Raw genomic sequence first — 53,763 nt, forward strand, 5'->3', positions numbered from 1 at the left:
CCCAGAAATTTCAAAGGGAATTCTTGTTGCCGATCTAATCGCCATTATCGGTTCGTTGGATGTGGTAATGGGCGAAGTAGACCGCTAGTGATTTTAATCGTCTGGATATAAATTATGACAAAGATCCTGACTGTAAAACAAATCAAAGCCTTGGATGAATACACCATTCAACATGAACCCATTGCTTCGATAGAACTCATGGAACGTGCTTGCCGCGCTTTTACGACGTGGTTCACCGAAAGATTTCATGCTCTCAACAAAGTGGGGATCGTGTGCGGCACTGGCAATAATGGTGGCGATGGTCTCGGTATTGCACGTCAGTTGAAAGCGTGGGGATACCCTGTGAAAGTTTGGGTGGTTCGCGGTAATATGAAGGAGTCCGATGACTTTAAAGAAAACTTCAAGCGACTTGCAGGCTATGTTGTCGATCTCGTGAACATTTCGTCCGAAGCTGATAAAGGATTGTTTGTTGAATGTGATGTGTTGATTGACGCCATTTTCGGTTCTGGATTGTCGCGGAAACCTGAGGGAATTTATGCACAAGTGATTCAGTGTTTTAATCAAGCAACGGCAACCAAGATTGCAGTAGACATTCCTTCAGGATTAATGGCTGATCAAAAATCGGAGGAGCCCATTGCGCGCGTTACTTATACATTAACATTTCAACTTCCTAAACTTGCCTTCCTATTACCACAGTCGCAACAATACATTGGCGAGTGGACAGTTCTCGATATCGGATTGAGTAAGAAGTTTATCAAAGAAGTAGACACGACTAATTATTTACTCACGCAAAAAGATATCAAACGCTTAATCAAACCGCGATCAAAGTTTGATCACAAGGGAACATTTGGTCATGCGTTGTTGATTAGCGGAAGCTTCGGAAAAATGGGCGCTGCAATACTGTCTGCGAAAGCTGCGTTGCGCAGTGGCGTAGGATTGCTCACGACACATGTTCCCCAGTGTGGTTACTCAATCATGCAAAGTTCTGTTCCTGAAGCCATGGCACAAGTTGACGATGATGACAATCGTTTCACAGCTTACAGTAATCTTGAGTCTTACAACGCGCTGGGTATTGGTCCTGGGATAGGAACACACGAGACATCGGTTAAAGCGTTTATATCGGTACTGAAATCTTTTGCAAAACCTGTTGTGATCGACGCCGATGGATTGAATATTCTTTCGGCACACTCAAATAAATATGAGGTTGTGCCACCGGGAAGTATTTTAACACCACATGTAAAGGAATTTAAAAGACTAGTCGGTGAGTGGAGCGATGATTTTGAACGGTTAGAAAAACAAAAGGAGTTGGCGCTGCAACTGCGTAGTGTCGTTCTCGTGAAAGGGGCGCATTCAACCGTGGCAACGCCAGAAGGTAAATTGTATTTTAATGGAACTGGAAATCCAGGGATGGCAACAGGAGGCACGGGTGATGTACTCACGGGAATTCTAACGGCCCTATTGGCGCAAGGATATACGGCAGAAGACGCCGCGCGCATCGGCGTATACGTCCATGGCTTTGCGGGTGATCTTGCAGCGTCAGACAAAGGGATGATTTCGCTGATTGCGTCTGACTTGATCGAATACCTTCCGGCCGCTTTTAAATTATTGTCTAGATAGTTATCAGAAAATAAAATAGTATGTCTCTACAAGAGCAAATAAAAAGTACGATCCGCGATATAAATGACTACCCCAAGGCTGGCATCGTATTCAAAGACATCACGCCCGTGTTAGCAACGCCGAAATTGGTAAAGGCAATTGCTTCAGAACTACGCGCACAATTTGAAAATGAAAAGATCGATGCGATCGCAGCTACAGAAGCACGCGGTTTTATTTTCGGATCTATTCTCGCATTAGAACTCGGTTGTGCCTTCATACCGATTAGAAAAAAGGGCAAGCTCCCGTACGCCACGCGGTCTCAAGAATACCAATTAGAATATGGCACCGCTTCGGTCGAAATTCATACGGATGCTGTTAAGCCAGGTGCGAGGGTATTAATTCACGACGACCTACTGGCTACCGGTGGTACTGCGGGTGCAGCTGCCGACTTGATTAAAAGTTTCGACGGCGTTGTTGCAGGATTTTCATTTATCATCAACTTAAGTTTTTTACCCGGTGAAGAAAACCTTATGCAGCGCTACGGTGTTAAACCCCATTATCTCGTGAAGTATTAAATGATTTAACAGCGATGGCAGGCTTTGTGAATATTCCTATGTTTCCCTTGTCGATCTTACCTATGCCTGGTGAGTTGGTACCACTGCACATCTTCGAGCCTCGCTACAAACAATTGCTTCACGATTTAGAAGTAGAAGATATACGCTTCGGCATTTATTTCGCCAGTGATTTGAACGAAGAAAAAATCGGCTCGCTCATGCGCTTGGAAAGCATCATTAAGCGCCATCATACTGGCGAATGCGATATCATCGTTAAGTGTGAGGATATTCTAAGTTTGGGTCAACTGTTCCGTACCTACCAAAATAAATCATATCCTGGCGGCGACGTTCGGTTTCATCAGGTTGATGGTTCACGATTGCCGAGTACACCGTTGCATGAAATGTTTGTGGAATATATGCGGCTGCGAAAAATCACAAAGATGGAGGAGCCGATTTCTATATATAGTGTGGCGCAAGAACTTAGTTTGGATCTTCAAGATCGTTATAAGTTTCTGTTGTTGTCAGACGATCGAAAGGATAGTTTTCTCATCAGCCGCGTGCGCTACCAAACCGATATCTTCAAGCAAGAAGATAAGAGTCGTGACCTCTATCACCTAAATTAGGGGAGTACCCCTGTTCATTCTTGAATTTCGACTGTACAGTTTTGAACGAATTGTTATCAGCGCGTGAGTTTTACGCTTGATGTATCAATAATTTTTTTCGAGTCATTGATGTTCAGTTGTGTGAATTCATTGTACGCTTTCGAACGAAACGAAAAATGTTACTGATTTTTTTATCGGAATAGTAACCTGAATGACAACGCATCGTTTGAGCGACCTTTCTTATGTGAAGCCAATTTTATCACCGCGAAAAAAATCTTAACAATAATTAACGATTGCGCTGCAACATTTAACGATTGCGTGGCGTCTTAGAGTTGTAAATAAAACAACAGCGATATGAAAAAGATCTTATCAATGATAGTAGCGATTGCAATAAGTGGTGCAGTGTTCGCTAACAATTCAGCTCGTGTTTCCGGTACAGATGCAATCGTTACGAACAACGGTGCAAATGTTAAACTCTACTACAAGTCACAGACAACTTCTAAAGTTGTTGTTTCAATCTATAACGAATCACATAAGCTAGTCTTCTCAGAAACTGTTCATCAAGAGAATGGTTTTGCGAGACCTTATAATTTTTCTAACCTTGAAGAAGGGACTTATACCATTGATGTAAACGACGGCGGTGCACATTACGCAAAACAAGTAACATACAAGAAAGAGAAGCGTGAGAAGAGTGAGATGCATGCGCGACTCACGCAAGTAGTTGGAGAAACAGGAAAGTATATCTTATCTATTCCAAAGAGTGCATACAAGACTGTAACGGTGAAAATTTACAACGAGAGCAATCGTCTTACGTACAGCGCGGAAGAGCAATTGGATGGCGATTTTGCAAAAGTGTATAACATTGGTCGTTTTGGAAGTAAAGTTTCGTTTGAGGTGCAAGATGCCAAAGGAAATGTTATCACTGTTCTGAATTAATTAAATACGATTCGTTTTTACGGTATAAAAGCGAATAAAATGAAAGGTAATCTCTGGTAGCGGAGGTTGCCTTTTTTTGTTTGATTTCGTTATGCAAACGTTTCATGCAAACGATTTATAATTTTTCTGAGCACCGAATGCGTTTGCACTGCACGTTTCACTCTGTTTGAATCGTATTTCGGATTAGAAATTTACGCAAACGTTATTTATAGAATTAAAACATGTTTCCTTACAACTTTCGTTGTTGCATGATGCAAGCCCGTACATTTGTATCGTAAACAAAACGAAAAAGAAATATGAAAACGAAATCTCTGTTCATCGCAGCTGTTGCCATGGTTGTAGCCCTGTCAGCATTCGGAGAAGAGCCATCGAACAGCAAAGGTTTAGCTGTTGTGCCTGTTAAAGGAAGCGAAGTATTCAAAGTCATCTACAAAGGTGAGAACACTGGAAAAATCAAATTGAATATATACAACGAACAAGCTCAGCTTGTTTTCTCAGAAAGCATCAGCGGTCTTGATGGATTCATCCGTCCGTTGAACTTCAATGGTCTTGCAGCTGGTCAATATACGTTCGAAATCATCGACGCTACTGGCAAGAAGACTGAGAAAGTTGATTACAAACCATTCACAGCGAAAGCTAGCAACGTACACGTTACGAAGTTAAGCGGCGAAGGGAAGTTCCTTCTTGCGATTGCAGCTTCTGGAAAAGAAACGGTTAACGTAAAAATCTATGACGCAGCAAATACACTTGTTCACAGCGAAAGCAAATCAGTTGACGGTGCATATGCGCAGATCTATACTGTAAAGAACGTAAAAGGTGCTCTTACTTTCGAAGTAACTGACGCCAATGGAACAACTAAAACAGTTCGGTTTTAATCTATAAGTTTCCAAGTCTTAAGAGAGCCCTTCTATCCGGAGGGCTTTTTTTATGATGTTTATCAGCCCCATAGCTGAATTTTGACATTTTGATTTTTAAGGTAAATGGTTACTTTTACCTCGCTACAAAGCTTAAAAATCAAGATTTATGAAAAGAATTCTCGTTCCGACAGACTTCTCTAAACCAGCACAACTTGCAACGGATGTTGCAGCTGATATCGCCCGAAAATCTGGCGCTGAACTCATTTTGCTTCACGTCGTTGAAGGCGCCAGCGAAGGCTCATTCAATATTGAAGGCGAGGCTACCTACAGTGGCAATTGGGAGGATAAAATCTTTACCCTCAAGCTGATCGAAAAAGCAAAGAAGCAAATGGCGAGGTTTTCTGATGATTCCAAATACGGCGATATCAAAATCCGCCAGGAATTGAAACTTGGAAGCCCTTACCACGGTATGAATTCAATCATCACAGAAAAAAAGGTCGACCTGGTAGTAATGGGAACATCTGGAAAGTCGGAATTGGAGCATATGATCATCGGTTCCAATACGGAAAAGGTGGTTCGTCATGCACATTGCCCGGTGCTTACCGTTCATAACAAACCTGCTCGCAAAGATTTTAAAAATATCGTTTACGCAACCTCTATGGATAAAGACGAGGAAGTGTTCTCGAAAATCATTCGTCGTACTCAGCAAGTTTATGATTCAACCATTCACCTGGTAAGAATCAATACGCCTGGTAACTTCCAACGCGATGCTGTTGTAAAGAAATACATGCAGGATTTTGCGAAGAAGCTTCAGTTGAAGAACTACACGATCAATGTATTTAACGATTTGTCGGAAGAGGAGGGAATTGTATACTTCGCCGATAGCATCGACGCCGACCTCATTGGTATGGCAACGCATGGTCGTACCGGTTTTGCGCACGTTTTGGCAGGTAGTATTGCCGAAGACGTTGTAAGCCACTCACGTCGCCCTGTGCTGACCTTCGTAACGAAACATAGAAACTAAGTTCGACACGAAGGATTGTCGTCATAAAAAAGCCAGCTTGGTAGTTACCATAGCTGGCTTTTCTTTTGCGATCGCGTCGCCTATTCCAAGCCAATAATCATAAAGGCACCCCAGTAAATCGGTTCTGGTCGCTCAGCGCGGAGCTCAATTTTTGCCTCTGTAAAGCTTTGTCGGAAATTTCCGGAATTCAACCATTTCTGATAGAATTTCAGCATCAATTTCTGAGTGGCATCGTCATCTACTTTGAACATACTCATCACCAAGAATTTCGCGCCAGCAACCATAAAGGCACGTTGTAGACCCATAACGCCTTCGCCTGCCTCCAAATCGCCTAGCCCTGTCTCGCACGCGCTAAGCACCACCATATCGGTTTTATCCAAGTTTAAGCTCATCGCTTCTTGTGCTGTGAGGATGCCACTTTCCATGTTGTAATTAAAATCTGTTTTCTCCATCAAATCTCCAGCACCTTTTAAAAGGAGTCCATTACGCATAAAAGGATTTTGTGTTAGAATCGCTTCGTTACCTTGAATTTCTTCATCTAACGTTACAGGCACAGATGGTTTGTAAAATCCGTGTGTCGCCAAGTGTACAACTCTCACGTTGTTGATCTCTTTAATCTTCTCTTCAGAAGCTGTATTGTCAACAAAAACCGTCGTGAGCCAAGCTTTCTGCTTCAACATGAAATCAAGCTGGTTAATCTCTTTTTCAGTTCCTGGTAGTTGAGAAATAGAATTGTCGGCGGAAGCCGTTTTGTAGAATGCAGGATTACCAATCAGGTAAGCGGTGTTGTCGCTTGATTTCGCACGACTTTTAATCTTCCGGAGATATAAATCTTTGGTGTTACTGATCAACACAATATTTGAATTGTCGATTACATATTTTCCATCAGGTGTAGGCAGCGATTCAAGATTGATTTGATTATACACACCATCTGCAGACAGGTAGATGGTTGATGCTTGGCCAAGTTCATCGGCGATAGGTTTCCAAAATGCAGTATAAGAATATTGATCTGGAATCATACCGGTGATGGCATAGCGGTAATATTTAAAGAATCGGGTCTCTAATCTCTTGCCGTCATTAAGGATGATAACTTTCGGTTTCGAGAAATCGCTCTTGATATAAAGCGCAGCATATATGACCGAATCCGTAAGGTTGTGGTTAAAGTAACGATAACGGATCATTTCAATCGCTACTTCGTTAGGCTTTAGCGATTTCTTCACGTCTTCGAATGTGATCCGTTTATTGTCGAAGCTTTGACCGAATAGTTCAGATTTTTCGCTCAATTCTTTTTCAAGGCGATCTACCTCTTGTTGTAGGAGCGTCGGATCAATGTTCCGCTCTGATAATTGCGCAGGGCTCATTGACAGGGCCAAGGTCATCAGTTCCTTTTTCTCTGTCCAAGTATTGTACTGATTTTTTAGCTCTTCATCGGTGCTGTTTAAGATACGTTCGCGCATCTTCAGGGTTGAGCTAAGAAGTAATGCCTTCGTGAGCAGCTGGTAGTTGTACACTTTGCCAGCAAGATCTTTGAAGTCCTCAAGATTACCGAACGCCAAGGTATTGTAGAATTCAAAGTCACCCTTGATGGTATTCCAGTACTTGGCTTTTTGTGCTTCCGTTTGCGCAGGGAAATACTGTTTAATGTAATTCTCGTAGTTGTCAAGCGCTTCTTCGATGAGCTTTTTAGAACGCTTGTAGTCAGCTTTCATGTAATAAACTTTTCCAAGCTTGGCGAGAATCTTCACGTATTCAGGATGCTTGTCGTTGAAGAAGCGTTCGTAAATTTCTTTACCGCGATCATAGAATTCTTGCGCCTTGTTATAGTTTTTTAATTGATAGTATACATCGCCTGTCAGGATGTAGATACTGGCAAGGTTGATATTTGTTTTGGAGCCTGTTTTCGCGCGCCAAATTCCTTCTGCGACCGTGAGTGAATTAAACGCGATATCGAACTTCTTTTCGGAGATATATAATACCGCCACGTTTTTTAGAATTTCAGCATACTGTGGGTTTGTGTTACCCAACTTGTCGAGCATGATCTTCTGCGCTTCGTTCATTAATTTTTCAACCTCTTTCTTACTGTCACCTTTGTGGAATTTTGTAAGCGCGAGTTGTGAAATAGACTTGGCCACTTCGATGTGGTTTCTTCCGAATTGTTTCTCTTGACTGGCCAGCGCTTTAATCAAGTTATCTTGTGCGCGATCATAGTCACCCAACGTATAGGCGATGTCGCTCAACAGTCGTTGCGTTGGCGCGGTCTTGGTCGAATTGTCGCCGTACGATTTTACCGCGATTTGGTTTGCACGCATCGCCGTCTTTTCTGCTTCTGAATAATCTGCGTTTGCAAGCAAAATGCGTCCTTCATTGGTGAGCGGCTCAATCAAGCGCAACGAGTTTCGTCCATACAATTTTTCGTACTCTGGAATTTGCGTGGCCAGGAGTTTGGTGGCTTCCGAGTATCGGCCGAGTTGAATGAAAAGTGAAGTCAATTCTTCCGCGCTCGACAATTCATTGCTTACCAATACATCGGCTTTGTTGAAAAGCTTTTTAGATTTTTCCAGATTCTCAACCGCTTCGTCGAACATCCCCTTGATACCATATAGTTTTGCCTGTGTCTCCAGGGCGTCGATATAGGTAGGGTAGTACGCCGCATTTTTGCTGTCCTTCTCTGCAATGATTTTTAATGATGTATTAAGATCTTCCCCGGCAGATTCATACTCGCCAAGTTTAAGTTTCAACTTCGCGATATTATTCATTTCGCGTGCGTACAGTATGTCAGTGATGTCATACTTTTCTCGTACAGCTTTTCCTGCGATAGTGAGTGTCTTGGATGCTTTGGCATATTGATCGATCAACTCGTAATAATTTGCAAGGTGATTCAGTATTTCTAAGTAATCTTTATGTTGAACACCGATCGTGGACGATAACTTATTGATATAACTCCCTTCGAAGATTTTGCCAGCGTCCTCAATTTTATTGGTGTAGTCAAGGTAAAAGTTTGCAAGCTTCAACTTGTGGAGATGGTATTCGGGTGCCTCTTCTCCATACAATTCTTTTTTAACTTCTCCCATTTGATTGAGATACCCTTCCGCATTGGTGTAACGCTTTTCCGTTAATGCGATGTCATACAAAAACTGAAGGATGAGCAGGTTTGTCTTATGATTTTTGGGAAGTGATTTTGAGTTCAGTACACCAAGCGCATCGGCTTCTAAATTTTTGGTTTTATCGCGACTTAATTTTGAATCGAATTCAACAGCACGAAGGTTGATGTTGTGAAGCGATATTTTAGGATATGACTTGTCGATGATCTTCTGATATTCAAGTTTTACATTGATATAACGCGCGCGACTGTCACGTTTTAAAAGATCTTTTAAGTATAGGAGGTAAAGATTGTGAGCGAGTGAATTCGTTGGACTTGTTTTTGATTTTAAATCCGAAAGAATATTGTCGAGTTGAAGGTTCTTTTGTTGTAAGCCTTCTTCGTTACCATTTTCAATTAAGACTTGCGCCCAGTCGTAACGATATTGAACCGTTGCCAAACTTGTCTCTGCGAAATATTTTTTACGGTCTTTAATCCAGCTGTTGAGTTGACTAAATGTTTTGTCGGCGTCTGGATCTGTAGAAGCGAGGGAGATCAATCCTTTTGAAGCGTAAGCATCGCCACGGAGCGTGAGCAATTTCACATAGTCACCAAAACGTGTTGGAAGCTCCTCTTCGGGTACACGCTTCGTTTTAATGTTGCCATCCTCTACTTTTGTTTCTTTATCAACAGCTCTCTTGATATAATAATCTTCAACCGAAGCGAGTAGATCAAGGGCTTCGTCCCAATATCCTTGACCAATCATGGCTTCCGCTTCAACCAGTGCGAGCCTTCCTGTAAGCACATCGGTAAGCTGATCCGTTTTCTTCAAAAGGTCGCGTGCTTTACCGAGGTATTCGCGACTGACTCGGTAGTTTCCATATTCGTTATAAATTTCAGCAACGTCGATATAGGTGCTTGCATAGCTGGTGCTATTTTCTCCGAACACGGCGCTGCTGCTGGTCAGGGCATTGTTCAACGTATGATCGAAAGTTGTGAAAACCCCTAAGGCCATCGTTATGCGCGCTTCCCGAATATACAAGGCAGGCATATAAGGATTTTCTGCGCCCATTTTAGCCGTAATGGTTTTTTTAAGCTTTGCGAGTGCACTGCTGGCTTTGCTGAATTTTCCTGAGTTGAAAGACGCATCGATTTTTGCGAGCGACTTATCGAACTTTTTGTTTTGTGCGAGAATTGGCTGAACCAGAACGATTAGCAAAACGAACAGGGAGAACCTGACATTCTTCATGGCGAAAGGGGTTGAATTCAACCTCGAATGTAATCATTTCGACACGATTATTTATGCCATCACAGGTGAGATCAGCTGAATAGGGAAAATTCTTGTCTCGGAATTTAGTGCGTGCGCGCCATCAACTTTTGCAAGATGCCACGTGCTGCGTCGGTAATGATCGTTCCGGGACCAAATATAAAAGCAACACCTGATTGCGTTAGGAAATCGTAATCCTGTTGGGGAATAACGCCGCCAGCCACAACCATGATGTCGCTACGACCAATTTTTTCCAACGCTTGAATTAAGGCAGGGATGAGCGTTTTATGTCCACCGGCAAGACTGGATGCACCAACAATGTGTACATCGTTTTCCGCTGCTTGCATGGCCACTTCGTCTGGTGTTTGAAAGAGTGATCCAATGTCCACATCGAAGCCAAGGTCAGCAAAACTTGTTGCAATTACTTTTGCGCCACGATCGTGGCCATCTTGCCCCATCTTCGCAATCAGTATACGCGGTCGTCGTCCTTCCCATTTTGCAAACGCGTCAGACAGTGCGAGCACATCTTGAAAATCTTTTTGATTTTTCATTTCACCGGAATATACACCTGAAATAGATTTGATCACCGCCTGATGACGCCCAAAAACTTTTTCAAGCGCCATGGATATCTCACCCAATGTAGCGCGACATCTTGCGGCTGCAATCGACAAGGCTAACAAATTACCCTCGCCACTTGCTGCAGCGGTTGAAAGTTGTTGTAGCGCATCTGCAACTGCGTGGTGATCGCGCGAAGATTTGAGTTCTTGTAATCTCGCGATTTGCTCATTCCGAACTGCGGTATTATCAACTTCTAAAATTTCAAAGTCAGGTTTTTCGTCCGTTTGATATTTGTTCACGCCTACTATCACATCGCGCGCCGCATCTATGCGAGCTTGTTTCGCCGCTGCAGCCTGCTCTATGCGCATCTTTGGAATGCCACTTTCGATGGCTTTCGTCATTCCGCCAAGGGATTCAACTTCCTGCAGTAAAGTCCACGCCTTTTGTACAAGTTCGTGCGTGAGTGTTTCTACATAGTAAGATCCGCCCAGCGGATCAATTAACTTGGTGATCCCGGTTTCTTTCTCCAAATAAAGCTGTGTGTTTCGCGCAATACGCGCCGAGAAGTCTGTCGGTAATGCGATGGCTTCATCCAAAGAATTTGTGTGCAGCGATTGCGTACCACCCAGTACGGCAGCCAATGCTTCAATGCAAGTGCGTGTCACGTTATTGTAAGGATCCTGTTCTGTAAGACTCCATCCTGACGTTTGACAATGCGTTCGCAGTGCCATCGACTTGGAATTTTTTGGATCGAACTGCTTCACAATTTGTGACCACAATAAGCGACCTGCTCGCATTTTAGCCACCTCCATAAAGAAGTTCATACCAATACCCCAGAAGAAAGAAAGGCGTGGCGCGAAGTCGTCGATCGCTATTCCCGCTTGAATACCTGTTCGGATATATTCTAAGCCGTCGGCTAACGTGTAAGCGAGCTCAACATGGGCAGGTGCGCCGGCTTCGTGCATGTGGTAGCCGCTAATGCTGATCGAATTGAACTTCGGCATGTGCTTCGACGTGTAAGCAAAGATGTCTGCCACGATGCGCATTGAAGGTGTAGGCGGATAAATGTAAGTGTTCCGCACCATGAATTCTTTCAGGATGTCATTCTGAATCGTCCCGGTCAGTTGATGAGGCTTTACACCTTGCTCTTCTGCGGCAACAATGTAAAACGCAAGAATCGGAAGCACCGCGCCATTCATCGTCATCGATACAGACATCTTATCCAATGGAATCTGATCGAAAAGAATTTTCATGTCGAGAACGGAGTCAATCGCGACACCCGCTTTGCCAACATCACCCGATACACGAACGTGGTCGGAGTCGTAACCGCGATGAGTAGCGAGGTCGAATGCAACAGAAAGTCCACGTTGCCCAGACGCAAGATTTCTCCTATAAAAAGCATTGGAATCTTTGGCAGTAGAAAAGCCTGCGTATTGTCGGATCGTCCAAGGCTTGGTAGCAAACATCGTTGCATAAGGCCCACGCAGATAGGGAGGAACGCCAGAGCCAAATACAAGGTGCGGAAGTGTGTTGATATCTTCTTCCGTGTACTGCGGTTTTATAGGTATGCCCTCCGCGCTTAGCCAACCCTTGTGATGATATGTATGCGACAGCCCCTTGTCCTCGGTGTCGGTTACGAAATGCTGAACCCCTAATGTCTCCCCGTTGTCCAAAAACTTTTTCCAGGCATAGTCACGAAGATCGTGCGTCATTTTTTCTAACGCATAAGCGCCGGCAACAGCATCAGATACTTTGTCCATGTGTGACTCCTCACGAAGTATAGTGGTCACGTTGCGTGCAATGCGAAACAGTGTTGTATTATCGATATCGTCTGGATAAATCGTCAATGAATCGCATCCACCACAGACGCCAGCAAATGCTGCATAAGTACCCTTGAGCATATTGCCATGCGGGTCGTAGTCTGTTTTTTTTGCGGATGACCGTACATGAACATGTAGGTTGTCGAATGCGTGACTTACCTGATAACTGCTTGCGAGCTGGTACCAGCACAAGCGTAGTGCTTTTAGTTTAGCGATTGTTTCAAAAATCTGTGGCGTTGCTTCAATCGAAAAAGCAATTCGTTCAAGGAAATCTTTTTGATCTTCGGGCGACGATAATTTTTTGATGGCTTCAGCAACGACAACCAAAGAATCTGCGATTTCCACGGCAGATGTACTTTCTGGGACTGTGAGTCCAAATATTTTTAAGTTGGGCTGATCTTTCGGGAAATATTTCGGTGTGAAAAATTGCGTACTAAAAAAAGCACCGTGTACCGCAGCCGTCGGATACGAGCATGCATGTTTGATTAGTTCATCGAATGTGATCTGTGAACTGATTTGAAATGAAATATTGCAATAACCCCAATTAATATTTTGGAGTAGTTCATCGATGTTATAGTTTGTTTCGGCGCGTAAATCAAACAAGATACCATCAGCGCCATCGTTGAGATGCGCCAACGCAAGTTTATTTGCCTGAGAAGAATTTTTACCGTCGATCGGGACAAGATTCGCCCATGTGCGCGGTGTTTGATGCGATTGACGGGCAGGAGAGCGTTGAATTTTTTTTAGTGCAGCAGTATCGGCAGCGTTGTAATAGGGTAAAAAAGATAGCTGATCTGCATTTTTCCACGCCAACGATATGAATGGGTCTTTACCTTCAATCTCCTGACTAGCTGCGTGTTTCCAATCGCTGGGTAACACGGGAGAAAATGTTTCACGGAGCAGGTCGGCGATTGTTTTTTCTTCCATAGGGTTTAAATCAGCTCAATTTTAAAGAAGTTTTCCTCAAACGATAGTGGCTTTTGTTTAAATTTTTCGATGGAAAATATTTCCGTAAAATCAAGGATCAATACCCTTGTTTTCTTAAAGTCTTTTTTCACATCTTTGTCTCCCTTTCGCCCTGGCGAAACCAGAATCAACCTTCATCAGCTCTTTAACAATGGAAGTTACCAGTGGTACCGTATGGAATGATTGTCTCGAGATAGTTCGCGAGAATGTTGGTGAAGAAAATTTCACCACATGGTTCAAGCCCATTGTTCCTTTGCGCGTCGAAGGTGATGTACTCACCATCCAGGTTCCTTCGCAGTTTTTTTACGAGTGGCTTGAGGATAATTATGTTCCGGTTCTAAAAAAGGCGATTCACACCGTACTTGGCCCAACAGGACGTCTTGAATATTCAGTAGTCGTCGATAGTGGAAATCAACAAGCACCAGCAGTGTCTGTTAATTATCCCGTCAATGGCGCGGGCAATCGCAGAAGTGCTATCAACAATAATGGCTACGGGTCTGAAGATTATTCGCCGTTCACATTTAAGGCACTGAATCCGCACACCGTTAATTCTCGACTCAATCCCACATACTCTTTCGATAATTTCGTAGAAGGAGATTGTAATCGCTTGGCGCGGTCGGCAGGGTTGGCTGTTGCTAAAAAACCAGGCGTCACGTCTTTCAACCCGCTCATGTTGTATGGTGGTGTGGGCGTAGGAAAAACGCACTTAGTACAAGCCATCGGTAATGAGATTAAGACCAACATGCCTGGTAAAGTTGTGTTGTATGTCGATCAAAACGATTTTACAACGCAGTTCCTCAATGCACTTCAAAATCACAAGATACAGGAGTTTCAAAATTTCTACTTACAAGTAGACTTGTTGATTCTTGACGACGTTCAATTCCTTGCTGGTCGTGAAAAGACCCAGGAAATGTTCTTCCATATTTTTAATCAACTCCATCAGTCAGGTAAGCAGATCATCATGACAAGTGACTGCCCGCCACGCGACATGAAGGGCTTTCAAGAACGCCTTCTCTCGCGCTTTAAATGGGGATTGACAGCGGATTTACAAGAGCCAGATTTTGAAACGAAGTTGGCGATCATCAACCGGAAAATGCAAGCCGATGGAATTCAAATTCCAACGGAAGTTTCTGAATACCTTGCCTACAGTGTAGATACCAATCTCCGCGATATGGAAGGTGTTTTGAACTCTTTGATCTTCCATGCAACGCTGTTGAAAAAAGAAATCGACCTCGAATTAGCAAAAGAGGTATTGAAGAACATCATCAAAGAAATTCAATCTGATGTTAGTGTTGATTTCATTCAGAAAACAGTAGCTGAATTCTTTAAGGTTGACCTTGAAGCAATGAAGGGAAAAGTGAAGAAACGCGAAATCGTAATACCACGTCAAGTAGCAATGTATTTCTGTAAACGCTATACGCAATTGACGCTCGCATTGATCGGTGAAAACTTTGGCGGCCGTGATCACAGTACGGTAATCCATGCACTTGAATCCGTTGAAGACATGATGAAGACGGACCCTAATTTCAAATCTTCTGTTGATGAATTGGGCAAGAAATTGAAACTGCGCGTGAGCAATTAAAATTGTTGCGTAAGCAAAGCGAATAACAAAAAAGCCTGAGATCAATCCCAGGCTTTTTTTTGTGATGTATCGTTACCGTCGTTACGTATCAACGAATCATAAAGGGGATTTCCATTTGTTGTTTCGCGCTGGTTACGCCATACACGTAGCCGCTCTTCGACTTCTGGAAAAATTGAATGACTTCTTCCGGTTTTGCTACACGCTCACGATTGAGTGCGATCACGGTGAAGTTCTCTGGTATACCAATTTGTTTTGCTAGACTGTTGTCTTTGATCTTGAAGATCTTTACACCGTACCGGGTCGCTTCTAATTGCGCACCAAGATTTGAGTCTGTGAAAATTTTTCGTTTAATCAGCTCTGGTGTGCCTGATGAGTTAACCAACGTAATGTCTGCAATTTTTTCTTTGCCTTCGCGCAAGTAGGTGAAGGTGATCTTGTCGCCCGGATTTTTATAACTCATTTCTTCTTCAAAAGCACTTTGGCTATTGACGACAACATCATTCACTTTGATGATGATATCACCAAGCTTCATACCTGCACTGGCAGCTTGTCCATCACGATCGATTTGCTCAAGCAACACACCATTGAAACTAACATCCGTAGGGAGATCGTATTTCTTTGCATGTTCGAAGTCGTAGTCTACAACAGATCCGCCGTAGAAAGCCTTCTGAACGACGCCGTATTTCACCAGGTCGTTAAATACTTTCTTCGCGATATCGATCGGTATAGCGAAAGCATAGCCAGTGTACGAGCCTGTTCGCGATAGGATTGCCGAGTTGATGCCGACAAGTTCTCCAGATTTATTAACAAGCGCTCCTCCCGAGTTGCCGGGATTGATCGCAGCGTCGGTTTGAATGAACGATTCGATTGGGAATTTGTCTTCCAAAATGCCGATGCGACGTCCCTTTGCACTCACGATACCGGCGGTTACTGTCGAAGCAAGAGAGTACGGGTTTCCGACGGCAATCACCCATTCGCCAACCTGAACATTTTTAGAGTTGCCCAGCGTGATCGCCGGTAAATTGTTTTCTTTTATTTTAATCACCGCTAAATCGGTCGACGGATCAACACCTACTAGCTCTGCTGGATAAACGCGCTTATTGTAATTTACTTCGATGCGTTCAGCGGTTTCAATCACGTGGTTGTTTGTCATGATGTATCCATCCGCTGTGAAGATCACGCCAGAGCCACTGCTTACTTGCGTACGGCTATTGCCACCACCGCCTTCACCGAAAAACCAGTCCCAATAGGAATAAGAAATTCCACGCGATATACTGTTGATGTACACCACACTTGGCGTGGCTTTCAATGCGGCTTCACTAAAATCCACGGGTGTAGCATCGGATGGTACAGCATTGTTCGTTGCGTATTGCCTTGATGGATGAGGATTGTCGTCGCTAACCTGACTAAATTCTTCTTGAGCTGTGGCTTGTGCCAGATCAGGCTTGATGTAGAAATGGTAGAATGTGAATGATCCGCCAAAACCGGCTATAAAAGCGACGAGTATAATTCGGATGGTATGCTTCATAAATGTGATGATAAACGGATATTGATGTAACGCGAAGTACAAAAGTTTTGCCACATCGATTTAACGTGTAATAAATGAATTCTTGACAGTTTTTAAAAACATTTAGCATTTTCAGGCGTGGTTAGACTATTATATCTTGCAGCATGGGAATCCGTTCAGTTCTGGCTAAGCCCTTCGCTGCTTATGTTGTTTCCAAAACACGTAAATGGTCGGCCGAGCCTGGTAAATATCAGCTTAAAACGCTGTCGAATATCGTACAGACCGCTAAATCGACGTCATTTGGACGTGATCATCAATTCGCCGACATCCGTCGTTACGATGATTTTAAGAAGCATGTACCCATTCGCGACTATGAAGCGCTTAGGCCTTACGTTGAGAAAGTTATTGAAGGTAAGCCTGACATTTTGTGGCCCGGTAAGCCCGCGTATTTTGCCAAAACGTCGGGAACAACTTCCGGAACGAAATATATCCCCATCACAAAAGAATCACTGCCTAACCATTTCAACAGCGCACGCGATGCTGTCATGAGCTATGTTCATGAAACAGGTAATGCGCGGTTCCTCGACGGTAATCTAATCTTCCTCTCAGGAAGTCCTGAACTCGATGAAGTCGCAGGGATTAAAACAGGTAGGCTTTCGGGTATCTCGAATCACCAGGTTCCCGCTATACTCAAGACCAATCAGAAGCCTTCGTATCAGACGAATTGCATTGAAGATTGGGAAGAAAAACTCGAGCGAATTATCGATGAAACTTTGCCCGCGCCCATGTCGCTGATCTCTGGTATTCCACCGTGGGTCCAAATGTACTTCGATCGCATTCAGGCACGTACTGGCAAAAAGATCAAAGACGTTTTTCCACATTTCGAAATGTTGGTATATGGTGGTGTGAATTTTGAACCCTACCGTGCAAAACTTGAAGATTCAATCGGTAAGCGCGTGCCTTCTATTGAAACCTATCCAGCATCAGAAGGTTTCTTGGCTTATCAAAATTCACAAACTGATCCAGGACTGTTACTGTTGCTAAACACCGGAATCTTTTTTGAATTCATTCCAACAGAAGAATATTTCAATGAGAATCCGACGCGGCTGTGCATCGAAGAAGTGGAACTTGGAAAAAACTACGCCGTGATTATCAACAGCAATGCTGGACTGTGGGGATATTCCATCGGCGATACGGTTAAGTTCATCAATAAAAATCCTTATAAAATTATTGTCACGGGCAGAATCAAACACTACATCTCAGCTTTTGGTGAGCACGTGATAGGAGAGGAAGTTGAGCGCGCACTGCAGCATACCATGGTGAAATTTCCAGAAGCTGCTGTCGTCGAATTTACGGTTGCGCCACAAGTAACACCAGCGGAAGGATTGCCCCATCACGAGTGGTTTATCGAGTTTGCAAATCCACCACACGACATGCAAGCATTTTCTCGTGAACTCGATAAACAAATGCAATCACAAAATGTTTATTACGACGATTTAATCACGGGCAATATCTTGCGTGTGCTGAAAATTTCTACGTTGAAAAAAAATGCATTTATCGACTATATGAAATCCGAAGGAAAACTCGGCGGGCAAAACAAAGTACCCCGACTATCCAACGACCGTAAGATTGCCACGGCATTGCAAGCGCACATCATTTTTTGATTGCAACAAATACGCACACCTTGAACGAAAAGAAACACATTGCCATTTTAGGCTCTACAGGATCGATCGGAACGCAAGCACTCGAAGTCGTTGCTGCTAACCCTGATATTTTCCAAGTCGAAGTATTGACGGCACAAAACAACGCAGCGCTCCTTATTGAACAAGCGAAACAATTCAAGCCGAACGCAGTTGTAATCGTGAACGACGATCATTATGCAATGGTCAAAGAAGCGCTTGCCGATGAAGACATCAAAGTTTATGCAGGAGAGAAATCACTCACGTCGGTTGTGCAGATGGATACCATTGATTTGGTGTTAACCGCATTGGTTGGCTATTCTGGTGTACGTCCTACGTTGGCGGCGATTGAAGCCGGTAAGCCGATTGCACTGGCCAATAAAGAGACGCTTGTTGTGGCGGGCGAGTTGATCACGCAAAAAGCGCGTGAGAGGGCTGTTAATATTTATCCGGTGGACTCAGAACACTCAGCGATCTTTCAGTGTATTACAGGTGAGTTCCATAATCGAATCGAAAAGATCATCTTAACGGCGTCTGGTGGTCCGTTCCGCGGAAAGAAGCGCGACGAATTAGCGCATGTAACGAAGGCACAGGCATTAAAACATCCCAACTGGACGATGGGTGCAAAAGTCACCATCGATTCGGCTTCGTTGATGAACAAAGGGCTTGAGGTGATAGAAGCAAAATGGCTGTTTGGCTTAAAACCGTCGCAGGTAGAGGTGATCGTGCATCCACAGTCGATCATTCATTCGCTCGTACAATTCGAGGACGGCTCCATTAAAGCGCAACTTGGGCTGCCTGATATGCGTTTGCCAATTCAATTCGCAATGTCCTATCCAGAACGCTTAAAAGCCGATTTTCCCCGTTTCGATTTTGCCAAATACCCTGCGCTCACATTCGAGAAGCCCGATACCGAAACTTTTCGTAATCTTGCGCTGGCTTTTGCATCCCTTGAAAAAGGGGGAAACATGCCTTGTGTGCTAAATGCTGCAAATGAGGTAGCCGTGGCTGAATTTTTGAAGGACAACATTGGTTTCCTAGAAATGTCGACGCTTGTTGAGGAATGTCTCGCGAAAATGGATTTCGTAAAACAACCGAGCTTAGACGACTATGTTAATACCGATAAAGAAACACGCATCTTCGCCTATGAAATGATTAAGGCGGGGCGGTTCGCGAAGACTGTCGGTTAAAAAGTAAACGAAGTAAGAACAATACAACAGGATTATAAATGGAATGGATGATTAGTTTAGCTCAGCTTTTGTTGAGCTTGTCGTTTCTAGTAGCGGTTCACGAATTCGGACATTTGTTAGCAGCAAAATATTTTGGAATGCGCGTGGAGCAATTCTCTATCGGGTTCCCGCCAAAAATATGGTCGTTCAAAAAAGGTGAAACTGAATATGCCTTAAGTGCAATTCCCCTCGGCGGTTATGTGAAAATCTCCGGAATGATCGATGAATCACTCGACACCGAAACGATGAAGCGCGATCCGCAGCCTTGGGAATTTAGATCCAAGCCAGCATGGCAAAGACTAATCGTAATGCTCGGTGGAATTTTTGTTAATGTTGTTATTGGTATTTTGATTTTTATCGGATTGACATTCATCTACGGAGACGTCAATTATAAGAAAGAGGTGGCGAATGAGCGCGGTGGATTTGCGGCAGGACCTTTGGCAACGAAGTTGGGAATTCAGAGTGGTGACAAAATTCTGAAGATTAATGGTAAAGACTACAAGTATATCGAAGAGCTATACTCGGTTTCTAATTTCCTTGCCGACAGTGCAAGCTATACGATCGAGCGCGATGGCAAAATCCTGACGATCGATATTCCGAAAGGTTTCATAAGTGAATTCGGCAAAGGCGGTGGCGCACCTTATTTCCTAATGCCACGTTTTTCAACCGTGATCGATACTGTTTTGTCAGGTAAAATTGCAGACAGCCTGGGGTTGAAGAAAGGGGATCGTATCCTGGAACTTCAGGGAACTGCTGTACAATACAACGATCAGGTTCAGAAGATCACCAGATCATTTGAAGGTGATACTCTTAGATTTTCAGTACTTCGAGGCAGTGATACGATCGCGTTTGTTACGCCATTTAAAGCAGGACGCCAAATCGGATACGCTCCGTCTAGCAAACACCTGAAGGATGCAGAGGTTATCACACACTATAGTTTTGGTGAGTCAATTCCCCTTGGCACAGAAAGAGCTTTTGGTACGTTGTTCGACCAGATTACCGCGTTTAAAAAAATGATTACACGTGAGCTTCCCGTTGCAGATTCACTTTCAGGGCCGATTGGTATCATGGATGCATTTGGAACAGAATGGAATTGGGAACGTTTTTGGAAACTGACAGGGGTATTGTCTCTCGTACTGGCGTTCATGAACTTGCTTCCGATCCCGGCGCTTGATGGTGGCCACGTAATGTTCTTAGGATATGAAATTATCACTCGTCGCAAGCCGTCCGATAAATTCCTGGAGAACGCGCAGAAGGTAGGCATGATAATATTACTGGCGCTGATGGTATTTGTCTTTGCAAATGACATTATAAAGAAAGTGAACAAGTGGCGCGGTAATACGACGGTGTCAAAATAATAACACTATAAATTCAAATTGAATTGAAAGAAAGGTCTGCGACGGTAGACCTTTTTTTATGATCAAGATAAATAGGAAGTCGTCGATTAATTTCCGCTCGCTCCTTTCTGATGTTCGTAAAAAAAAGAGAGCTGCAGCTAAAAGGACACATTGAATCGCTTTGAGCTTTCCGCTTTCTGCTCTAAGCTTTTTCACTCCTCTTTCTTCAACTCAAATTCCACTCGGCGATTTAACCTTCTGTCGTCATCGGTATTTTCATCTACCAATGGTTTGGCACTGCCGTAACCGTGCGCATTGATACGACCAGCGGCGATCTTAAATTGGTAGATCAAGTACGCCTTAATGGCATCCGCACGCGCTTGAGAAAGTCTTAGGTTAGATTCTTCCTTTCCTTGTGAATCGGTATGCCCCGAGATACTTAAATGAAACTTCGGGTGGTCGATCATAAAGTTGGCGAGTTTATCCAAATCCTTGTGCATCGATTCCAGGATGTCTGCTTTTCCGTTCTCAAACTCCAGTGACTTGAACGCCATCTTGCTTTCGATTGGCTCTGTTTCAAGATTGATTTCTTTGTCGCCCTCCATGTAGAAGATCTCTTCGATGCGGAAAAAATCATCCCCTTGAATGATCAATAAGTAGTTGCGTTTGTTAATCAGGTTGAAGTCGAAGGATCCGTCTTCTCGAAGAAATTTAGGTGCCACTTCAACGCCTTTGTCTAAGTCAATCACAGAAACAATTCCGCGGAACGGTTTTTTAGTTTCCGAGTTAATCAATGTTCCTTTCAACTTTGCCGTGGCGTTTGGCTGTGCCTCCATCGGAACAGGGAAGGAGTGTAAGTCTAAATTTTTGAGATCACTTTCGGCAGATCGTGCATAGTATAGGTTACTTGATTCTGAATCGATCGTAAAGTAATATTCACTTCCCGCACCGTTCACCAGCGGACCAATATTCTTAGGTTCTTCCCAAAGATTCTGCTTATATAACGACTTGTAGATATCAAAGTCTCCAAAGTTCAATGGCTGCCCATTGGAGCTGAAGTACAATACGTTGAATCGATGGTGGTAGAATGGGCTCACTTCAAAACCACGCGTGTTTATGATCGGACCAACATTCTGTGCTTTTCCCCAATTGCCCGCGGCATCTTTAACGGAAAAGTAGATGTCTGAAAATCCAAAACCACCAATGCGATCAGATGCAAAGAACAAGGTATCGCCAGTGTGGGAGAGAGACGGTTGTGAGTCCCACGAAACTGAGTTGATACTCGTTCCAAGATTGCGCACAAACCCCCAACTGCTATCAGGCTTTAAATCAGCAACGAAGATATCGCAGTTTCCATAGGAATCAGGCGAATTGCAACGCGCAAAAAAGAGCTGTTTACCATCGCGACTTAAGCAAGCTGAACCTTCATTGTATTGGGTGTTGATGTTTTTGAACTCCTCCGAGAAACCCCACACCGTATCGGACTTGATCGCGTAAAACAGATCTTCATTCGGTACCTTTTTAAAGGCATCGGCGATGGTGTTTCGCTTCGACGTAAAGAGTAAGATGTTATCGACGTTTCCGATGGTTGGTCCATAGTCTTCCTTCTCCGAGTTTACGCCGTATCCCATGTTCAGTAACACGCCTTGTGGAGGCCGCAATGTGTCGATCTCTTTACGGTATGCAACGAGTTCATAGTATTGTGCAAGCGGCACGTACAGGTCTTTCTGATTCTCAGTGATCTTATCGAATTCCTTTTTTACTTCCTTGTCGTCGAAAGTTGCCTTGTGATGTTTCAGGACAAGTTTGTAGAGTAAGATGGCTTCGCCGGCGGGTCCAAGTTTTTCTGATAATCGGGCGAGGTCCCACAGCATCTGTGTATCCTGATAGAAGTTTTCAATGCCGAAGTTCTTAACGTAAGCTTTTAATTCAGCGTAGTGCGCTTCGTAATCGCCGGCTTTGGCTAGGGCCTTTAACCTGTTGTTTTTATTTTCGTCGTAGTAACGGCGAACTTTATTAATGTTAGGGAAATGGAAAATGTCAGATTGACCGTAGCTTGTCAGGCTATCGTTAAGCTGAATGACCCCGCCTTTTTTGTATTTGGTTTTTGGCTTTTGGGCCTTCAAGGGCGTACATAACATGAGCCAAAAGGCTGCAAACAAGATTAAAAAATAGGTTTTCACGGAACCTGCGTTAGGTAAAAATTCACACCAACAACTTAAAGTTGCCATAATTTTACTTCTTTTACAACAGTCTTGGCACTAGTATTGTCCCTTACGCAGCCCTGGATACAATAACCTCGATAGACGGGGTGTTGTGCCAGATTGACACACGATAAAACATGTTTAAAGCACTCCCTATACAATTGGTTCAAGAAGATTCGGAAGACCTGATTCAACTCATCAATCCTGAGCAGGATTCGGATCTCAAACCAGAAGACCTTCCCGAAGAACTTTCTATTCTGCCGATAAAAAATACGGTTCTGTTTCCTGGTGTTGTTATTCCCATCACCGTTGGTCGTCAAAAGTCGATCAAACTTGTCAAGAAAGCATATCAAGGAAATCGGATTATTGGCGTTGTCGCACAAAAAAACGCGCAAGCTGAAGAGCCTGCCATTGAAGATCTATACCGTGTGGGTACGGTTGCTAGGATCATCAAAATGCTGGTATTACCTGATGGAAATACCACTATCATCATACAAGGAAAAAATCGTTTCGAAATCAACGAGTTTGTCCAGGAAGATCCATATCTCACAGCGAAGATTACACTTCAGACGGAGCCAACGATGAACGTTGATGGTAAGGAAGCGAAAGCCTTGACCCAATCGTTGAAAGATGCTGCCACGAAAGTATTGAAGCTGAACCCTGAAATTCCGCAAGAAGCTCAAGTAGCGCTCGATAACATATCGAGCATGTCGTTCTTGGTGCACTTCCTCTCTTCGAATCTGAACGTCGAGGTAGTCGACAAGCAAAAAATTCTCGAAACTCAGAACATCATCGACCGCGGTACATTGTTACTGCAGTATATGTTGAAGGACATTCAGATGTTGGAGATCAAACATGAGATCCAGAAAAAGGTCCATACCGACATCGACCAACAACAACGCGATTATTTCCTTCGTCAACAGATTAAAGTTCTTCAAGATGAACTTGGTTACGATGGTCCTGACAAAGAGGTAGAGAAATTTCGCAAGCGTGCTGAAGCCAAAAAATGGCCCAAGGCAGCCATGGATCATTTCAACAAAGAACTCGACAAACTCCTGCGGATTAATCCCATGGCGGCCGAGTATCCCGTAGCCATGAACTATGTTGAGTTTATGCTTGATCTTCCGTGGGAAGATTACACGGTTGACGACTTCGATCTAAAGCGTGCAAAGAAAATTCTTGACCAAGATCATTTCGGACTCGACAAGGTTAAGAATAGAATTCTCGAATATTTGGCGGTGCTCAAGCTGAAGCAAGATATGAAGGGACCTATTCTCTGTTTGTATGGTCCTCCGGGAGTTGGTAAAACATCATTGGGAAAATCAATCGCCAAAGCTTTGCAACGTAAATACGTACGCATGTCGCTAGGGGGCGTTCATGACGAAGCAGAGATCCGTGGACATCGTAAGACCTATGTCGGTGCGATGCCAGGTAAAGTGCTACAACATATCAAGAAATCACAGTCGTCGAATCCTGTTTTCATCCTCGATGAAATTGATAAAGTGAAGTCGGATTTTCGCGGCGATCCCTCGTCGGCATTACTTGAAGTATTGGATCCAGAACAGAATAATACTTTCGGAGACAACTATCTTGAAGTAGAGTATGACCTTTCCAAAGTGCTCTTCATTGCTACCGCCAATTCGCTGGATACAATTCAACCCGCATTGCGCGATCGCATGGAGATCATTGAAGTAACAGGCTATACGCAGGAGGAGAAAATTGAGATCGCGATCAAACATTTGATTCCGAAGCAGCTTAAAGAACACGGATTAAAAAATGCGGATGCAAAATTCTCAAAAGCCGCGATTGCCAAAGTTGTAAACCAATACACGCGTGAATCCGGCGTTCGTAACCTTGAGCGTAAGATCGGTCAACTCGCAAGAAGTATTGCAAAGTCTGTCGCACTCGAAGAAGAGTTCGATAAGAATGTCACTGAGGAAACAGTGCGCAAAGTATTGGGCGCAGAAATTTTCGACGAAGAACTCTACCAGGGAAATGATATCGCTGGCGTGGTAACAGGTTTGGCCTGGACACAAGTGGGCGGCGAGATTCTTTTTGTCGAATCGAGTCTAAACAAAGGACGCGGTGCATTGACGATCTCAGGGCAACTTGGCGACGTGATGAAAGAGTCGGCTGTAGCTGCGCTTTCTTACCTTAAATCGAACGCAGAAAGTTTGTCCATCGATCATCGGGTTTTCCAGCAATATGATTTGCACATTCACGTTCCTGCGGGGGCGGTTCCGAAGGATGGACCTTCCGCAGGTATCACGATGTTCACGTCACTGGCGTCAATCTATACGCAACGAAAAATCAAGGCGAAGTTGGCGATGACGGGCGAGATCACATTGCGCGGTAAAGTATTGCCGGTAGGGGGGATTAAAGAGAAGATCTTGGCGGCCAAGCGAAGTGGTATTCGTGAAATTGTATTGAGTGCTAAGAATAAGCGCGATATCGATGAGATAGAGAAACACTATTTGAAAGGGTTGACGTTTCATTATGTAGAAACGGTTGATCAGGTATTGGGCGTAGCGTTGCTGAAGGATAAAGTGAAAGAGCAGATGAAGTTTGTTTTTACAGAACAACCTAAAGATAATAGCGCGCCTGGAATTCAATTGGTGTAGAATCCAGACCTGTCTGTCGTTGCAGAGAGGTTGTTTTCAGAAATAACAGCAAAATTGCTTACTGTGCGGAAGACTTTATTTTTTGTATTGCTTCAATTGGGATCGCTCACAGTCTTCGCGCAAATCGGCGGACAAAAGTCTTTTGAGTTCCTGAATGTTCCAAATCATGGACGTCTCGCCGGACTCGGCGGTGTGAACGTATCACATCGCGACAAAGATCTCAACTTGCTTTTTTCAAATCCATCGTTAGCGGGCGACACGTTAGCGGGTATAGGTACAGCGAGCTACATGTTTTATGTAGCCGACGTTGGTGAGGCTACCTTTGCATACGCACATCGTTTTCGTAAAATAGGAATGCTCTCTTTCGGTGTACAACATCTTGGGTATGGCACGATAACAAGCTACGATGCGACCGGCGTTGAACTTGGCGATTTTAAATCTTCGGAGACAGCCCTTGTCATAAGCAAGTCACATCTTGTATCATCATTTCGATTAGGCGCCAATTTGAAAATGGTTTTCTCCAACATTGCGGGCTACCGGGCAAGTGGAGTATTGTTTGACCTCGGTGGATGTTTCATTCATCCTCACAAAGATTTGACTGTCGGGTTAGTGATTAAAAATTTCGGATTTGTATCGTCGGATTACACTGCGCAGGACCGCCCTTCGCTTCCATTCGACGTTCAGATAGGGACAACGTTTAAGCCTGAACACATGCCGATACGATTCTCATTAACGGCCTATAATTTGGACGAGGATGATGTTACATATTACAATGCTTCATCGGATATGGACAAACCGCGTGCATTGGATAAAGTACTGCGACGTTTTAACTTTGGCGCCGAGATTTTAATACATCGAAAATTCAACGTCCTCCTGGGGTATAACTATTTAGTGCATCAAGAGTTAAAGCTTGAGAACGGTGGAGGTATCGCGGGTGTGACATTCGGATTTTCTCTGCAGATAAAATCGTTCGACTTCGTTTTTAGTCGCAATGGCTATGTCGTTGGGAACGCAGGGTATGGGTTTACCCTGTCGAAAAATATTGATAGCATAATCAAAAGAAAGTTATGATGGACGCAAAATACCTCACGCCACAACAGATCGTGGCTGAACTCGATAAATATATTATAGGTCAACATGAAGCCAAGCGAAATGTAGCTATAGCATTGCGAAATCGCTGGCGCAGAATGAATACGAAGTCGGACATTCAAGGTGAAATTGTGCCGAACAACATCTTAATGATTGGTGCGACGGGTGTTGGTAAAACGGAGATTGCGCGCCGATTAGCACGCATCGCTGATGCTCCTTTTGTAAAGGTAGAAGCTTCGAAATTTACGGAAGTTGGTTACGTTGGGCGCGATGTTGAAAGTATGGTACGCGATCTCGTTGAACAGTCTGTCAACCTTGTGAAGGCGCGTAAAAAAGAAGAAGTGAAAGAGAAAGCGGCGCAAGCTGTCGAAGATATCATCCTTGATGCGCTTATCCCTCCCGTTAAACAACATTCGAGACCTACTGGCTTTTCGCAGAATGAAAACAACAGCCAAGATCCACCGGAAAATGATGTTGAGTTAAATGAGCGTACGCGATCACATTTTCGTGAAAAAATCAGGAGAGGTGAGCTTGATGATCGAAAGATTGAGATCAATATTAAAGGTGGCAGTGGATCAAACGTCGGAATGGTTGGCGCCGGCATGATGGATGAAGTGTCGATGATGAACCTGCAGGAGATGCTCAACGGTATGATGCCCAAGAAGAGTAAGAAACGGAAGGTCACTGTTGAGGAAGCACGCCGAATTCTTTTAGAAGAAGAAGCTGCGAAGTTGATCGATATGGACGAAGTGAAGGACGAAGCTATTCGACGCGCCGAGGATGCCGGAATAATCTTTATCGATGAGATTGATAAGATTGCTTCCGGCGCACGTAAAGGTGGTGGAGGTCCTGACGTGAGTCGTGAAGGTGTTCAACGTGACTTATTGCCAATCGTAGAAGGGAGTACCGTCAATACAAAGCACGGCATCATCAAGACGGATCATGTGCTGTTTATTGCAGCGGGAGCTTTTCATATCTCAAAACCGTCTGATCTGATTCCGGAATTGCAAGGACGTTTTCCGATACGCGTGGAGCTTAACAATTTGACGCGTGAAGACTTCATTAGCATTTTAAAAGAACCAAAAAACGCTTTGACGAAACAGTATCAAGCTTTGTTTGAAGCGGAAGGCGTGGAAATTAATTTTACAAGCGATGCATTGGATGAGATTGCCCAAACTGCTTTCACCATCAATGCAGAAGTGGAGAATATCGGCGCAAGAAGATTACAAACGGTTATGAGTCGTTTGTTAAATGAATTCTTATTCGATGTTCCAGATAAGATTGGGCCAAACGCAAGAATAGTTGTGAATGCAGAAATGGTGAAGGAGAAATTGAATGGCCTGGTGAAAAACAGAGATTTGAGCGAGTTTATCCTTTGATGAAGAAAGTACTAATTATACTTTTCGTTTTTTTCTACACGGCTTTATCGGCGCAAGACGATATTGTTGTGACGAAGTATCCAAGAAGTGCTGGAGACTCGCTAAGGGCGAATTACATCAAACCCTTTCCTGATCATTTTTTTTTATGGCCCGTAATCAAACAGCGTAAACTGGCTTTTGAACTAGAACGCATTACCGATGGCGATCGCAGAGTAGCTTTTGAATCCAATAAACCTTATAGTTTCGGTGTTGGGTTATACGTATTTGAGCTCGCACTTGAGCTTGCGTTTGCTGTACCGTTGGATGAACAAAGTAAATACATTTATGGCGAGTCGTCGGCACGGGACATTCAGTTGAACGTGCTGGGAAAAAAATGGGGAAGCGATTTATATTATCAAAAGTACAGCGGTTTTTATATTAACGATGGCGCGCGAAAGGTTGCTTCTGGTACGCCATTTCCTCAGCGCCCAGATATTACCACGAGAAATTATGGCGTATCGATCAACTATACGTTTAACTACAACAAGTTCTCGTTTCGGTCGGCATACAACTACATTGAGCGTCAACTACGAAGCTCGGGATCGTTCTTACTGGTGAGTTCTTTGAATAGTTTTCGTGCCGCGGCGGATTCGGCATTGTTGGGACAAACATATCAATCGGAGTTCGGCATCGATTCAAAAATCAAATCAATTCAAGTTACCTCACTCAGCTTAGCACCAGGATATACTTACAGTCTGATTTATAAAGGTTTTTTTCTCAACGGAGCCTTGGCTGTAGGGCCGTCGCATAATTGGATTACGTACACCCCCGACGATGCAAAACCGAAGCACGATATCAGGTTTAACGCTTACGTTTCTGCGCGAATCGGTCTTGGCTATAACGGAGATTATATTTTCGGTGGTATAAGTTTCATGAGCCAGGCCAATACGGCAAAATTCGAAACCGCGCGATTGAGCAGTGCCAATAACCTGTTTAAAATTCTGATCGGTTACAGGTTCAGGGAATTCGGTGTGCTGAAGAAAAGAGTGTGGGACATTCCGAAACATTTGTTTTAGCTATCCGTGTTTGTGAAAAACAGCACTTCGTAGCGAAATATAATCATGAAGAAGATCGTCATCATCGCAATACTTACACTTGCTATTGTGGGGCTGTACTTCGTGCCCTGGAGAAAAGCGCAAGTGCTCGCAACATTACGTGTGGGAGATCCCGTCGACAGCCTTCATGGTGTAGTGGTTTATTACAATGGCGACGTTTCGAATGTCGGGGAAAGGAATCTATCAAGTGATGGCTATAATCTCGGCATCAAATATCAATGCGTTGAATTTGTGAAGCGTTACTACTATCAACATCTTCAGCACAAGATGCCTGATAGTTATGGGAATGCAAAAGATTTTTTTGATCAATCGCTTGATGACGGAACGTCAAATGTGCGTCGCGATTTAACGCAATACAGAAACAGAAGTAAATCAAAGCCTCAGGAAAATGATCTTTTAGTTTACTCGGCAACTAGCGGCAACCCGTACGGACATGTTTCGATCATTGCAAGCATCGACGACGATGAAATTGAAATCATACAGCAGAATCCAGGTGCTTTCGGGAAGTCACGTGCACGATTCAAATTAATACATGAAGATGGAAAATGGTGGATTGACAACGATCGGATATTAGGTTGGCTCAGAAAGTAGTAGCGTTGTTGCCGTAGTACAAATTGTGCCAAGAGGAGTTTACACCCGAAGTCGTATTGTAAATACTTTGGCGAGTTCATCTTCTTCGCCAATCACGCAGTAGGTAAGTACAAGCCCATTATCGTCAAGATGTTCAATTTCATAGAACGCATTATTGTCAAATTGAATGATATGCGTTTTGTTCCGAATAGAAAAGTAGGGAACATCCTGCTTAAATGAATTCCCGGTAGGACGTAGCTGAATATTTCTCAGGTCGAAGATTTTTTCAGAAGAATCGTCAAGATCCCAATAACCTCTTAGGTGGAAGTCGAAGGACTCAATACGCCAATTTTTCTGCAATCGATTTAAAATGCTTTGATCCGTTGTCATAAGTCGTAAATTGAAAGGATGGGCGGAAGGGTAAGAGAAGTTACAAAAAATGTATCATAGTTGAAAACGTGCTTTACGGACTTCGCACAATTGTTTAACGAAGCATTTATCGTGAGGTCTAATGCTAGCCGTAAGCAGATTTTGTGAAAGTAGCGCGACTTTCCCTGTCGATAATTGTACAACGCCGGTGAATACAGCGTCGGTGTCAAGTTCATCGCAATACGCATCGTTGCGTCTGTAGGTATGATGAATTTGCATGACATCCTACCGCGACTGTTCTAAAAAATAATCCTGTGTACTACGATTAGTCATCCAATCGTTTCGGGTAATCGAAGAACACCATCGTTCCTTTACCCCACGATAGTTCCTTCCAAGAGTCGATCTTTAACTGAAAAGCAGCAACACCGCAGGTTGGAATATTGTCAATGTCAAACTCTTTGTCTTGAAGTGAGTTTACAAAATTTGTTAGCCCTGGGTTGTGGCCAAAAAGCATTACGCTGTTGTGTTTGTCTTTCAGGTTTCGGATCACATCGAGGATAACGTCTTCCTCGGCATGGTATAGCTTGCGTTCTTCTTTGATGTCGTCCTTTTTGTATTGAAGTGCTTTGGCGATGCGTCGGGCAGTAGCTCGCGCGCGTTTCGCAGGGCTGGTGATCATCAACGTGGGGAGAATGCCCTTTTCCTTCAGGCGTTTGCCCATGCGCGGGGCATCGCGTTTTCCGCGTTCATTCAGAGGGCGGTCAAAGTCATCCGCGAGCGGGTCGCTCCAGCTGGATTTGGCGTGGCGAACGATATACAGTGTTTTCACGTTGAAATTTACTTCCAATTAATTAAAAGTTATCTTCGCGATTCATGGGAAGTGTTAAAAAATTTAGGAGAAAAGTCAGGTATGCTATCGTGTACCGTTTTGTGCAGTTTCTCATCTTCATTTCACAAATCACGCCTAGGGTGCTTTGGCTTCGATTCTGCGGCTTCCTCGGCAGACTGGCCTACCTGTTTGCCAGTCAAACAAGAAGGCTCACACAGCGCCATCTAATCTTTGCTTTCGGAAATGAGAAAAGTGAAGCGGACATTAAACGCTTGTCTAAAAAATCATTTGAAATGCTTGGCAAAAATGCAGGGGAAATCTTACGTGCCTCACGCATTAAAACCATCGATCAATTGGAACAGTTTTTAGTCGTTGATGGCTTTGAGAATTTTGAAGCCGCTAACAAGAAGAACAAAGGCGTGATCTTCTTAACCTGTCACCTCGGTGCGTTTGATTTACAAGTGACCACAATGGCCATGCGTGGCCTTAACCCCAACATCATCGGAACACCGTTGAAAGACGAACGCTTGAATAAGTTACTCTGGGACTATCGCAATGGACATGGCGCCATCGCCATCGAACGCGGGCGTGAGACTTTTCGCATGATCAAGATTTTGAAATCAGGAGGCTCAGTGGCATTACTGATCGATCAAGATACCAAAGTAAAAAGCCGTTTTGTAAATTTTTTCGGGAAGCCAGCCGCCACTCCTGTCGGCGCTACAGTCCTCGCATTGAAAACCGGAGCCGCGATCGTGCCAACATACGTTCATCTCGGAAGTGATTGGAAACAACACATGCATATTCTTCCGGAGATCCCCATGCATATCACAGGAGATGACGAAGTAGATATGGTCTACAACACGCAAGTGCTCACAACATTTATTGAAGATGTAATTCGCAAACACCCCGAGCAATGGGTATGGATGCATGAGCGATGGAAGACCCAACCAGGTGAAGAAGTCGCCTAGTCGAAAGTTATCGGTTATCGGTTATCGGTTATCTGTTATCGGTTATCCGTGAACCGTGAACCGTGAACTGTTATCTGTGAACTGTCATCCGTGACCCGTGAACTAACTGTTATCCATTAACACTTTTCATAAACAACAAAATCAAAAGCATACTTATGTTTTTCATCTGTTGGGTGATGTCTTCTTGATATTTCCTTCCATTGTGAATGATCAACAGGTGGGAAAAATGTATCACCGTCCACCGTCGCTTTGATTTCCGTTAGATAAAGACGATCCGCGTACGAAAGACTTTGTCGATAGATTTCGGCTCCCCCGATAATGAAGGTCTCGTGCTCGTTGGCTTTTCGAGCGATGTCAATGCCTGCTTCGATACTGTTTACAACGGTACAGCCAGGCGCAGTAAAATTATGCTGTCGCGTAACGACAATATTTTCACGGTTGGCTAAAGGGCGAAACTTTGCTGGAATAGAATCATAGTTTTTTCTTCCCATGATGCAGTGATGACCTTTCGTGGTTTCCATGAAATATTTCATGTCATCGGGAAGTTGCCAAGGTAAATCGTTATTCTTTCCTATCGTACGATTCTCAGCCAGCGCGGCGATCAGTGATATTTTCATAGTGTTAGTTCGTCGTGTTAAGTTTGTTCCCTCTGAAGAAGTCTTGAATACTCATACGCTTCTTTCCCTCAGGTTGAAGTTCGTCGATTTGAATCCAACCGTCTGAAGTTTTTACCAAGAGTTGTGTTTTGTCGTCACTCCACCATTCACCAGGTTTTCTATTCTGATCTTGTTTCGATGCAACAGAAGTTTTAAAGATCTTAAACGTCTTTCCTGCTAAAGTGCACCATGCCGACGGATAGGGACTAAGACCGCGAACGAAGTTTACAACGTCAACAGCAGATTGATCCCACTTGATCTCGCACGTTTCTTTGAAAATTTTGGGTGCATGTTTGATTTCTTCGCTCATGGATTGCGGTACAGAAGGATACGTTCCTGCTTGGATTGCTTCAACGGTTTTTAACACCAGTCGTGATCCTTTTTGCATCAGCCTTTCGTAGAGGGTTCCAACACTATCGTCGTCGGCGATGGTTTCTTTTTCTTGGAAGATTATACTTCCTGTGTCAATCTCGTGTTGTAAAAAGAAGGTCGTTACGCCTGTTTCCTTTTCGCCATTGATGATGGCCCAATTGATCGGCGCAGCACCGCGATATTGAGGAAGGAGTGAGGCGTGTAGGTTGAAGGTGCCAAGACTCGGCATGTTCCATACGATCTCTGGAAGCATCCTGAAGGCAACAACGATTTGCAAATTAGCTTGATAGCTTTTTAGCGCTTCAATGAATTCCGGGCTTTTTAGATTTGTGGGCTGAAGCACCGGGATGTTGTGCTTTAAGGCCGCATCTTTCACGGGTGAATAAACAATCTTCTGCCCACGACCTTGGGGTTTATCGGGTGCGGTAATCACAGCGACTACATTGAATTGGTTTTCGACCAACACTTCAAGACTAGGCACCGCAAACTCCGGAGTACCCATAAAAATTATACGCAATTCATTCATAAGCACCGCAAAATTAAGCTTAAAGCAGAGAGTTGAAAGCCACCTTTGGACGCGTAGCAAGGATTATTGATTCTCCAGGCAACGTCGGAGCTCAAAGTGCCTTTAAAACGCCAGTTTACCACCACACCGATAACTGATAACCAATAAACCGATAACAAAAAAATGTGGCCTTAAACTTGCAATTACCCTTGTAGAACCCAATAACTACGATTATGAAAAAGGTTTTGCTTGCGGTACTTGTCATTACATTAATGGCTTCATGTGATGTTTATTATGTCGAGCCTCGTTATGATCATCGCGACCAGATTACTGGCTACTACGACGTTGAAGACTACAGTAGAACGTATGATGAATTTCACTACTATGGCGTCACGATTACAAAAGTGGGATCGTATGGTTCGTCAGAGATAATGCTGCGTGATTTGTATGCCGATGGTATTGAAGTGTACGCATATTACAATGGAAATTCGATTGATATACCGTTTCAAATTGTGGATGGATATGAGATCGAAGGTAGCGGAAGTTTGAGTCATGGGGTGTTAGACCTCCACTACCGTGCGAAGGATCGTCACATTGGTGTAAACGATTTCTGTGAGTTGTTTAGCGAATGATAATCTTTCAACAATCAGTGTATCATAACAAGTCCGGTAATATCTTTGCCGGACTTTATTTTTAATACGATGACAAATCTTTTAAATACATCGCTTGGACGTTTGCGTGTTGTTGCATTTTTGGAGGGAATGTCGTTTTTGATTTTGTTAGGCATTGCCATGCCATTGAAATATTATGCGAACATGCCAGGTGCTGTGCGTGTTGTAGGAATGGCCCACGGCGTGCTTTTTATTGCATACATAGTCTTCTTGTATTTGGTATGGGATGAACACCGCTGGCCGTCCTGGAAAGCATTACTCGCGTTTATTGCATCCCTCGTTCCGTTCGGAACATTTTATGCCGATAAGAAATGGTTTAGAAGTTGAAAGTAAAAAGTTAAAGTTTTTTAGTTTAGAACTGCCTGGACGATATCACTCGCTGATAAGCACCTTAAACCTTAAACTTTTAACTTTTAACTTTTATTTGATCGAAAGCAAATACGCTTTCAGTTCCGGTTCATTCGTAAACTGAACCACTTCGAAATCGTCGGCTACTTTGGTTGATTTATTCTTGATGTTTCCTGCCGATACTTTCGATGTATTTCCGATGCGTCCAGGAATTGAGCATGGTACAGCTTCTTACCATTGAGATGTTTGAACATGCCGGGCAGTAGATTTTTGACAACCCAATCTTGTGCACCCAGACTAATGATTCCCATCTTCCGAATGTCGGCGACAAATTTTTGAGTTTTAAGTTTTAGAAAAGCATCGAGCACAGCCTGGTTAACGGCAATGAACTGTGCATCATTCGGAACCTTATTCGTATACTCCAAGAATAGCGTGTCGAGCTGTTGGTCATAGTAGACCCGTGCAAAGTTGTTTTTGAGGAATTCCATAATCCGGTAGCGTTGTCTTTGGGGTAGTAAGATAATTGTAAAATGTGAACCATTAAACGAGAGGGGGTATTCAAAGTGTTGCGACTTTATGTGTTTTTATTGTATCATCCGTCACGAAAAACCTGAACCGTGAACACTTGAGCACTTGAACACTTTTTCACTATCTTACCCGCTTAAATTAACCTAACCTACATGAGCGAAACGAAATTTAAACCAGTCCTTGGTCTCTGGGATGCAACGATGATCGTTGCGGGGTCCATGATTGGTTCTGGGATTTTTATAGTTAGTGCAGACATCACCCGAAACGTTGGAAGTGCCGGATGGCTTGTGGGTGTCTGGTTGATCACTGGATTTATGACCATGGTTGCCGCCGTAAGTTATGGCGAGTTAAGTGGTATGTTTCCCAAGGCTGGTGGTCAATATGTTTATCTTAAAGAAGCATTCAATCCGCTCGTCGGATTCTTGTACGGCTGGAGTTTCTTCGCAGTAATTCAAACAGCAACCATTGCTGCGGTAGGTGTAGCATTTGCCAGATTTTCTGCATATCTCTTCCCATGGATGAGTGAAAGCAACATCCTGCTACCGTTGGGCTTCATCGATATTTCTGCGGCGCAGGTCACGGCCATTATTATGATCATTTTCCTCACCTGGGTGAACACGCGTGGTGTGAAAGAAGGTAAACTCATTCAGTCAACATTTACAGCGTCGAAGCTTATCGCTGTATTTGGCTTAATTGTTTTCGGATTTCTGCTCGTCAAACAAAACTACTGGTCTGCAAATTGGCAAACTGGTTTTGGTGCCATGCAAGATCTGGGCGTTGGCAATAACGGTGTGACGCCAACAGGATGGAAGGAGATTGGTGGTATCGCGTTGCTCGGTGCGATTGCAGCCGCCATGACCGGCTCGTTGTTCAGTAGCGATGCTTGGAACAATGTAACGTTCATCGCGGGTGAGATTAAGAATCCACAACGCAATATTGGGCTAAGCCTCTTCTTAGGTACACTCATCGTAACGGTACTTTACGTAACTGCTAACTTGATGTATTTGTATGTTCTTCCGTTGGATGGCATCGCATATCCGAATGCAGACCGACTCGCGATTGCCGCAGCGAATCAGATATTCGGCCCTGCGGGACAGACCGTGATCGCCGTGTTGATCATGGTTTCGACGTTTGGTTGTAATAATGGATTGATCCTCGCAGGCGCGCGCGTTTATTATACGATGGCGCAAGATGGCTTATTCTTTAAAAAGGCCGGAGAACTAAATAAAAACGCTGTACCACAGTGGGCATTATGGGCACAATGTGTAGTGGCATGTCTCTTGTGTTTAAGCGGACGATATGGCGATTTGTTGGATATGATTTCATTCGTCGTGGTGATCTTCTACGCACTCACCATTGCCGGTATTTTTATCCTGCGCAAAACAAGACCTGATGTGCCGCGTCCATACAAAGCCTTTGGTTATCCTGTGCTTCCAGCACTTTACATTGTGATGGGATTAACTTTCTGTGTGCTCTTAATCTGGCAGAAGCCAGTTTTCAGTGGCGCAGGACTATTAATCGTACTCATCGGAATTCCACTATACTACATCGCGTTGAAAAAGCAGAAAGCAGAAAGCTAAAAGCCCGATCGAGTAAAAAACAAAGGCTCAGCATTGCTGAGCCTTTGTTTTTATCAACTTTCAACTTTCAACTTTCAACTTTCAACTTTCTGCTTTTTGCTTTTTGCTTTAAGCTTTTAGCGTATCTGCTCCGCCAGCACACCAATTCCTTCCTGAAATGAATGCGGTTCGTACCCAAGATCTTTCTTAGCCTTATCGATAATAAATCCTGTCTTCGCCGGTCGACGTGCAGGTTGTTTGAACTTTGAAGAATCTGTTGCTTGGATTAAAGACTTGTCGAGGTTAAAATAGTCGGCAGTAGCAATCGCTATGTCGTAGGGTGTTAGGAAATCTTTTCCCGAGATATGGTAGATACCCTTTGCTTTTTTAATAGCAGCAAGATAACAGCCCATGGCGAGATCTTCTGCAAGCGTAGGTGTTCTCCATTGATCGTTTACAACTTGAATGGTCTTGCCTTGTTCTAAACTATTCTTTACCCATAACACGATGTTCGAGCGACTCATATCATTGGTGATGCCATAGACAAGCACAGTGCGAAGTATGGACCAACTTGCATGACTACGCATGATGAGTTGCTCTGCAGCGAGTTTACTTTCGCCGTAGTAGTTGACGGGGTTTGGTTTTTCTTCTTCATCCAACGGGCCGTGACTGCCATCAAAAATAAAATCGGTAGATACATGCACCAGGTGAGTGTTGTGTTGAATGCAGGCATCTGTTATGTATTGTGTAGCATCAACATTTGTTTTCCAGCAGGCTTCACGATCCGTCTCACATTGATCCACTTGTGTCATCGCGGCTCCATGAATGACCACATCAGGTTTAACACGTGAGAAAATTTCATCCACTGCATGCTTGTCTGAAACGTCCAGCGAAATGAATTGTCCATTGGTAATGTCCAAATGAGATTTCCCTCTTGCAGTAGCAATAAGTTCAACGTTTTTATCCTGTTGAAGCAACACCGAAAGTTTTTGTCCTAACAAACCATTTGAACCCGTTACAAGAATTTTCATTGTTATAATTTTTATCACATTCGCGGCATCCTTAGATGCAAATGAAATGCCTGAGAATATTTTCTCAGGCATTATATATTTTAAATTAAACTTTAGCGCTTTAAGCGCCGCGAAGCGCGCCGTCTTCGACTTTCTGCTTTAAGCTTATTTCTTCGGTGCAGGTTCTACTTTGTAGCCGTATAACTTTTCGATTTCGCTTACAGAAACTTCTTCAACAGAAACAGTCATGCGTACATCTTTCACAGGACGGTCAGAGCGATCTTTCTGAACTTTGGCAATCTTGTCGATCACATCGAGTCCTTTAATTACTTTTCCAAACACCGTGTATTGGTCGTCGAGTTGAGGTGTACCACCGACGGAGCCGTAAGCTTTCTCTTTTTCTGGTGATATGTCTCGCTCCGCTTTAATGCCGGTTTCCTTTTCAGCAATTACTTTGATGTCCATGAGACATTTTTCATATCCTTCACGATCATTTTTCTGTGCGAAGCCCATCAGTGAATCGCGGTATGTACTGTTCGCTGGATTGTTAAAGAACGTACCCATCATTTCGTTAAACTTAATGGGATCGATCTTCAACTGTGCCGTGTTTACAGGGCCACCTTGAACGATGTAGAATTGACTTCCGCTGGATGCTTTGCTTGGATTCATGTTATCGCCAAGACGTGCTGCCGAGAGTGCCCCCTTTTCATGAAAATACTTAGCATTAATTTCTGCCGGAACGGTATACCCAGGTCCACCTTGTCCGAGCATCTTTCCTGCTGGAGCATTCTTAGAATCGGGGTCGCCACCTTGAATCATAAAGCCGTCTATTACGCGGTGAAAGAGCAAGCTATCGTAGAAATGTTCTTTCGCAAGCTTGAGGAAGTTTGCTTTGTGAAGCGGTGTTTCATTATAGAGGATCGCCACCATGTCTCCGTATTCGGTCTTGATGGTTACGACGTAGTCTTTGTCTTGTGCGCAGCTGGTCATGAGTAAACTAATTGATAAAAGCGTTATGGATAATATTCGTTTCATAAATCTGAAGTATAACAGGCAAAGTTAATGATTTGTTCGATGTGCTATTGCAACGCCATTTTATGACGAATCTCTTGCAAAATCTCTCTTCCGCCCGATTGCAATACATCGTGTCCTACCGATTCTCCCAATGCCTTGATATCATTTAAGGAAGATGATTTTTTAATTTTAACAACACGTTGTCCATCTAACGAAATAATGCCAGCCTTCAGTGTGATCAGATTCTCTTCGTAATGCGCGTAGCCGAAAGCTGGAATGCTGCAACCACCCTGTAGTGTTTTCAGAAAAGCCCGCTCTGCACGAACACAGTTTTCTGTTTCTTCGTGATTCACCCAACGGCGAATTACTTCTTTCTTTTCAAATGCAAGTTTCTTGTGGCACTCAATGGCAATGCTTCCTTGTCCAACAGCCGGAACAAAATAACTGGTCGGGATTTTCTCAACAATCAAATTATCAAATCCCATGCGGTGTACGCCGGCATATGCGAGTAATAGTGCATCGCACTCACCGGATTCTAATTTTGCGATACGGGTTTGCAGATTGCCGCGTATCGATACCGTTGTGAGTTGCGGATAGAAGTGTTTCACAAAGGCAACACGTCTCGTAGCCGAGGTTCCGATGCGAAGTCGATCATGCGTAAGATCAACACCACCGCGGCGACTCAATACCACGTCGTTAACAGGCTCTCTTTCTGTGAAGGCGATAAGTTCCAACTCTTCTGGTAGTGTTGAAGAGAGATCTTTCGCGCTGTGCACGGCGATGTCGATCGACCCATCTAAAAGCATGGCTTCAATTTCTTCGGTGAATACACCCTTGCTTCCAATCTTGGCTATACTTACGTCCAGGATCTTGTCGCCTTTCGTTTCCATCGGAACAAGTTCTGTTCGGTAGCCGGAAGGTTTGATTAATTCGGCAATGTGCTCGGCCTGCCAAAGGGCAAGCTTGCTAGCGCGTGTTCCGATGCGAATAACTTTGTTCATGCAGCAAGAGTTTTTCAATTGGTTGTTAACGCTCTGGATAATTTTAATGACAGATCTAGGAAGATCATTTTGGCACTACCATTTCGTTCGAGATGGTACGACGCGTCGTTCATCAGCGTGAAAGACTTTTCTGCTTTCGATACCGTCATCACTTTGCTAAAGTCTTGAACGAATCGGAGTTCTTCTCCGCGTGTTCTATTGATGGTATTAGCGCCTGATAAGTGCAGCAATGTCTCTCGAATCATGTTCATGGCATAACTCAGCATATTGCGTTGGCTCAACTTATCCAATGCATGATACTCATCGGCGAAGTTTACCAACACGATGTATTTCTTTCCAAAGCACGCGCGCATCCATTCGATGAATCGCTGTGTATTGTTATCGTCGGGTTTTTCAAGTAGCCTAAGCGCGAGGTTTAAGTTTCCATCGGCAAGCTGTGCTACCTTTCCTGCACGTTCTTCTTCAACGCCATGCTTTTTGATCAACAACGATTCTATTTCCTTGTCTTCCAGTAGCGGTACCGTTACAATTTGCGTCCTTGAGATGATCGTCGGCAACAATCGTTCCGATGCGTTTGAAACGAGAATGAAATAGGTAAGCGGAGGAGGCTCTTCCAAAATCTTGAGAATACCATTTGCAGCGGAGGGGTGCATCAGCTCAGGCTGCCAGATAATCATCACTTTATACTTGCTTTCAAATGATTTTAAAGCGAGTGTTTTAATAATTTCTCTGCTTCCTTCGCGTGAGATAGCAGCAGCTTTGTCTTCACCGCCGTAGTAGTTCGTCCAATCGTCGAGGTTTCCGAAGGGTTGCTCTGTTAAGAAAGCGCGCCACGATTTGGTGATCTCTGCTTTAAAACGTTCTTCATCTTTGTCATTCTTTACATTGCTGAGCGGAAAAACAAAGTGTGTGTCGGGGTGGATGAACTTTGCATTTTTATAACACGCTGCACACGTTCCGCAGGCATCGTGCTCCCCTTTATTTTCGCAATGAAGATAATTTGCATAGGCGAGGGCCATTGGAAGGTTTAGCGATCCTTCAACCCCTAAAAATAACTGTGCATGTGCCGTGTGATTGCTGGCGACTGCCTCGGTGAGCAGTGTTTTTACGTCATCAAGACCTGGAACGTCAGAAAACTTCATCTGTGCTTATGGCTTTTCTCGAAGTGTTGCTGTAGTAGCAAACACATGTTTTAATATATCAAGTTCAATCGTATCCAAAGGTATATTTCTTCTTTCCAACACACGGGTAACGGTTTCCATAGCTTTATCAAACTTGTAAGTTTCAGCACCTTCAAAACCTCCCCACGTAAACGATGGTATGTAGTTTTTTGGAAAACCTTCGCCGAACACATTGGAAGAAACATCGACAACTGTTCCTGTATTGAACATGGTGTTGATCGAACATTTACTGTGATCACCCATCATCAACCCGCAGAACTGAAGTCCGGTGTTAACATAGCCTTTTTCGGCGTGACTCCATAGCTTCACGAAGTCATAATTATTTTTCAAGTTAGAAGTATTTGAATCGGCGCCAAGATTACACCATTCACCGATCACAGAACAGCCCAAAAATCCGTCGTGTGCTTTGTTGCTGTAACCGAAAATTACTGACGCGCTTACTTCCCCACCAACTTTTGAAAACGGGCCAACGGTAACATCACCACGAAGTTTTGCGCCCATGTTTACGTGACCACCTTCACACAACGCAAAGGCACCACGAATCATCGCGCCCTCTTGAACGGTAGTGTTTTTGCCGAGGTATATCGGTCCATTTTCTGCATTCAAAATCGCCGCCCGAAGCGTTACACCTTCTTCCAAAAAGATATTTTGTTGCCCGTACACGACGGTATGTCGATCTTCTATTTTTGCGGAAACCCTGCCAGCAGTAATCAACGCGAAGTCAATTCGAAGTTGGCTGCCATTCTGGTTATAAATTTTCCACGTTTTATCGATCACCGTAAGATCGTGTGGATAGGTGATTGTGTTGCCATCGTTCATATCGCCTTGTGGTTGACGTGCGGCAATCAGCAAGCTGCCCTTAACGAGGAAATATCCCGGAGGAAGTGTTTTGATGAAATCGACAAGCTTCTGGTCGGGGCAAATCGCACCGTTGATCAGCGTGTTGTCTGCGGTCGTAACGAGGGTGAATTTCTTTTGGAGATAGTCTTCCGTTTTAAAGGATGGTTTGTGGCCGAGCCACTTTTCCCATTTTTCGGCGATTGTTAAAATACCGACTCGGATCTTTGAAACCGGCCGCGTGTAAGTGAAGGGGAGAAGGTCCTGGCGGATAACCGGATCATCGAATAAGATTACATTCATTGGCCAAAAATAAAGCGTGAATGATAAACCTGGTGTGTGTTGTGTGTTTTTATTATTCCAATAAAAAAGCCCTCCTGAAGTAATCGGGAAGGCTTTTCTCTCCAAAAAGAAGAAGAATATTTATGCTTTCTTCTGATACTTGTTTTTGAATTTTTCTACGCGGCCAGCTGTATCCATGAACAACTTTTTACCAGTGTAGAAAGGGTGTGAAGCAGAACTTACCTCGACCTTAATGACAGGGTATTCTTTACCATCTTCCCACTTAATAGTCTCCTTTGGTGACTGGGTAGAACGGCTTAAAAACTTCGTGTCGCTGGATGTATCCCAGAAAATCACGTCTTTGTATTCAGGATGAATGCCTTTTTTCATATCAATTTTCGCTTTTTCCCTATAAAGGACTGCAAAGATACGCACCAGTCTATTATTTCCAAGAACCAGTTTCTCAAAAATATTAAAAACCACCAGGATACGCCCAAAAGCCGTATTTTGCGCCCTTATGCTTAAATCGATTGTTTCTGCACTGGTTCTCGTGCTGCTCTTAGCCGGAACTGTCGCTGCCCAAAGCAATTATGTCCCGTACAACGAGGACTATTATCACCTCATTGACCGCTATGAAGTAAAAACGGGCCAGATACTGCCGCACTTCTTTAGTACGGTGAAGCCCTACAAAAGACAAGATGTTGTCGCCTTCATGGACTCGATCAAAAGCCTCGATCTAATTCAATCGCTTGCCGATCAATTTAACTATGACTATGTTCAAAACGACAGCTGGGAATGGTCTTCCGCGGAAACCAGCGATTCGAAGAAACCTTTTCTAAAACACTTTTATCGCAAGAAAGCTGATTTGTATTCGGTGAACGATAAGTGGTTCGATTTGCATATCAATCCGGTGTTATATGTTGGTGCAGGAAAAGATTCGCGGGTTGATGATATGCTTTTTGTCAATACGCGTGGTGCAGAAGTGCGAGGTATGATCGATAAAAAAGTTGGTTTCTATACGACCCTTACCGACAATCAAATGATGATGCCCGAGTATGTACAAGATGAACTCGTGCGTACAGATGTCGTTCCTCATGAAGGTTTTTGGAAACAGTACAAAGAAGGGCGCGGTGTTGATTTTTTGCAGGCAAGAGGATATATCACGTTTGAAGCCACGCGTCATATCAACCTCCAGTTCGGACACGATCGTTTCTTTATCGGTAATGGATTACGCTCATTGGTATTTTCGGATAATGCACCACCGGCATGGTTCCTGAAAGGAAATGTGAAAATCTGGAAGTTGAATTATTTGTTCCTGGTAAATCAAATGACGGCGGATGTTCGATCCAATGGAGGCGGACTCATCGCATCAAATAGAGGATATCCTAATAAGTTCACGGCGCTCCATCACATCAGTTTAAACATCGGGAAGAAATTGAACATCGGCTTGTTTGAAGCTGTCATTTTTAGCGAAGACGATTCGACAGGCACCAATGCCATTCGATTGGATTACTTCAACCCGATCATCTTCTATCGTGCAATCGAACAACAGAATGGTAGTAGTGATAACGTTTTGCTGGGGTTCGACTTCAAATGGAATGCATTGCGTAAACTTTCATTCTATGGACAGTTCATGCTCGATGAATTTGTGCTGCGAGAAATCAAGGCAGGCAATGGCTGGTGGGCTAATAAATTCGGCATTCAGGCAGGAGCGAAGTATGTCGATGCTTTCGGTATTTCCAATCTTGATTTGCAAGGTGAGATTAACATCGTGCGACCTTACACCTACACGCATAATACGAACTATGGAAATTATACAAGTTATCGACAATCGATCGCGCACCCACTGGGTGCTAATTTTAAAGAGATCGTAGGTATCGTGCGTTATCAGCCTATTCCAAAATTAAACGTGATCGGAAAGTTGATCATGATGCAGACAGGGAGAGATTCTGTTGATGCAAAGAAAACGTACGGCGGAAATTTGCTGGTGCCGAACACCAACCGATACGACAATTACAATAACAAAATTGCACAAGGCATTTCGAACGATGTGTTATACGGATCGTTGACCGCCACCTTTCAATTTCGACACAACGTGTTTATTGAAGGCACAGTTGTAATACGCCGTAGTGAGAGCCCAGTAGCTGTATACAATAAAAACGCGTCTATTACGTCACTTGCTTTGCGCTGGAATATTGCGCGAAGACAGTATGAATTTTAATTGAAGATGAATAAAACTTATTTCAGAATACTTCGATACGCACCGAACCTTCGCCCACGCATGGTGAAGTTTTTTATTTTCGCTGTTCTTGGCGTTGTATTTCAAGCGATCTATCTCGGCCTGACCATGCCGATGATGAAAGTGCTCTTCGATAAAAAAGACGACAAGCCGGTGGTTTATCCAACTGAATTTAATCTTAATTACCCTGGCGATCTTTTCAAATACCACTTCAAGCAATATGCCGATCAAGATCCGATCAATGCACTGATATTTGTTTGTATTGGTATTGTCATTTTTGTGTTTCTCTCCAATATTTTTCGCTACCTCGAACGAATGGCCGCCTCACGCATCAAAGTTGATGTGGTAAAAAACATGCGAATGGATATTTTTTCTACTGCTACAAAACTTCATATCGGATTTTTTAATGATCAACGACGGGGCGATTTGATGTCGCGGTTTACAAATGATATTGGTGAAGTAGAAAATTCGATCGTCAATACGTTAAAATCAGTACTCAAGGAGCCGATTACGATCATTGTCTTTCTCGGAGTACTTTTTAGTATTTCAGTAAAGCTAACACTATTCACCTTAGTGCTTCTTCCGGTTATTGGTGGATTGATTGGGGAAGTAATAAAACGTTTGAAAAAGAAGGCTAAGTTGAGTCAAGAGGCGATGGGTAGAATCGTTAATATTCTCGATGAGACGTTCTCTGGAATGCGCGTGATTTTTGCTTTCAATGCACGGAATTTTCTGCTGAAGAAATTCGATCAAGAAACTTCTTATCATAGAAAAGTGAATTTGTCGATGTCGCGCAAGAATGAGTTAGCGTCACCGATGTCGGAGTTTCTGGGCGTCGTCGTTGTTGCCTTCATCATGTACTATGGCGGCACGATGGTGTTGAGCCATGAAGAAGGAGCGCTGGAACCTGAGAAGTTCCTACTTTTCATTACCATGTATGCATCCATGATTCAGCCGGCGAAGAACTTTTCGAATGGACTAACATCATTACAGAAGGGAACAATCGCCGCAGAAAGAATCTTTAGTGTAATTGATATTAAACCAGCCATCGATAATAGGCCTGACGCCGTATCGCTTCCGGAATTCAAGGAAGAGATTGAATTTAAGAATGTTTCTTTTGCTTATGATAAAGAACCTGTTCTTCAAAACTTAAACTTGAAGATAGGGAAAGGAAAGACTATCGCTTTAGTCGGACCATCAGGTGGAGGAAAGTCTACACTCGCAGATCTCGTTCCAAGATTTTATGACCCCACCGCTGGGCAAGTGCTGATTGATGGCATTCCTTTAACTGATTATAATATTGAGTCGCTTCGTCACCACATTGGTGTAGTGACGCAAGAGTCAATTTTATTTAACGACACCATCTTCAACAACATCGCCTTTGGCATGGAGAATGTGAGCAAGGATGACGTTATCGCTGCTGCAAAAATTGCAAACGCACACGATTTTATCACGCAAACTGAGAATGGATACGATACATTAATTGGTGAACGCGGCTCCAAGCTTTCCGGTGGGCAACGTCAACGATTGAGCATCGCGCGTGCCGTACTAAAAAATCCAGCAATCCTTATTCTTGACGAAGCAACATCTGCACTCGACTCAGAGTCGGAGCGCCTCGTTCAGGATGCTTTAAACAATCTGATGAAGAATCGTACGTCAATCGTGATTGCGCATCGCCTCAGTACGATTCAACATGCCGATGAGATTATTGTAATCCAAAGTGGTCAAATCGTAGAACGCGGAACACATGATTACCTGATTAAACAGCCAGGACTGTACCGGAAGCTGAATGAGATTCAGAGAGTGTAGTGAGTTGCCAGTTTCGGTTACCAGTTACCGGTTTGCCAGGTGCCAGTTATCGGTTACCAGTTACCAGTTATCGGTTTGCCAGTTCACAGGTCACGGCTGTTCCCGATTAACGTATAACGATTAACGAATAACTGGCTGTTCCCGATTAACGTATAACGACTAACGATTCACGGGCTGTTCACGATTAACGTTTAACGATTAACGAATAACGGGCTGTTCACGACTCACGGCAGTTCCTCATTACTTTTTTACAAACCACTTTTCCCATTCAAAAAAAATCTACTACCTTTAGTATAGGCGATTTTTAACCGCTCCTTCATGACTAAGATCCGTCTCATCTTCTACGCTGTGTTCGCTGCGTTTCATCTTGGTGCTTTCATATTTACATTGATTTTACAGAGCAATACATCGTTGCTTCTCAAGATGGCCGGTTATGTATCGACGTTGAAGTATGTAACACTTTTTGGGTTGTTGCTGTTTGTGATCGATGTGGTCTGGTCTTTCAAAAGCAACCGCGAAGCACAAGAGGAAAAAGCAGCGCTTGCACATGAACTCAACATGCTTAAGGCAAGATTGTACGACATACAAGAAGGAAAAGAAGCGGCAGCTTCAAAACCACAGCCCCCTAAAATTTAGCGTAGCGATACGTTCTTTCTTCTGATGCTTTTTTTTAAATCGTATGGGTCGGTAATTTCGATACGGCAGCCCCATCACGAGTAGCTAAATCTCATGCCTTTTGGTATTCTATACACACGCCATCCAACTTTCAACCTTTCACTTTGAACTTTTAACTGTTTTTGTCAGGAAAACCAGATAGCGTCGTTCATAAAAACTCTCTAGGTTAACGGTTGAATAATTTACATGCCGTTAGCCATCATTTCATTCATCGAAGCAACCCGTAAATCATGGTAGCCAAAACTTTTGGCGGTGCCGTTCACGGTGTTGATGCCCGCACAATTATGGTCGAAGTAAGTGTCGACCAAGGATTACGCTTTTTCATGAGCGGACTTCCTGACAATGCCGTCAAGGAAAGTCAACACCGCGTTGAATCAGCTTTACGTGGTGCCGGATTCTTTTTTCCACGACAAAAGGTTGTTGTCAACCTGGCACCCGCCGATATACGAAAGGAAGGGTCGGCCTATGATTTATCCATTGCCGTATGTCTACTGAGCGCCTCGGGCCAACTGGTCACCAATATGCTGGAGCAGTACGTGGTCATGGGCGAGCGCACATTAGAAGGTACGTTGCGCCCAATACGCGGTGTATTGCCCATCGCCATACAAGCACAGCGCGAAGGCTTCAAAGGATTTTTGCTACCGGCCGACAACGCTAAAGAAGCTGCCATCGTCGAAGGACTAGATGTCTTTCCAATCACCAGTTTACAGGAAGCAGTCGATTTCCTCGGACAAAAAAAAATAATTGAGCCCGTTAAGGTCGACGCGAAAGAAGTGTTTGCTAATCGCGTAAACCACTATGACATTGATTTCAAAGATGTTCAAGGTCAAGAGAACATCAAACGTGCGCTTGAGATTGCCGCCGCCGGTGGACACAACGTGATTATGATTGGTCCACCGGGGGCTGGAAAAACCATATTGGCGAAGAGACTACCCTCTATTCTTCCGCCGCTTACACTGACGGAAGCACTGGAAACAACGAAGATCCATTCCGTCGCTGGGCGACTTGGTCGCGACGCTACGCTCATGACAACGCGCCCATTTAGAAGTCCGCATCATACCATCAGCGACGTTGCCCTCGTTGGTGGCGGTGGTAATCCACAACCGGGTGAGATTTCTTTGTCGAACAACGGCGTGTTGTTTTTAGATGAGCTCCCGGAGTTTAAACGCACCGTATTGGAAGTAATGCGACAACCCATGGAAGAACGTCGTGTGACAATCTCAAGAGCAAAAACTTCCATCGACTATCCCGCGAACTTTATGCTCGTGGCAAGTATGAATCCTTGTCCTTGTGGATACTTCAATCATCCTGAGAAGGAATGTGTTTGTGGCCCTGGTATTGTGCAGCGCTATTTGAGTAAGATCAGTGGTCCGCTATTAGATCGCATTGATTTGCATGTTGAGGTAGTGCCCGTAAGCTTCGATGAGATGACAGCCAATCGGAAAACGGAGACCAGTGACATTATTCGCGACCGCGTGGTTCAAGCGCGCGCTATCCAATCTGCGCGCTTTAAAGATCTGGATGCTATCCACTGTAATGCGATGATGCCTTCTAACATGGTGAAGGAAATTTGTGACATCGGTGAAACAGGCAAATCACTTTTGAAAACAGCAATGGAACGATTAGGACTTTCAGCGCGTGCCTACGATCGCATCTTAAAAGTATCACGAACGGTGGCCGATCTTTCAGGGTCTGATGAAATCAAAGTAGAACATCTTGCCGAAGCGATCCAATATCGAAGCCTTGACCGCGAAGGATGGGCAGGGTAGGTGATGCGCACCTCAGTGCCTCGAACACTTGAACACTTCTTCAGATACACCCAGGAACCGCTTTTTGTTATTGGTTGTCGCTGCGGTGTGATGGAGTTGACGAAATTTCTATACGGGTTGATAATTTCTTATATTTCTTTTTTGAAGTTCCCCATATGCGACTCATCATCATTATTACACTACTCACCATTCAACAAACTTTCGGGCAGGGCCAGAAATTCGAGATCAAGGAAGCAAACATGATATTTCAAGTGCCCAATAAAGAATGGTCACTTGCAACAAAGAAGGAGGGTGATTTGGTGTCTTACATATTTAAACGAAATCCCGTCACCGACAGTAACGGGCGCAAGATTATTCCTGCGATGATGATTTATGTTGAAGATGCTGCGGATTACGATCAAGACGTCACGATGTATACAATTAACAAAAGGCTTCAATTTCAAGTTGACGTAGATAAAATGATGATTCATGAGAATGAAAATTATCCGATCTCATACAAGAACTCAATCGTTACAATGTGTCGTTATTCCGATGGTGGGCTTGATCATATTCTCTACATGATTCACATCATCACAAAAGAAAATAAAGGTATTCAGATATACATGGACATGACAAAAGACTTAGTAGGTGAATATGAACAAGAATTTTGGGAAGCCATGAAATCAATCAAGGAAATCTAGTATTATTACCGACGTTAATTAAAGCAAGATGAAACAAAGAAGTCTATCAGAACTTACAGACCAGGAGTTGCTACAGGAGGTAAAAAAAAGGAAGTCGACGTCAATTGTGAATGCATTATTGGTAGGCTTTCTTATCGGTGTTATCGTGTATAGCGTGATAAAAAATACATGGGGATTTTTAACGCTAATCCCGATATTCTTTGCATACTGGCTTATCAATAAGTCGAAGAGAGATGAGCAAGAACTTGAAAATTTGCTAAAGCAGCGAAACTTAAAATAAAACTAGTGGCATAGCTACTGAAGTTTGCTCTTCTTAACATCTTGGATGATCGCTTTGGAGACGATAATAAGTTTTTTCTCGATCTGCTTAGCGAGTAGTTCAAGGTCATCAAAATTGGGAGCGTCGATCAACGATGTTTCGAGAATTGCATAAGTAGGTTTAGTGGTTCGCCCTTCGTTCCACTGTGTTGTTTTAAAAAACGCCCAATACTTTTCTTGAATCGGAATAGTTTGTCCGAGTAACCAAATCTCGAATCGCATTTTGCTGTGGTTAAGAACCAATCCGAACTTTAGTTTTCGTTCTTTGAGGAAATCGTTTGTGTAATAGAAGTAGGTATAATCCATGTATCCTTGAAACAGATTCCCGACGGCATAATGCTTCGCTAATTTCTTTTCAAGGGTAGATCCTAATCGCATCACAAATTTGACGAGCCCTGCGTAAGCTTGTTGGATGTCACCTTTGTCGAGTTGAGCTTTGTACGCCGCAACGTGGTGAGAGAACTTTGATGGAGGCGTGTTCATGAATTAAGATTTCTCGCTGATCTTCGGTCAAGATAAACTTATTGTATGGGATTCTTAAGATTTATTTTTTTTCTTGGATTTCAATGTTACGTTACGCATGAAAATCCTTCATAATAATATAAGATGGTCAATTATAAGGGCTTCTTGTCGGTGCAATCTTTTTGATGCCCTCCCTTTTTCAGAAAGGCGGCGTTAGGGATGTGTTTCACTATTGTACGATACTAATCGTGATAGTCGTTTCGGCTGTAATGAACATTCCTGTAAAAAGGTATTCATTTTTCAAGTGGGTTGTCGTTTCACTCACGTTTTCCATCGGTGCGCTGTATGTAACAACGTTCTTCCTTGGAGATATTGTCATTGAGATGTGTTATGGTGACAAGACGTGGATGTTATATGACGGTAAGCACAGACTCGCTGCTAACTTCATGTACTACGGATTTAATGTTTTAATTTTGATGATGTTAAATTTGGTATATAACAATATTGCTCGACGAATTCAGTCACAAAGCAATAATAGTAGTCAACAAAATTAATTTTCTGATGACAATTTCTCTAAAACAATTTGAACTGACATTGGTAGATGTTCAAGTTGAGCTGTGTGAGGCGTGGAAATATTTTTTTAAGGAATTCTCAGGCGTAATCATTCATCATGGAAAATTTCAGGAGGTAAAAGAATTCGATTGCTTGGTGAGCCCGGCCAATTCTTTTGGATTGATGGATGGAGGTATTGACTTAGCCATAAGAAATTATTTCGGAATGCAAATTCAAGAAAATGTTCGAAAGGTAATTGAGGAAGATTTTTATGGAGAGCAACCGGTGGGAAGCTCCATTATTGTAGATACTGGAAATGAAAATCACCCGTTTTTGGCACATACGCCGACCATGAGAGTTCCCAGCGACATTTCAAACACTGACAACGTTTATAATGCGACATTCGCCATGCTTCGCGCCGTCGCCAACCATAACAAGCATGATGCGCGTAAAATCAAGAAAATATTATGTCCTGGATTAGGAACAGCCACTGGTAGAGTGTCACCCAAAGAAGCAGCAAGACAAATGGTCTTGGCGTATCGTAATTTTATTAATCCGTCGACGAATTTAGTTTGGCCGGATCTGATGAAGCGCAATCGGGAAGTCATGAAGTCTGATGAATGATTTAGAAAGATGTTTTAAATGAAATTAAACTTAGTCGTATTAAAAACTTTAACACCCGATGCGCTCGCAGATTTCTATACGCAATTGGGGTTGACCTTCGAACAGCATCGTCATGGTACAGGGCCGCTGCATTACGCCGCGACGCTGGATGATGTTGTGTTTGAAATTTATCCCTTACCAAAAGATAAAGAAAGAACGGACGATACCCTGCGACTCGGTTTTAATGTTAACAACTTGGATGACCTGATTCAGCGATTAAGAGCCAACGGAAACAAAATCGTGAAAGCACCAGCGCTAACAGAATGGGGCTACGTAGCTGTCGTTGAGGATTCTGATGGTAGAAAAATGTCAAAAAAGCTTGATGCGCGTGTGAGCCCAGCTGTAATTGGGTGTATTGACGACTTTGGTGGATAATCAATATCAGGGAGCTGAAAGGAGTCTCTTTAGGCGTTAGATTTACTATGTTACGGATAAAATAATTGGCGTCCACTCACGCGGAGCAAAAGCAATTCGTAATTTCGTGCCGGCACACTCGGAACCCACGTTGGCCAACATTTCATGATTACACGCATAACTTCCCTCATCACTGTACTTATTTTAACGATTGCTTGTGCTCACGGGCAGGCTTATGAGCCACTGGCATTAGCAAAAAAGATATTCGACAAAGATACGTTGTCAAATATTGCCACTTATGTAATTGGCGAATACAAGGGGAGACCGCACGGTGGAGACTTAGGCAAAGGTGCAAAAACGCGCTTCATGCTTCTTGAGCAAACTGCGGAAAGCGCTGTCGTTAATATGACTGTGTTGGATTCGACTGGCGTAGGGTTTGATACTTATCTTCATTTTAAGAAAGAAACCATTTGGAAGATGAGTGCCTTTAGAGCATTAGCGCAGACGGGCATCATTGATAGAATTAAAACGCAACTTGAAAAGATGTCGCAAGCCGACGTCGATCGTGTTGTTGCTGAAGTTAAAAAGAATGGGAAGGACAAGTTCTCAATGTTCTCCTCACAAGAAGAATACAATTTCCTTCTAGGAAACGCAAAACTCACACTTGCGTTAGATGATCATATTGTTCAGCATTTTGTTGAGAATATGGCGGTTTTTGAACAGCTCAAAGACCTTGCGATAGCGGAGCTCAAGAACAAAAAAAATGATGAAGAGGGAAGTATTAAGTTGATTGCACAATCGAAACGTGAATATGAAAGGCTTTTTATCGCGCGTGTCTCCTCGGGAGGCGATGAGTTGGGCAATGGTATTAATTTTTTTATTGGCGGGGTAATCGATAATGCCGTTGGCTATATCTACGTACAAGACAAAAAAGACTTGCCAAGGATGAGCCCGAATGGTGTAATCATGATCAGAGAGATTGGTGCGGGATGGTATATTTATAAGACTACATAATGTGTACATCTGAATAGTGCATGAAGAAGTTTGTCATCATCGGAATAATTTCTGTAGCCGTTATCGGTATATGTTATGCTTACCTGATTTTCGTAGGGCAGTTAAGATTTAACTACCCCGACAAAGACGAGTTTCCAATCGTTGGAATAGACATTTCGCATCATCAAGGTAAAATGAATTGGGCGGCGTTGCGGACGGAGGATATTTCGTTTGTGATTATCAAGGCAACGGAGGGAGTTGATTACAAGGATCCGCGATTCAATACGAATTGGACCATGAGTAAGCAACAGGGTTATAAAACCGGAGCATATCATTTTTATCGCATTTGCAAAAATGGAAAAGAACAAGCCGCAAATTTTATTGCAACGGTGCCGAATGAAGACAATAACTTGCCACCAACAATCGATCTGGAATTCGGTGGTAATTGTAAAACTGATAAGAGCAAAGCACAAATTCTTGAAGAGGTAAATGAATTTCTGCAAATATTGGAGAGTCATTATAACAAAAAGCCGATCATTTATGTGACGCATGAATTTTATGACGATTACTTGGTCGATGAATTTACAGAATATCCGATTTGGATCAGGGATATTTTTAAGAGACCTGTATTGCGTGATAAGCGTGATTGGCTCATCTGGCAATTTGCCAACAGAGCGCATCTCAACGGTATCGACATGTATGTGGACTTGAATGTTTTGAATGGAAAATCTATCGATGTACTGCAGTAGTAACACGCGACCTAATAAACTCTTACTAGTGGAGTATAACAGAACATATTAATGAAATTTATTACATTTTTCGCGCTGATATTTTCGCTGTCGCTGTATGTGAAGGGGCAAGATGCCTTAGACTCTCTACTTAATGCGCAAGGACTACACGGACTAGCGGTATCGGTTAATCGTAAAGTTAGTGTTGAACCTTTTTCGCAAGTGCAATCAGTAGGTTACGTTTACTTCTCTACTAGTTCAGACACTGTCGGGTTTTATATTATTGAGCATAATTTGAGCGACTCACAACAGTTCCAGGACGTCATGCGAAAGAGATTAATTTCGTCGAGCTGTCAATTTAAACCCCATCGGAATTGGAAGAAGAACTTCATGAGTTTCACAAAAGGTAATTTCTATTTTGTTGCACCACTTTGTGCATGCACTACTGTTCGCGATAGCGGGTGTGCGAGACTTGCTCGGAAGATTAATCAGTGGGCGCTTTTAACAGTTTCGCCGGGTTTAAACCCGGCGAAACGTTGAGTTCGGTGACAGTCACTTTATACTCGTGCTTTTAAATTCCTCATCCTTTATTTCTGGATTTTGGATAACGTCGCTGATGACAACCGTTAATATTGTTTGATCTCCAATTTTACTGACCTGTTTCGTGGATATCATCAAGCCATTAAAATCTTTGTAGTCATAGTAATATGTATCGTATCCACCCGACCAACTACATCTTTACCGGCGCATAAATTAGGTATTGCTTTGTGATAAAAAAAAACATGAAGCATTCACCAGAACAAATGCAAGCCACGATAAATGAGTGGAAGAATTCAGGGCT

At 43.4% G+C, this 53,763-nt stretch carries 48 protein-coding genes and 1 pseudogene (1 of these 49 cut by a window edge); 32 read left to right on the forward strand and 17 right to left on the reverse strand.

Annotated features, from left to right (window positions below; translation table 11 throughout):
• From DQQ10_RS23995 to DQQ10_RS24025, 7 genes are all read left to right on the forward strand, one after another.
• On the forward strand, nucleotides 1-88 hold the 3' end of the coding sequence (locus DQQ10_RS23995; RefSeq protein WP_112749481.1) for an NADH-quinone oxidoreductase subunit D. It extends 1,130 nt beyond the left edge of the window; only the last 88 of its 1,218 coding nucleotides appear in the window; the start codon falls outside the window, past its left edge; its stop codon occupies nucleotides 86-88.
• A gap of 26 nt (nucleotides 89-114) precedes the next feature.
• Nucleotides 115-1,617, forward strand: a complete 1,503-nt coding sequence (locus DQQ10_RS24000) for an NAD(P)H-hydrate dehydratase (RefSeq protein ID WP_112749482.1) — start codon at nucleotides 115-117, stop codon at nucleotides 1,615-1,617.
• Between the two features lie 20 nt (nucleotides 1,618-1,637).
• The gene (locus DQQ10_RS24005) at nucleotides 1,638-2,171 is read left to right on the forward strand and encodes an adenine phosphoribosyltransferase (RefSeq protein ID WP_112749483.1); all 534 of its coding nucleotides are present in this window, start codon (nucleotides 1,638-1,640) and stop codon (nucleotides 2,169-2,171) included.
• Nucleotides 2,172-2,185: 14 nt separating this feature from the next.
• Complete coding sequence (locus DQQ10_RS24010) at nucleotides 2,186-2,773, forward strand: LON peptidase substrate-binding domain-containing protein (RefSeq protein ID WP_112749484.1); 588 nt, start codon at nucleotides 2,186-2,188, stop codon at nucleotides 2,771-2,773.
• 333 nt (nucleotides 2,774-3,106) lie between these two features.
• Nucleotides 3,107-3,688, forward strand: coding sequence for a hypothetical protein (locus DQQ10_RS24015; RefSeq protein WP_112749485.1), 582 nt, complete (start codon nucleotides 3,107-3,109; stop codon nucleotides 3,686-3,688).
• A 296-nt stretch (nucleotides 3,689-3,984) separates the two neighbouring features.
• On the forward strand, nucleotides 3,985-4,563 hold the full coding sequence (locus DQQ10_RS24020) for a hypothetical protein (RefSeq protein WP_112749486.1): 579 nt from the start codon (nucleotides 3,985-3,987) through the stop codon (nucleotides 4,561-4,563).
• A gap of 148 nt (nucleotides 4,564-4,711) precedes the next feature.
• Complete coding sequence (locus DQQ10_RS24025; RefSeq protein WP_112749487.1) at nucleotides 4,712-5,569, forward strand: universal stress protein; 858 nt, start codon at nucleotides 4,712-4,714, stop codon at nucleotides 5,567-5,569.
• Between the two features lie 80 nt (nucleotides 5,570-5,649).
• Here DQQ10_RS24025 and DQQ10_RS24030 read toward each other — a convergent pair whose 3' ends face one another.
• The 3 genes and pseudogenes from DQQ10_RS24030 to DQQ10_RS28505 form a co-directional block, all read right to left on the reverse strand.
• Complete coding sequence (locus DQQ10_RS24030; RefSeq protein ID WP_112749488.1) at nucleotides 5,650-9,897, reverse strand: CHAT domain-containing protein; 4,248 nt, start codon at nucleotides 9,895-9,897, stop codon at nucleotides 5,650-5,652.
• Nucleotides 9,898-10,001: 104 nt separating this feature from the next.
• Entirely contained in the window at nucleotides 10,002-12,146 is a 2,145-nt protein-coding gene (gene scpA, locus DQQ10_RS28270; protein WP_262511780.1) for a methylmalonyl-CoA mutase, read from the reverse strand.
• Nucleotides 12,147-12,155: 9 nt separating this feature from the next.
• A pseudogene (locus DQQ10_RS28505) lies at nucleotides 12,156-13,220 on the reverse strand (methylmalonyl-CoA mutase family protein); the annotation flags it as partial.
• 190 nt (nucleotides 13,221-13,410) lie between these two features.
• Here DQQ10_RS28505 and dnaA point away from each other — a divergent pair.
• Nucleotides 13,411-14,841, forward strand: coding sequence for a chromosomal replication initiator protein DnaA (dnaA, locus tag DQQ10_RS24040; RefSeq protein WP_112749490.1), 1,431 nt, complete (start codon nucleotides 13,411-13,413; stop codon nucleotides 14,839-14,841).
• Nucleotides 14,842-14,929: 88 nt separating this feature from the next.
• Here dnaA and DQQ10_RS24045 read toward each other — a convergent pair whose 3' ends face one another.
• Nucleotides 14,930-16,423, reverse strand: coding sequence for a S1C family serine protease (locus DQQ10_RS24045; protein WP_245970534.1), 1,494 nt, complete (start codon nucleotides 16,421-16,423; stop codon nucleotides 14,930-14,932).
• A gap of 89 nt (nucleotides 16,424-16,512) precedes the next feature.
• On the opposite strand from DQQ10_RS24045, the gene DQQ10_RS24050 reads away from it, so the two are divergent.
• From DQQ10_RS24050 to rseP, 3 genes are read left to right on the forward strand one after another with little or no spacing between them, the layout of a single operon-like run.
• Complete coding sequence (locus DQQ10_RS24050) at nucleotides 16,513-18,012, forward strand: GH3 auxin-responsive promoter family protein (RefSeq protein ID WP_112749491.1); 1,500 nt, start codon at nucleotides 16,513-16,515, stop codon at nucleotides 18,010-18,012.
• 20 nt (nucleotides 18,013-18,032) lie between these two features.
• Complete coding sequence (locus tag DQQ10_RS24055; protein WP_112749530.1) at nucleotides 18,033-19,217, forward strand: 1-deoxy-D-xylulose-5-phosphate reductoisomerase; 1,185 nt, start codon at nucleotides 18,033-18,035, stop codon at nucleotides 19,215-19,217.
• A 38-nt stretch (nucleotides 19,218-19,255) separates the two neighbouring features.
• Nucleotides 19,256-20,614 (forward strand): RIP metalloprotease RseP, encoded by a 1,359-nt coding sequence (gene rseP / locus DQQ10_RS24060; RefSeq protein ID WP_112749492.1) that lies wholly within the window; start codon nucleotides 19,256-19,258, stop codon nucleotides 20,612-20,614.
• A 191-nt stretch (nucleotides 20,615-20,805) separates the two neighbouring features.
• On the opposite strand, the gene DQQ10_RS24070 is transcribed toward rseP, so the two are convergent.
• Complete coding sequence (locus DQQ10_RS24070; protein WP_245970536.1) at nucleotides 20,806-22,776, reverse strand: OmpA family protein; 1,971 nt, start codon at nucleotides 22,774-22,776, stop codon at nucleotides 20,806-20,808.
• Between the two features lie 158 nt (nucleotides 22,777-22,934).
• Here DQQ10_RS24070 and lon point away from each other — a divergent pair, with 158 nt between their 5' ends.
• From lon to DQQ10_RS24095, 5 genes are all read left to right on the forward strand, one after another.
• Complete coding sequence (gene lon, locus DQQ10_RS24075) at nucleotides 22,935-25,418, forward strand: endopeptidase La (RefSeq protein WP_112749495.1); 2,484 nt, start codon at nucleotides 22,935-22,937, stop codon at nucleotides 25,416-25,418.
• A gap of 63 nt (nucleotides 25,419-25,481) precedes the next feature.
• Nucleotides 25,482-26,489, forward strand: a complete 1,008-nt coding sequence (porQ, locus tag DQQ10_RS24080) for a type IX secretion system protein PorQ (protein WP_165824100.1) — start codon at nucleotides 25,482-25,484, stop codon at nucleotides 26,487-26,489.
• A complete protein-coding gene (gene hslU / locus DQQ10_RS24085; protein ID WP_112749497.1) occupies nucleotides 26,486-27,886 on the forward strand; it encodes an ATP-dependent protease ATPase subunit HslU in 1,401 nt (466 codons plus the stop codon). Before porQ ends, hslU begins: the two co-directional genes overlap by 4 nt.
• Complete coding sequence (locus DQQ10_RS24090) at nucleotides 27,886-28,941, forward strand: DUF4421 family protein (protein WP_112749498.1); 1,056 nt, start codon at nucleotides 27,886-27,888, stop codon at nucleotides 28,939-28,941. Before hslU ends, DQQ10_RS24090 begins: the two co-directional genes overlap by 1 nt.
• Nucleotides 28,942-28,986: 45 nt before the next feature.
• On the forward strand, nucleotides 28,987-29,571 hold the full coding sequence (locus DQQ10_RS24095; RefSeq protein ID WP_112749499.1) for a CHAP domain-containing protein: 585 nt from the start codon (nucleotides 28,987-28,989) through the stop codon (nucleotides 29,569-29,571).
• Between the two features lie 39 nt (nucleotides 29,572-29,610).
• Here DQQ10_RS24095 and DQQ10_RS24100 read toward each other — a convergent pair whose 3' ends face one another.
• A complete protein-coding gene (locus DQQ10_RS24100; RefSeq protein ID WP_112749500.1) occupies nucleotides 29,611-29,940 on the reverse strand; it encodes a hypothetical protein in 330 nt (109 codons plus the stop codon).
• 304 nt (nucleotides 29,941-30,244) lie between these two features.
• Nucleotides 30,245-30,748, reverse strand: coding sequence for a SixA phosphatase family protein (locus DQQ10_RS24110; RefSeq protein ID WP_112749531.1), 504 nt, complete (start codon nucleotides 30,746-30,748; stop codon nucleotides 30,245-30,247).
• Between the two features lie 44 nt (nucleotides 30,749-30,792).
• On the opposite strand from DQQ10_RS24110, the gene DQQ10_RS24115 reads away from it, so the two are divergent.
• On the forward strand, nucleotides 30,793-31,716 hold the full coding sequence (locus tag DQQ10_RS24115) for a lysophospholipid acyltransferase family protein (RefSeq protein ID WP_112749502.1): 924 nt from the start codon (nucleotides 30,793-30,795) through the stop codon (nucleotides 31,714-31,716).
• Nucleotides 31,717-31,832: 116 nt separating this feature from the next.
• Here the strand turns inward: DQQ10_RS24115 and DQQ10_RS24120 are convergent, their stop codons facing one another.
• Complete coding sequence (locus tag DQQ10_RS24120; protein WP_112749503.1) at nucleotides 31,833-32,333, reverse strand: dihydrofolate reductase; 501 nt, start codon at nucleotides 32,331-32,333, stop codon at nucleotides 31,833-31,835.
• Nucleotides 32,334-32,337: 4 nt separating this feature from the next.
• The gene (gene fmt, locus DQQ10_RS24125; protein ID WP_221409784.1) at nucleotides 32,338-33,270 is read right to left on the reverse strand and encodes a methionyl-tRNA formyltransferase; all 933 of its coding nucleotides are present in this window, start codon (nucleotides 33,268-33,270) and stop codon (nucleotides 32,338-32,340) included.
• Between the two features lie 212 nt (nucleotides 33,271-33,482).
• Between fmt and DQQ10_RS24130 the strand changes: the two genes are divergently transcribed.
• Together DQQ10_RS24130 and DQQ10_RS24135 are read left to right on the forward strand one after the other, a co-directional pair.
• Complete coding sequence (locus tag DQQ10_RS24130; protein ID WP_112749505.1) at nucleotides 33,483-33,881, forward strand: hypothetical protein; 399 nt, start codon at nucleotides 33,483-33,485, stop codon at nucleotides 33,879-33,881.
• 69 nt (nucleotides 33,882-33,950) lie between these two features.
• Complete coding sequence (locus DQQ10_RS24135; protein WP_112749506.1) at nucleotides 33,951-34,247, forward strand: DUF3817 domain-containing protein; 297 nt, start codon at nucleotides 33,951-33,953, stop codon at nucleotides 34,245-34,247.
• 164 nt (nucleotides 34,248-34,411) lie between these two features.
• On the opposite strand, the gene DQQ10_RS24140 is transcribed toward DQQ10_RS24135, so the two are convergent.
• Nucleotides 34,412-34,756 carry a hypothetical protein gene (locus DQQ10_RS24140; RefSeq protein WP_112749507.1) on the reverse strand — a complete coding sequence of 115 codons (345 nt, stop codon included), beginning with the start codon at nucleotides 34,754-34,756 and terminating at the stop codon, nucleotides 34,412-34,414.
• A gap of 192 nt (nucleotides 34,757-34,948) precedes the next feature.
• On the opposite strand from DQQ10_RS24140, the gene DQQ10_RS24145 reads away from it, so the two are divergent.
• Nucleotides 34,949-36,376: an APC family permease gene (locus DQQ10_RS24145; protein ID WP_112749508.1), complete on the forward strand. Its 1,428-nt coding sequence runs from the start codon at nucleotides 34,949-34,951 to the stop codon at nucleotides 36,374-36,376.
• Nucleotides 36,377-36,492: 116 nt separating this feature from the next.
• Here the strand turns inward: DQQ10_RS24145 and DQQ10_RS24150 are convergent, their stop codons facing one another.
• From DQQ10_RS24150 to DQQ10_RS24175, 6 genes are all read right to left on the reverse strand, one after another.
• Nucleotides 36,493-37,386 carry an SDR family oxidoreductase gene (locus DQQ10_RS24150; RefSeq protein WP_112749532.1) on the reverse strand — a complete coding sequence of 298 codons (894 nt, stop codon included), beginning with the start codon at nucleotides 37,384-37,386 and terminating at the stop codon, nucleotides 36,493-36,495.
• Nucleotides 37,387-37,530: 144 nt separating this feature from the next.
• A complete protein-coding gene (locus DQQ10_RS24155; RefSeq protein WP_112749509.1) occupies nucleotides 37,531-38,400 on the reverse strand; it encodes a peptidylprolyl isomerase in 870 nt (289 codons plus the stop codon).
• A gap of 44 nt (nucleotides 38,401-38,444) precedes the next feature.
• Nucleotides 38,445-39,380, reverse strand: coding sequence for a hydroxymethylbilane synthase (gene hemC, locus DQQ10_RS24160; protein ID WP_112749510.1), 936 nt, complete (start codon nucleotides 39,378-39,380; stop codon nucleotides 38,445-38,447).
• A 14-nt stretch (nucleotides 39,381-39,394) separates the two neighbouring features.
• Nucleotides 39,395-40,522 (reverse strand): DNA polymerase III subunit, encoded by a 1,128-nt coding sequence (locus DQQ10_RS24165; RefSeq protein ID WP_112749511.1) that lies wholly within the window; start codon nucleotides 40,520-40,522, stop codon nucleotides 39,395-39,397.
• A gap of 6 nt (nucleotides 40,523-40,528) precedes the next feature.
• Nucleotides 40,529-41,701, reverse strand: coding sequence for a GlmU family protein (locus DQQ10_RS24170; RefSeq protein ID WP_112749512.1), 1,173 nt, complete (start codon nucleotides 41,699-41,701; stop codon nucleotides 40,529-40,531).
• A 120-nt stretch (nucleotides 41,702-41,821) separates the two neighbouring features.
• A complete protein-coding gene (locus DQQ10_RS24175) occupies nucleotides 41,822-42,070 on the reverse strand; it encodes a type B 50S ribosomal protein L31 (protein ID WP_112749533.1) in 249 nt (82 codons plus the stop codon).
• A gap of 127 nt (nucleotides 42,071-42,197) precedes the next feature.
• On the opposite strand from DQQ10_RS24175, the gene DQQ10_RS24180 reads away from it, so the two are divergent.
• The 6 genes from DQQ10_RS24180 to DQQ10_RS24205 all read left to right on the forward strand — a co-directional run bounded on the left by DQQ10_RS24180 (nucleotide 42,198) and on the right by DQQ10_RS24205 (nucleotide 49,132).
• Nucleotides 42,198-43,901 (forward strand): hypothetical protein, encoded by a 1,704-nt coding sequence (locus tag DQQ10_RS24180; RefSeq protein ID WP_112749513.1) that lies wholly within the window; start codon nucleotides 42,198-42,200, stop codon nucleotides 43,899-43,901.
• Between the two features lie 6 nt (nucleotides 43,902-43,907).
• Nucleotides 43,908-45,728 carry an ABC transporter ATP-binding protein gene (locus DQQ10_RS24185; protein ID WP_112749514.1) on the forward strand — a complete coding sequence of 607 codons (1,821 nt, stop codon included), beginning with the start codon at nucleotides 43,908-43,910 and terminating at the stop codon, nucleotides 45,726-45,728.
• A 318-nt stretch (nucleotides 45,729-46,046) separates the two neighbouring features.
• The gene (locus DQQ10_RS24190) at nucleotides 46,047-46,364 is read left to right on the forward strand and encodes a hypothetical protein (RefSeq protein ID WP_112749515.1); all 318 of its coding nucleotides are present in this window, start codon (nucleotides 46,047-46,049) and stop codon (nucleotides 46,362-46,364) included.
• A gap of 269 nt (nucleotides 46,365-46,633) precedes the next feature.
• On the forward strand, nucleotides 46,634-48,172 hold the full coding sequence (locus DQQ10_RS24195; protein WP_112749516.1) for a YifB family Mg chelatase-like AAA ATPase: 1,539 nt from the start codon (nucleotides 46,634-46,636) through the stop codon (nucleotides 48,170-48,172).
• Nucleotides 48,173-48,327: 155 nt separating this feature from the next.
• Nucleotides 48,328-48,852, forward strand: coding sequence for a hypothetical protein (locus DQQ10_RS24200; protein WP_112749517.1), 525 nt, complete (start codon nucleotides 48,328-48,330; stop codon nucleotides 48,850-48,852).
• Between the two features lie 28 nt (nucleotides 48,853-48,880).
• A complete protein-coding gene (locus DQQ10_RS24205) occupies nucleotides 48,881-49,132 on the forward strand; it encodes an FUSC family protein (RefSeq protein WP_112749518.1) in 252 nt (83 codons plus the stop codon).
• Nucleotides 49,133-49,146: 14 nt separating this feature from the next.
• On the opposite strand, the gene DQQ10_RS24210 is transcribed toward DQQ10_RS24205, so the two are convergent.
• On the reverse strand, nucleotides 49,147-49,653 hold the full coding sequence (locus DQQ10_RS24210; protein WP_112749519.1) for a DUF7000 family protein: 507 nt from the start codon (nucleotides 49,651-49,653) through the stop codon (nucleotides 49,147-49,149).
• A gap of 227 nt (nucleotides 49,654-49,880) precedes the next feature.
• On the opposite strand from DQQ10_RS24210, the gene DQQ10_RS24215 reads away from it, so the two are divergent.
• The 6 genes from DQQ10_RS24215 (at nucleotide 49,881) to DQQ10_RS24240 (ending at nucleotide 53,462) form a co-directional block, all read left to right on the forward strand.
• Complete coding sequence (locus tag DQQ10_RS24215; protein ID WP_133259751.1) at nucleotides 49,881-50,186, forward strand: hypothetical protein; 306 nt, start codon at nucleotides 49,881-49,883, stop codon at nucleotides 50,184-50,186.
• Between the two features lie 7 nt (nucleotides 50,187-50,193).
• Nucleotides 50,194-50,808, forward strand: coding sequence for a macro domain-containing protein (locus DQQ10_RS24220; RefSeq protein ID WP_112749521.1), 615 nt, complete (start codon nucleotides 50,194-50,196; stop codon nucleotides 50,806-50,808).
• Nucleotides 50,809-50,826: 18 nt separating this feature from the next.
• The gene (locus DQQ10_RS24225; RefSeq protein WP_112749522.1) at nucleotides 50,827-51,222 is read left to right on the forward strand and encodes a VOC family protein; all 396 of its coding nucleotides are present in this window, start codon (nucleotides 50,827-50,829) and stop codon (nucleotides 51,220-51,222) included.
• Between the two features lie 144 nt (nucleotides 51,223-51,366).
• Nucleotides 51,367-52,215: a hypothetical protein gene (locus tag DQQ10_RS24230; RefSeq protein ID WP_112749523.1), complete on the forward strand. Its 849-nt coding sequence runs from the start codon at nucleotides 51,367-51,369 to the stop codon at nucleotides 52,213-52,215.
• A 20-nt stretch (nucleotides 52,216-52,235) separates the two neighbouring features.
• Nucleotides 52,236-52,943 (forward strand): glycoside hydrolase family 25 protein, encoded by a 708-nt coding sequence (locus tag DQQ10_RS24235; protein ID WP_112749524.1) that lies wholly within the window; start codon nucleotides 52,236-52,238, stop codon nucleotides 52,941-52,943.
• 51 nt (nucleotides 52,944-52,994) lie between these two features.
• On the forward strand, nucleotides 52,995-53,462 hold the full coding sequence (locus tag DQQ10_RS24240; RefSeq protein ID WP_112749525.1) for a hypothetical protein: 468 nt from the start codon (nucleotides 52,995-52,997) through the stop codon (nucleotides 53,460-53,462).
• Nucleotides 53,463-53,763 lie beyond the last annotated feature (301 nt).

The organism is Pseudochryseolinea flava (assembly GCF_003286915.1).
Lineage (GTDB): Bacteria > Bacteroidota > Bacteroidia > Cytophagales > Cyclobacteriaceae > Ohtaekwangia > Ohtaekwangia flava.

Bases quoted from the DNA above. Each gene is read 5' to 3' on its own strand.
- DQQ10_RS24000 (WP_112749482.1), top strand. From the start codon at position 115: ATGACAAAGATCCTGACTGTAAAACAAATCAAAGCCTTGGATGAATAC.
- DQQ10_RS24005 (WP_112749483.1), top strand. From the start codon at position 1,638: ATGTCTCTACAAGAGCAAATAAAAAGTACGATCCGCGATATAAATGAC.
- DQQ10_RS24010 (WP_112749484.1), top strand. From the start codon at position 2,186: ATGGCAGGCTTTGTGAATATTCCTATGTTTCCCTTGTCGATCTTACCT.
- DQQ10_RS24015 (WP_112749485.1), top strand. From the start codon at position 3,107: ATGAAAAAGATCTTATCAATGATAGTAGCGATTGCAATAAGTGGTGCA.
- DQQ10_RS24020 (WP_112749486.1), top strand. From the start codon at position 3,985: ATGAAAACGAAATCTCTGTTCATCGCAGCTGTTGCCATGGTTGTAGCC.
- DQQ10_RS24025 (WP_112749487.1), top strand. From the start codon at position 4,712: ATGAAAAGAATTCTCGTTCCGACAGACTTCTCTAAACCAGCACAACTT.
- DQQ10_RS24030 (WP_112749488.1), bottom strand. From the start codon at position 9,897: ATGAAGAATGTCAGGTTCTCCCTGTTCGTTTTGCTAATCGTTCTGGTT.
- dnaA (WP_112749490.1), top strand. From the start codon at position 13,411: ATGGAAGTTACCAGTGGTACCGTATGGAATGATTGTCTCGAGATAGTT.
- DQQ10_RS24050 (WP_112749491.1), top strand. From the start codon at position 16,513: ATGGGAATCCGTTCAGTTCTGGCTAAGCCCTTCGCTGCTTATGTTGTT.
- rseP (WP_112749492.1), top strand. From the start codon at position 19,256: ATGGAATGGATGATTAGTTTAGCTCAGCTTTTGTTGAGCTTGTCGTTT.
- lon (WP_112749495.1), top strand. From the start codon at position 22,935: ATGTTTAAAGCACTCCCTATACAATTGGTTCAAGAAGATTCGGAAGAC.
- hslU (WP_112749497.1), top strand. From the start codon at position 26,486: ATGATGGACGCAAAATACCTCACGCCACAACAGATCGTGGCTGAACTC.
- DQQ10_RS24090 (WP_112749498.1), top strand. From the start codon at position 27,886: ATGAAGAAAGTACTAATTATACTTTTCGTTTTTTTCTACACGGCTTTA.
- DQQ10_RS24095 (WP_112749499.1), top strand. From the start codon at position 28,987: ATGAAGAAGATCGTCATCATCGCAATACTTACACTTGCTATTGTGGGG.
- DQQ10_RS24100 (WP_112749500.1), bottom strand. From the start codon at position 29,940: ATGACAACGGATCAAAGCATTTTAAATCGATTGCAGAAAAATTGGCGT.
- DQQ10_RS24115 (WP_112749502.1), top strand. From the start codon at position 30,793: ATGGGAAGTGTTAAAAAATTTAGGAGAAAAGTCAGGTATGCTATCGTG.
- DQQ10_RS24120 (WP_112749503.1), bottom strand. From the start codon at position 32,333: ATGAAAATATCACTGATCGCCGCGCTGGCTGAGAATCGTACGATAGGA.
- fmt (WP_221409784.1), bottom strand. From the start codon at position 33,270: ATGAATGAATTGCGTATAATTTTTATGGGTACTCCGGAGTTTGCGGTG.
- DQQ10_RS24130 (WP_112749505.1), top strand. From the start codon at position 33,483: ATGAAAAAGGTTTTGCTTGCGGTACTTGTCATTACATTAATGGCTTCA.
- DQQ10_RS24135 (WP_112749506.1), top strand. From the start codon at position 33,951: ATGACAAATCTTTTAAATACATCGCTTGGACGTTTGCGTGTTGTTGCA.
- DQQ10_RS24140 (WP_112749507.1), bottom strand. From the start codon at position 34,756: ATGGAATTCCTCAAAAACAACTTTGCACGGGTCTACTATGACCAACAG.
- DQQ10_RS24145 (WP_112749508.1), top strand. From the start codon at position 34,949: ATGAGCGAAACGAAATTTAAACCAGTCCTTGGTCTCTGGGATGCAACG.
- DQQ10_RS24150 (WP_112749532.1), bottom strand. From the start codon at position 37,386: ATGAAAATTCTTGTAACGGGTTCAAATGGTTTGTTAGGACAAAAACTT.
- DQQ10_RS24155 (WP_112749509.1), bottom strand. From the start codon at position 38,400: ATGAAACGAATATTATCCATAACGCTTTTATCAATTAGTTTACTCATG.
- hemC (WP_112749510.1), bottom strand. From the start codon at position 39,380: ATGAACAAAGTTATTCGCATCGGAACACGCGCTAGCAAGCTTGCCCTT.
- DQQ10_RS24165 (WP_112749511.1), bottom strand. From the start codon at position 40,522: ATGAAGTTTTCTGACGTTCCAGGTCTTGATGACGTAAAAACACTGCTC.
- DQQ10_RS24170 (WP_112749512.1), bottom strand. From the start codon at position 41,701: ATGAATGTAATCTTATTCGATGATCCGGTTATCCGCCAGGACCTTCTC.
- DQQ10_RS24175 (WP_112749533.1), bottom strand. From the start codon at position 42,070: ATGAAAAAAGGCATTCATCCTGAATACAAAGACGTGATTTTCTGGGAT.
- DQQ10_RS24180 (WP_112749513.1), top strand. From the start codon at position 42,198: ATGCTTAAATCGATTGTTTCTGCACTGGTTCTCGTGCTGCTCTTAGCC.
- DQQ10_RS24185 (WP_112749514.1), top strand. From the start codon at position 43,908: ATGAATAAAACTTATTTCAGAATACTTCGATACGCACCGAACCTTCGC.
- DQQ10_RS24190 (WP_112749515.1), top strand. From the start codon at position 46,047: ATGACTAAGATCCGTCTCATCTTCTACGCTGTGTTCGCTGCGTTTCAT.
- DQQ10_RS24195 (WP_112749516.1), top strand. From the start codon at position 46,634: ATGGTAGCCAAAACTTTTGGCGGTGCCGTTCACGGTGTTGATGCCCGC.
- DQQ10_RS24200 (WP_112749517.1), top strand. From the start codon at position 48,328: ATGCGACTCATCATCATTATTACACTACTCACCATTCAACAAACTTTC.
- DQQ10_RS24205 (WP_112749518.1), top strand. From the start codon at position 48,881: ATGAAACAAAGAAGTCTATCAGAACTTACAGACCAGGAGTTGCTACAG.
- DQQ10_RS24210 (WP_112749519.1), bottom strand. From the start codon at position 49,653: ATGAACACGCCTCCATCAAAGTTCTCTCACCACGTTGCGGCGTACAAA.
- DQQ10_RS24220 (WP_112749521.1), top strand. From the start codon at position 50,194: ATGACAATTTCTCTAAAACAATTTGAACTGACATTGGTAGATGTTCAA.
- DQQ10_RS24225 (WP_112749522.1), top strand. From the start codon at position 50,827: ATGAAATTAAACTTAGTCGTATTAAAAACTTTAACACCCGATGCGCTC.
- DQQ10_RS24230 (WP_112749523.1), top strand. From the start codon at position 51,367: ATGATTACACGCATAACTTCCCTCATCACTGTACTTATTTTAACGATT.
- DQQ10_RS24235 (WP_112749524.1), top strand. From the start codon at position 52,236: ATGAAGAAGTTTGTCATCATCGGAATAATTTCTGTAGCCGTTATCGGT.
- DQQ10_RS24240 (WP_112749525.1), top strand. From the start codon at position 52,995: ATGAAATTTATTACATTTTTCGCGCTGATATTTTCGCTGTCGCTGTAT.